Annotated in this window: 43 protein-coding genes; 39 read left to right on the forward strand and 4 right to left on the reverse strand. The window is 37.8% G+C overall.

Annotated elements, in window-relative coordinates:
- The first annotated feature begins 214 nt into the window (after window positions 1-214).
- The 4 genes from I6F49_RS14745 (at window position 215) to I6F49_RS14760 (ending at window position 6842) form a co-directional block, all read left to right on the forward strand.
- Window positions 215-2995 carry a response regulator gene (locus I6F49_RS14745; protein WP_197181160.1) on the forward strand — a complete coding sequence of 927 codons (2781 nt, stop codon included), beginning with the start codon at window positions 215-217 and terminating at the stop codon, window positions 2993-2995.
- Window positions 2996-3176: 181 nt separating this feature from the next.
- The gene (arsH, locus tag I6F49_RS14750) at window positions 3177-3893 is read left to right on the forward strand and encodes an arsenical resistance protein ArsH (RefSeq protein WP_197181161.1); all 717 of its coding nucleotides are present in this window, start codon (window positions 3177-3179) and stop codon (window positions 3891-3893) included.
- Window positions 3894-3902: 9 nt separating this feature from the next.
- Entirely contained in the window at window positions 3903-4919 is a 1017-nt protein-coding gene (arsB, locus tag I6F49_RS14755) for an ACR3 family arsenite efflux transporter (protein ID WP_197181162.1), read from the forward strand.
- 246 nt (window positions 4920-5165) lie between these two features.
- Window positions 5166-6842 carry an EAL domain-containing protein gene (locus tag I6F49_RS14760; protein WP_197181163.1) on the forward strand — a complete coding sequence of 559 codons (1677 nt, stop codon included), beginning with the start codon at window positions 5166-5168 and terminating at the stop codon, window positions 6840-6842.
- Between the two features lie 3 nt (window positions 6843-6845).
- Here the strand turns inward: I6F49_RS14760 and I6F49_RS14765 are convergent, their stop codons facing one another.
- A complete protein-coding gene (locus I6F49_RS14765) occupies window positions 6846-7754 on the reverse strand; it encodes a 1-aminocyclopropane-1-carboxylate deaminase/D-cysteine desulfhydrase (protein ID WP_197181164.1) in 909 nt (302 codons plus the stop codon).
- Between the two features lie 78 nt (window positions 7755-7832).
- Here I6F49_RS14765 and I6F49_RS14770 point away from each other — a divergent pair, with 78 nt between their 5' ends.
- From I6F49_RS14770 to tldD, 25 genes are all read left to right on the forward strand, one after another.
- Window positions 7833-8756 carry an MSHA biogenesis protein MshI gene (locus I6F49_RS14770; protein ID WP_165724857.1) on the forward strand — a complete coding sequence of 308 codons (924 nt, stop codon included), beginning with the start codon at window positions 7833-7835 and terminating at the stop codon, window positions 8754-8756.
- On the forward strand, window positions 8753-9352 hold the full coding sequence (locus I6F49_RS14775; RefSeq protein WP_231615109.1) for a PilN domain-containing protein: 600 nt from the start codon (window positions 8753-8755) through the stop codon (window positions 9350-9352). The genes I6F49_RS14770 and I6F49_RS14775 overlap by 4 nt, the downstream gene beginning before the upstream one ends.
- Window positions 9349-10044, forward strand: a complete 696-nt coding sequence (locus I6F49_RS14780; RefSeq protein WP_166419741.1) for an agglutinin biogenesis protein MshJ — start codon at window positions 9349-9351, stop codon at window positions 10042-10044. Before I6F49_RS14775 ends, I6F49_RS14780 begins: the two co-directional genes overlap by 4 nt.
- Window positions 10022-10348 carry an agglutinin biogenesis protein MshK gene (locus I6F49_RS14785; protein ID WP_165724855.1) on the forward strand — a complete coding sequence of 109 codons (327 nt, stop codon included), beginning with the start codon at window positions 10022-10024 and terminating at the stop codon, window positions 10346-10348. The genes I6F49_RS14780 and I6F49_RS14785 overlap by 23 nt, the downstream gene beginning before the upstream one ends.
- A complete protein-coding gene (gene mshL, locus I6F49_RS14790) occupies window positions 10332-11984 on the forward strand; it encodes a pilus (MSHA type) biogenesis protein MshL (RefSeq protein WP_197181165.1) in 1653 nt (550 codons plus the stop codon). Before I6F49_RS14785 ends, mshL begins: the two co-directional genes overlap by 17 nt.
- Before the next feature lie 2 nt (window positions 11985-11986).
- A complete protein-coding gene (locus I6F49_RS14795) occupies window positions 11987-12889 on the forward strand; it encodes an ExeA family protein (protein WP_166419742.1) in 903 nt (300 codons plus the stop codon).
- The gene (locus I6F49_RS14800; RefSeq protein ID WP_197181166.1) at window positions 12886-14028 is read left to right on the forward strand and encodes a tetratricopeptide repeat protein; all 1143 of its coding nucleotides are present in this window, start codon (window positions 12886-12888) and stop codon (window positions 14026-14028) included. Before I6F49_RS14795 ends, I6F49_RS14800 begins: the two co-directional genes overlap by 4 nt.
- On the forward strand, window positions 14025-15752 hold the full coding sequence (locus tag I6F49_RS14805; RefSeq protein WP_197181167.1) for a GspE/PulE family protein: 1728 nt from the start codon (window positions 14025-14027) through the stop codon (window positions 15750-15752). Before I6F49_RS14800 ends, I6F49_RS14805 begins: the two co-directional genes overlap by 4 nt.
- Complete coding sequence (locus I6F49_RS14810) at window positions 15739-16959, forward strand: type II secretion system F family protein (protein ID WP_166419745.1); 1221 nt, start codon at window positions 15739-15741, stop codon at window positions 16957-16959. The genes I6F49_RS14805 and I6F49_RS14810 overlap by 14 nt, the downstream gene beginning before the upstream one ends.
- A gap of 4 nt (window positions 16960-16963) precedes the next feature.
- Entirely contained in the window at window positions 16964-17548 is a 585-nt protein-coding gene (locus tag I6F49_RS14815) for a pilus assembly FimT family protein (protein WP_166419746.1), read from the forward strand.
- Between the two features lie 22 nt (window positions 17549-17570).
- Window positions 17571-18101, forward strand: a complete 531-nt coding sequence (locus I6F49_RS14820) for a prepilin-type N-terminal cleavage/methylation domain-containing protein (protein WP_197181168.1) — start codon at window positions 17571-17573, stop codon at window positions 18099-18101.
- Between the two features lie 8 nt (window positions 18102-18109).
- The gene (locus I6F49_RS14825; protein WP_166419748.1) at window positions 18110-18601 is read left to right on the forward strand and encodes a type II secretion system protein; all 492 of its coding nucleotides are present in this window, start codon (window positions 18110-18112) and stop codon (window positions 18599-18601) included.
- Window positions 18588-19124 (forward strand): prepilin-type N-terminal cleavage/methylation domain-containing protein, encoded by a 537-nt coding sequence (locus I6F49_RS14830; RefSeq protein WP_166419749.1) that lies wholly within the window; start codon window positions 18588-18590, stop codon window positions 19122-19124. The genes I6F49_RS14825 and I6F49_RS14830 overlap by 14 nt, the downstream gene beginning before the upstream one ends.
- Window positions 19124-19963 carry a PulJ/GspJ family protein gene (locus I6F49_RS14835; protein WP_166419750.1) on the forward strand — a complete coding sequence of 280 codons (840 nt, stop codon included), beginning with the start codon at window positions 19124-19126 and terminating at the stop codon, window positions 19961-19963. The genes I6F49_RS14830 and I6F49_RS14835 overlap by 1 nt, the downstream gene beginning before the upstream one ends.
- Window positions 19953-20444 carry an agglutinin biogenesis protein MshP gene (locus I6F49_RS14840; RefSeq protein WP_197181169.1) on the forward strand — a complete coding sequence of 164 codons (492 nt, stop codon included), beginning with the start codon at window positions 19953-19955 and terminating at the stop codon, window positions 20442-20444. The genes I6F49_RS14835 and I6F49_RS14840 overlap by 11 nt, the downstream gene beginning before the upstream one ends.
- Window positions 20441-24187: an H-type lectin domain-containing protein gene (locus tag I6F49_RS14845; protein WP_197181170.1), complete on the forward strand. Its 3747-nt coding sequence runs from the start codon at window positions 20441-20443 to the stop codon at window positions 24185-24187. The genes I6F49_RS14840 and I6F49_RS14845 overlap by 4 nt, the downstream gene beginning before the upstream one ends.
- 121 nt (window positions 24188-24308) lie before the next feature.
- Window positions 24309-26357: an SUMF1/EgtB/PvdO family nonheme iron enzyme gene (locus tag I6F49_RS14850; RefSeq protein WP_197181171.1), complete on the forward strand. Its 2049-nt coding sequence runs from the start codon at window positions 24309-24311 to the stop codon at window positions 26355-26357.
- 134 nt (window positions 26358-26491) lie between these two features.
- Window positions 26492-27535, forward strand: a complete 1044-nt coding sequence (locus I6F49_RS14855) for a rod shape-determining protein (RefSeq protein ID WP_007586338.1) — start codon at window positions 26492-26494, stop codon at window positions 27533-27535.
- A complete protein-coding gene (gene mreC, locus I6F49_RS14860; RefSeq protein ID WP_197175766.1) occupies window positions 27535-28377 on the forward strand; it encodes a rod shape-determining protein MreC in 843 nt (280 codons plus the stop codon). Before I6F49_RS14855 ends, mreC begins: the two co-directional genes overlap by 1 nt.
- Window positions 28370-28849 (forward strand): rod shape-determining protein MreD, encoded by a 480-nt coding sequence (mreD, locus tag I6F49_RS14865; protein WP_007586341.1) that lies wholly within the window; start codon window positions 28370-28372, stop codon window positions 28847-28849. The genes mreC and mreD overlap by 8 nt, the downstream gene beginning before the upstream one ends.
- Window positions 28849-29418, forward strand: coding sequence for a Maf family protein (locus I6F49_RS14870; protein ID WP_165728131.1), 570 nt, complete (start codon window positions 28849-28851; stop codon window positions 29416-29418). Before mreD ends, I6F49_RS14870 begins: the two co-directional genes overlap by 1 nt.
- Before the next feature lies 1 nt (window position 29419).
- Window positions 29420-30892 carry a ribonuclease G gene (rng, locus tag I6F49_RS14875; RefSeq protein ID WP_197181172.1) on the forward strand — a complete coding sequence of 491 codons (1473 nt, stop codon included), beginning with the start codon at window positions 29420-29422 and terminating at the stop codon, window positions 30890-30892.
- On the forward strand, window positions 30892-34749 hold the full coding sequence (locus I6F49_RS14880; protein ID WP_197181173.1) for a YhdP family protein: 3858 nt from the start codon (window positions 30892-30894) through the stop codon (window positions 34747-34749). The genes rng and I6F49_RS14880 overlap by 1 nt, the downstream gene beginning before the upstream one ends.
- Window positions 34746-35585, forward strand: a complete 840-nt coding sequence (locus I6F49_RS14885) for a carbon-nitrogen hydrolase family protein (protein WP_197181174.1) — start codon at window positions 34746-34748, stop codon at window positions 35583-35585. The genes I6F49_RS14880 and I6F49_RS14885 overlap by 4 nt, the downstream gene beginning before the upstream one ends.
- The gene (gene tldD, locus I6F49_RS14890) at window positions 35582-37021 is read left to right on the forward strand and encodes a metalloprotease TldD (protein WP_101163214.1); all 1440 of its coding nucleotides are present in this window, start codon (window positions 35582-35584) and stop codon (window positions 37019-37021) included. Before I6F49_RS14885 ends, tldD begins: the two co-directional genes overlap by 4 nt.
- Window positions 37022-37075: 54 nt before the next feature.
- Here tldD and I6F49_RS14895 read toward each other — a convergent pair whose 3' ends face one another.
- The 3 genes from I6F49_RS14895 to gorA all read right to left on the reverse strand — a co-directional run bounded on the left by I6F49_RS14895 (window position 37076) and on the right by gorA (window position 40267).
- Complete coding sequence (locus tag I6F49_RS14895; protein WP_010553762.1) at window positions 37076-37912, reverse strand: mechanosensitive ion channel family protein; 837 nt, start codon at window positions 37910-37912, stop codon at window positions 37076-37078.
- A 106-nt stretch (window positions 37913-38018) separates the two neighbouring features.
- Window positions 38019-38651: a hypothetical protein gene (locus I6F49_RS14900; RefSeq protein ID WP_197181175.1), complete on the reverse strand. Its 633-nt coding sequence runs from the start codon at window positions 38649-38651 to the stop codon at window positions 38019-38021.
- A 254-nt stretch (window positions 38652-38905) separates the two neighbouring features.
- Window positions 38906-40267, reverse strand: coding sequence for a glutathione-disulfide reductase (gene gorA, locus I6F49_RS14905; protein ID WP_165741578.1), 1362 nt, complete (start codon window positions 40265-40267; stop codon window positions 38906-38908).
- A 78-nt stretch (window positions 40268-40345) separates the two neighbouring features.
- Here gorA and I6F49_RS14910 point away from each other — a divergent pair, with 78 nt between their 5' ends.
- From I6F49_RS14910 to I6F49_RS14955, 10 genes are all read left to right on the forward strand, one after another.
- Window positions 40346-41020: a DUF2461 domain-containing protein gene (locus I6F49_RS14910; protein WP_197181176.1), complete on the forward strand. Its 675-nt coding sequence runs from the start codon at window positions 40346-40348 to the stop codon at window positions 41018-41020.
- An 85-nt stretch (window positions 41021-41105) separates the two neighbouring features.
- Window positions 41106-43145, forward strand: a complete 2040-nt coding sequence (gene prlC, locus I6F49_RS14915) for an oligopeptidase A (protein ID WP_197181177.1) — start codon at window positions 41106-41108, stop codon at window positions 43143-43145.
- Window positions 43146-43285: 140 nt separating this feature from the next.
- A complete protein-coding gene (locus I6F49_RS14920; protein ID WP_197181178.1) occupies window positions 43286-44464 on the forward strand; it encodes a response regulator in 1179 nt (392 codons plus the stop codon).
- A 57-nt stretch (window positions 44465-44521) separates the two neighbouring features.
- Window positions 44522-45277 (forward strand): class I SAM-dependent methyltransferase, encoded by a 756-nt coding sequence (locus I6F49_RS14925; RefSeq protein WP_197181179.1) that lies wholly within the window; start codon window positions 44522-44524, stop codon window positions 45275-45277.
- Between the two features lie 243 nt (window positions 45278-45520).
- Window positions 45521-46150, forward strand: coding sequence for a TnsA endonuclease N-terminal domain-containing protein (locus tag I6F49_RS14930; protein ID WP_231615111.1), 630 nt, complete (start codon window positions 45521-45523; stop codon window positions 46148-46150).
- The gene (locus I6F49_RS14935; RefSeq protein WP_197181180.1) at window positions 46147-47988 is read left to right on the forward strand and encodes a Mu transposase C-terminal domain-containing protein; all 1842 of its coding nucleotides are present in this window, start codon (window positions 46147-46149) and stop codon (window positions 47986-47988) included. Before I6F49_RS14930 ends, I6F49_RS14935 begins: the two co-directional genes overlap by 4 nt.
- On the forward strand, window positions 47985-48986 hold the full coding sequence (locus I6F49_RS14940) for a TniB family NTP-binding protein (protein WP_197181181.1): 1002 nt from the start codon (window positions 47985-47987) through the stop codon (window positions 48984-48986). The genes I6F49_RS14935 and I6F49_RS14940 overlap by 4 nt, the downstream gene beginning before the upstream one ends.
- 299 nt (window positions 48987-49285) lie before the next feature.
- Window positions 49286-49624, forward strand: a complete 339-nt coding sequence (locus I6F49_RS14945) for a hypothetical protein (RefSeq protein ID WP_197181182.1) — start codon at window positions 49286-49288, stop codon at window positions 49622-49624.
- Complete coding sequence (locus I6F49_RS14950; RefSeq protein ID WP_197181183.1) at window positions 49621-50085, forward strand: hypothetical protein; 465 nt, start codon at window positions 49621-49623, stop codon at window positions 50083-50085. The genes I6F49_RS14945 and I6F49_RS14950 overlap by 4 nt, the downstream gene beginning before the upstream one ends.
- A gap of 107 nt (window positions 50086-50192) precedes the next feature.
- On the forward strand, window positions 50193-51200 hold the full coding sequence (locus I6F49_RS14955; RefSeq protein WP_197181184.1) for a hypothetical protein: 1008 nt from the start codon (window positions 50193-50195) through the stop codon (window positions 51198-51200).
- The last annotated feature ends 198 nt before the right edge of the window (window positions 51201-51398 follow it).

Consider the following 51398-nt stretch of genomic DNA (forward strand, 5'->3'; position numbering starts at 1 on the left):
AACCAATGACTAAGCATAAAAATACCCTCATAATCAAAAGATGATAAGGGTATTGTGAAGCAACCAAAAGATCGGTCAACCGATCAAAAATACCTTAACTGATCGGTGTTAGCTAAATAGCGGCTTTTTGTTTTTATGAGGCTTGTATTAGTTGATATATAAATGATTGCAATCTATCCTCTACAGACTTTTTTTTAACGAATCTATGAGAAATATGAAAACCTATTTAGTGACTGTATTTCTTTTTTTTCAGCTACTGAGCCTTAATGTACAAGCGCTCACAAATATTTCAGATACAATTGCTTCAAAAAAAATAATTCAAAAAAAAATCTCTTCAAAAAATACAACCCAAGTTTTACTAATAAACTCTCTAAACCAAGATTCTCCATGGCAGCAAAGTGTCGAGAGGGGATTACGTTCTGAATTATTAGAGCGCAATGCCGGTTTTGATCTTTTTATTGAAAATATGGACGTTGGTCGATTCAATGAAATGCGACAAAAGCGATTGATGAAGGCTTATTTACAACAGAAATATTACGATAAAAGAATAGATATAATTATTAGTCGAGGCGTTCCTGCTGCCTCATTATTATCTGAATTTGACACTTTATTTACAGGGATACCAATAATATACCTAACACCGGGTGGTAAGTTTAAAGTACCAAAAAATGAAAATGGAATTATTATTCGACCCAAACTAAATTATAAGCAAGGGGTAATAAACGCTGTTAACTTAACAAACCCTAAAAAATTAATTGTTATCCTGGATAGAAAAAGTGGTATAGGGTCTAATTTTTACCAACATCTTATGCCGATTATTAATAGAGACTTTTCGCATTTAAAGTTAGAAAAGTGGTTTGATTTACCTGCCGATGAGTTAATAAATAAAGTAAACAATGCGCCCGTTGATTCAATAATACTATTTACGCCGATTTTTAGACGTTATAACGATACGGTACTTAGCCCATTTCAATTTGTGGAGCGACTAACAAGTAACAGCTCTGTTCCTATTTTTAGTTATTGGCATTCACTGTTAGGTTCGGGGATTGTTGGAGGATATTTGCTATCGGGTGAAAAAATAGGCGCTCGAGTTGCCGAATCAATAGTTTTTTTTGATAAGAATAAATATTTAGAACCGGTCGATAGCGATCAGTTAAGTACTTACTATTATGATTTTAAGCAATTAAAAAAGTTTGAGATAGCCCCCCAAAACCTGCCTGAACATTCCATTATTATTAATAATCTACCCTCATATTTTGAACAAAATAAAATGCTTATTTATAGCGCAATTGCAGTAATCACAATATTGAGTGGTTTTTTAGCTTTTGTACTACTTTTAAATAGTAAGCGAGTTCAATTATTAAAGGAACTTGATAGCGAAAAACTTAAATTAGAATATAGAGTTGAGCAGCGAACGGAAGAGTTGTTAATTGCAAAAAATGAAGCCGAACATTCAGCGTCAATAAAATCAGACTTTTTAGCTAATATGAGTCATGAAATTAGAACTCCAATGAATGGTGTTATTGGACTTACTAATATTTTATTAGACAGCAATTTACCACCAGAGCAAAAACAGTATTTAGATAAAATAAAATATTCTTCTGACCAGTTGCTCATTGTAATTAATGATATTTTAGATTTTTCAAAAATTGAGTCTGGAAACATCAACCTTGAGGAGTTTCCTTTTTCTGTAAATTCGGTTGTTGACTACATCAAAGCAACTTTTGATGAGCTAGCTCAAAGCAAAGGGATCACATTTGATATTGTTATTGATAAGGAAGTTAAACTCGATTTAACCGGTGATGTAGTTCGAATAAACCAAGTGCTACTAAATTTATGCTCTAACGCAATTAAATTTACTACTCATGGCTTTGTATCAGTATCAATAGAATCGAAAAGATCATCAGCTGATCCTAAGAGTGTTTGTTTGTATTTCATTGTTAAAGACACTGGTATTGGTATAGCCGCACAAAACCTTGTCGATTTATTTGAATCTTTTACTCAGGCAGATAGCTCTACAACCAGAAAGTTTGGTGGCACAGGCTTAGGTTTAACAATAAGTAAGCGTTTATGCCAATCGATGGGTGGTGATATAACGGTAAAAAGTACCCAAGGTGTAGGCAGTGAATTTATAGCTTCGATTAAGGTGAAATTGAATAATAAGGTATTGATTGAAGATACTCCCGGCCTAACTTTTACTGATCCGTTTGAAGTATTAATTATTGATGATAATAAAGATGACCTTGAGGTAATTGGGAGTCAACTCAGTGCAATGGGTTTAGCGTGTACAAGCTGTTGTTCAGTTAAGCAAGCTATTGATATTATTGAGCAGAATAAAGAAAAATTTAAAGCCATTATTGTTGACTGGGCAATGCCAGCGATGAGTTGCGAAACCTTCTTAATACGTATTCATAGTATTAGCCCTCAGCTTTATAGCAACATTATTGTACTTACAAAGAGTGATGAAAGTTTAATTAATGATGCAGGCAAGAAAGTCAGTATACAAACTATTTTGCATAAACCTGTATATACGAGTGTTTTGTATGAGGCGATTGAACGTAAAGTGGTGGGCTCTATAAATAAAGCTCCTGTAGCCAATATCGTCAGTGAAAAGTCACTGGCGGGTATAAAAATATTAGTTGTGGAAGATAACTCGATCAACAGAATAATCGCTACAAATATACTTGAAAATGCTGGTGCCCAAATTCATTTGGTCGGCAATGGATTGGAATGTATTCAAATAGTAAAATCGGAAGCGTTTGATATTATTTTGATGGATATTCATATGCCTATAATGGATGGTGTTGAGGCGAGTCAAATTATTCGTAGTGATAATGACGAAACTATCGCAAACATCCCAATAATCGCCTTAACAGCTAACGTTATGAAAGATGATATTACACGATACTTATCCATTGGCATGAATGCCCATGTTGCAAAACCAATTAAAGCGCAAAAATTACGTGAAACTATAATCCACTGCTTGAGTAAATAGTTGAGCCATTAAAATTAACTATATCAAATATCTACCATAATACCTCCCATTGTCTTGAGCTAATTTTAAATAACTTAAAAGTAAATTTTATAAAATAGAGTTTGACTCATAGGTCTTTATGTGTGAAATTTCATATATACGTTTTTTCATATACTTGTTTTTACCAAAGGTTGAGTTATCAATGTCAGAAGTTAATGGGTTACCAAATACAAATAAAGCACACAGTGTTGTTCCACTCACATCAAATTTTAACGTTAGTTTTTCTGAGCATAAACCTAAAATTTTATTGTTATATGGCTCATTAAGAGCGCGTTCTTATAGCAAGTTAGTTATAGAGGAGAGCGCTCGTTTATTAACGCATTTTGGTGCTGAGGTTAAAATTTTTAACCCTGAAGGTTTACCTCAAACCGATAGTGAAGATGAATCACACCCTAAAGTACAAGAGTTGCGAGATTTAATGCTTTGGTCAGAAGGGCAGGTATGGTGCTCACCAGAACGTCATGGATCAATGACGAGTATATTCAAAAATCAAATTGATTGGATCCCTCTTAACCTAGGAGGTGTAAGGCCAACGCAAGGTAAAACATTAGCTGTGTTGCAAGTTAGTGGCGGTTCGCAATCATTCAATGTGGTGAACCAACTACGAGTATTAGGGCGTTGGATGCGCATGGTAACAATACCTAATCAGTCGTCAGTGCCACAAGCGTACCTAGAATTTGAAGAAAATGGACGGATGAAACCCTCTGCGCTCTACAATCGGATTGTTGATGTTATGGAAGAGCTGATTAAATTTACTTTATTATTACGAGATCAAAAAGATTACTTTGCAGATCGCTATTCTGAACGAGTGGAATCTGCAGAAGAGCTTAGTCAACGCGTTAATTTGAGTTCTATTTAGGGGAATGTAATGGGATTGTTTGAACGATATTTATCAGTTTGGGTAGCTTTAGCAATTGCTTTAGGTATTTTTACAGGCTCAATAATACCAGAGCTATTTATACTAATAGCAAGCTTTGAATATGCGCATGTAAATATAGTAATAGCGATACTTATTTGGCTAATGATTTATCCAATGATGGTTCAAATTGATTTTTCATCTATTAAAGACGTGGGTAAAAAGCCAAAAGGGTTATTACTAACCATTGTACTTAATTGGCTTATTAAACCATTTACAATGGCATTTTTAGGTTGGCTATTTTTTAAGGGTATATTTGCAGACTGGGTCGACCCAAAAACTGCAACTGAATATATTGCAGGCATGATTTTACTGGGTGTTGCGCCATGTACTGCAATGGTATTTATATGGAGCCAACTGACTAAAGGCGATGCTAACTATACGCTAGTGCAGGTATCTATTAACGATATTATTATGATATTTGCATTTGCACCTATAGCGGGTTTATTACTGGGTGTAACCGATATAACAGTACCGTGGGATACGTTATTTTTATCTGTGGTGTTGTATGTACTTATACCATTAATTTTAGGTGCGGTTACGCGTAAAAAACTTGATAAAGCCGAGGATCATTCTAGACTCAATCAGTTTTTGAGCATTATGAAACCCTATTCTATTGTGGGGTTATTAGCGACAGTCGCTTTATTATTTGGTTTTCAGTCACAAACTATTTTAGCCAACCCCGAAGCGATTGTACTTATAGCTATTCCGCTGCTTATTCAAACTTACGGTATTTTTGCTATTGCTTATTTTGCCGCAAAAAAAATGAAGCTAGAGCACAATATAGCGGCGCCAGCGTGCATGATCGCAACATCTAATTTTTTTGAGTTAGCAGTTGCAGTGGCTATTTCATTGTTTGGTTTACACTCTGGTGCTGCACTTGCAACCGTAGTAGGTGTGTTAGTAGAAGTCCCTGTAATGCTCAGCTTAGTGTATTTTGCTAACAAAACACGCCATTGGTTTAACTAGGGCTAGAGCATGATTGCTATGCTGCATGGTTTCAATTGCGAAACATCTAATATTAACTTAAGCCTGAGGAGCTAGATTTAATCTAACTATAAAATAAAGGGCATAGCTGTTTGTTTTTGTAAGCTCTCGTTTATCTGAAGCTTTTTTGTTTAGCGCTATTAATAAACATTTAAACTTAGTGTAGAGCCTTGTACTTCTATAGATCTTGAACAACACTTTAGTTAATAATTTAACGAGTGGCAGGCTATGCAAAAGACTAAACACTGGCTTTTAAAAAACTTCAAGGGTATCTCTTTTGTTTTATTTTTGATGATGCTTATTAGTTTTAATTTCATTTTGAATGATGCATTACATCAAAAAGTGCATGTTTCTGGGCAGCAGTTTGTTAAACAGGTTTTTGAATTAAATTTATCTCCCTCTATAAATAATGATGTGCTGATCGCATTAGCTAAAAGTGAAGGCTTTATGCTGGAAGTGCAAAAATCTGCAGAGCATTTTAGGTCCTTAGTAAATTTAGATCGCGAAGTTTTTACTTATAAAACGCTAAGTTTGAGCCTCTATCATTACCCTGCATGGGTAACACAAAGTTACTTATTTATATTATTAAATTTGATCATATTAGGTGCTGTTAACTGGTCTTATCGCTGGTGGAGGTTACTGAAAGTAAACCATAAAGTAGCACTTAAAAATCAAGTTATACACCCCACTAAAACGACTCAACAAAAACAGAAAAAAACTCAGCTAATTAAACAAGTGAAAAGCTGCGAGCTAAGCTCTTTATATGGGGCTAATGCAGTATCACATAGTTTATTTTTACTTATTGAGTGTGATTGTAACGTTGATAAAAAAGCCAGTTTTAAAGTATTAATTACTAAAAAATTGACCGAACTTAAAGGTGCGTCAGTAAAAGAACTAAATTCTAGTTACTTAGCTGTCACCTTACCAAATATCCCTATCAATGAATTAGATAGCTATATAGAAAAGCTCCATAAAAATTTGTTTTTAATATGTCAAAATCATCAAAAAAATATTACCCATAAAGATATTAAAATAGGTGCGTGTGATTATCAAATAGGCGCTGACCAAGTTACAGTTTATCAGTTAGCAAAATCAGCACTCGTGTTATCGCAAAGCAATTTATTACAGCACTGTCATCGCTTAGCGTTAAATCATTGCCAAGAAAAACTACTCTCTAGTAAGCAAGTTATCGAAAACATTAAAAAAAATAAGTTTATATTATTCTTTCAACCTTTATTTGAGCTCTCTAGCGGTGAAATTTTACAGCATGAAGCTCTTATCAGGGTTAGGCATAGCCAACTTGGTTTACTGGCTGCTCGTTATTTTATTAAGCAAGTTTATAGTAATCAAGACGCTTTAATATTAGATAAAGCTGTAATAACACAAGTTAAAAAGCTTATGCTGAGTGAGCCTTCAGCTTTGACCGTTAGTATAAATCTACATCCTAAAAATTGGTTTAATAATGCATTTTGGGAATGGGTAACTAATCAAATGGCAGAGCTTAAATTAAATGCTAAATTACAATTTGAAATAAGTGAAATAGAATTTTTTACTCACAGAGAGTTGCTAACTAATGCGCTTAATGTAATCAAAAAAGGCCATTCACACATTGTAATTGATAATATTAAAAGTAGTGAAAAAGTAGCCATGTTAGTTGGTTACAGCCAAGTGTGTGGGCTTAAATTATCATACGAACTTGTTCATTTATTAAATGAAAACACTCAAAATCAAAAGAAAATAAAAAAAATAGTAGAAGCTGCAAATCTTTTAAATCTACCCGTATATGCGGTTGGTGTAGAGACTCAAAAAGAGCTATTTACCCTTGGTAAATTGGGAGTGGTAGGGGCTCAAGGTTTTTACTTTTCAGAACCCCTTCAAGAGTTTACGCAAGCGGTATTTAATTAATTTCTAGATTAGGCCTCTGTATTTTAAGCCATTCAAACCTTGAAGCCCGCCGGTATGAACAGCTATAATTTGACTCCCAGATGGGAAATAATCTTGTTCAATAAGCTGCCATAATGCATACATCATTTTTCCACTATAAATAGGCTCAAGCGGTAAATTATAAGTGCGGCCCATATCTTGGCAAAACTGCCATAACTCAGGTGAAAACTTACCATAGCCACCACCATGAAACTCTGTGAGTAACTGCCAATTATTTTGGTTTTTAGCTTTGTTACTTAGTTTTTTAATTTCTTCATTTAAATAATGAGCTTGTTTTAATACAGCAACGCCTATTACTTTTGTTGTTGGAGCGCTACCTTCGATTAATCCAGCAAGCGTGCCACCGCTGCCAGTGGGGCAAACTAAGTAGTTATGCTCAGGTAAGCTTTGTACTAACTCTTTACACCCTAATAAGGCGTGCTCATTTGTACCTCCTTCAGGAATTATATAAGCATTGGGGAAGCGCTCTTGTAAAGTATCAAGGTAATCAGTGTCGTGGCGTTTTCGATATTCTATACGGTTAACAACATGTAGGTGCATATCGCATTGCTTAGCAAATTGAATTGTTGGGTTGTTGTTATCAAGTTCTGGCCCGCGAATAATTGCATGTGTTTTAATGCCAAATTCTTTTCCTGCTGCTGCGCAGGCGTGAATATGGTTTGAGAACGCACCACCAAAAGTAAGTAGTTCTGTTTTATTTATCTTTTGCATATGCGCTAAATTATATTTTAATTTACGCCATTTGTTACCACTTATTAGCGGATGTAATAGATCGTCACGTTTTACACCTAAATAAATATTTCTCTTTTTTAGAAACGTTGTATCTATTTGTTGAATATGGTTATTTTCGTTTATTTTGAATGATTGATGCATTTTTTATTAGTTTTCAACTTGGCAAAGTAAATAAAATGTACGACACTTGGTTAATACATAATTAACAATAGTAGCTATATGAAAGAAAAGCTGTTTTCTTGGTTAAATCGTAGTTTAGATCCTAATACAGCTATTGGTGTTGCAACGTATGCAGATACTGTAAACGCAGTATGTTTAAAAAAACAACGCGACCAATGGATGGTGCATAGTTCACATAGTGTAAATGTATCTGAGCAAACCGATTATACCGCTGCTATTGTTGCTTGCACAAATCAAGTTTCTAACGACGTGTGTGCAGTAAATTTAGTTGTACCACACTATTTTTATCAAATAGTGCAAATGGATAAACCAAACCTTAGCGATGAAGAAATCATCCAGTCACTCCCTTGGACTACAAAAGATTTAGTTGATATAGCACCTGAAAACATAGTTGCTGACTTTATTGATTACCCTATAACGTTACCAATGCAAAGCAGCAAAATGAATGTATTTATTACTAATAAGCTGCAGCTACTTCCGTTTATAGATAGTTTTGAGCAAACCAAGCCTGTTTTACGTGCAATGACCTCCGAAGAGATGATTTTAGTTACCTTGTTTGGCGCGTATAAAGAAGCGCATATGCTAATTGTGCAACATGTTAATCATGAGCCTCGAATCTTAATTATTCGTAATGGACAATTAGTATTAGCTAGACGATTAAACGGTTTTTTAGGTATTTCTGATAAAGATCAAAATCAAGAATTAGTAGAAGCGTTAGGATTAGAAATTCAGCGTTCTATGGACTTTTTTGAAAGCCAGCTCAAGCAACCGCCAATTCGCAGCATTCAGTTACAGTGCGACGACTTATCGTCATTGACTCTTAGGGCTGGTCTTGCAGAATTTTTACAAGTAAAGGTTGTAGATTTTGCGCCCAATTTAGAATTAGCGAAGCAATTGGAACCTAACTTTTATTATGCACTTGGTGCTGCCTATCAATTAACTGATCCGGAGTCTGTGCTATGAAAACCCGGATTAATTTTTATCAAAAAAGCTTACGAGTACGGCGAGACCCAGTCCCTTTATCGGGAATGATTACGCTGTGGTTAGGTGCGCTATTAATTATTGCAATCACCTGGGCTTTTTATAGTTATAAAGCCTATTCAAGTGAGCTTGATTTAGAACAAAATAGGCAATACCTCAAGCAAGGGAAAGCCCAGCTAGAAGTTGTAAAACAGCAATTAGCAGAGAAGCAAAAGAAAACGCTCTTCATTAATGAGTTAAAAACACTTCAGCAAGAAGTTTTACATAAACAGCAAATATTTAGCTATTTAGAGCAAAGTTCGAATCAATCTGCAACCGACTATGCGCAGGTTATGCAAGATTTAGCCAAGTATCACGAGCCTAATATCTGGCTTACCCATATTAAATTTGTAGGGCAAAGTGTTACGCTTCAAGGGCAGGTATCGCAGTCAAAATTTTTACCTATGTGGTTTAATAATTTAAAGCAATCACCTTTTTTCATTGATAAAGAATTTTCAGTTTTAGAACTGTCAACAAAAGATGGTTTGAGTGAATTTAATGTGGCGACCGACCTTACTGATAAAGGCGCTAAACCATGAACAACAAAATAAATAGCCAAAGTAAAAAGAACAAAGGCTGGCCTATGTGGGCTAAGTATCAAGCGCAATTTGCATCGCTGCAAAAGCGTGAGAAGTATTCAACAGTATTTGTTGGCTTATTTGTGGTGATTTACCTTGGCTTGTGGTTTGTTATTTTTCCACAGCAAGATGAAGTTGCTCATATTCGTTCTGAACAAAATGCAGCGCTGCAGGAGTTACAGCAAATAAATGCACAGCTTTCAATGCTAAACCAAGCACTAAATCACGATTATACTAAAATTTTACGTGGTCAAATAGCGCAAACAAGAAATGAACTAGAGGACATTAATAATCAGCTCAATAGTTTTAGCCAAGGTTTTATTGCTGCTAAAAATGTACCTGCTGTTTTAAAAGATTTACTCGTAGATAGTAGCGATGTGAAAGTAAGCAGCTTTAATGTAAAACCTGCGCAGGCTATAGATGTTGAAAAATTGGGTGAGCATGATACGCAAACGTTATTTTTTGAGCATCAGATGGTGGTTACTTTAGAAGGTAGTTATTTTAGCTTACAAAAATATTTAGCAGCATTAAAAAATAACCAAGAAAAATTGTTAATACAAGAGTTTAGTTACCAGGTACTAACGTACCCACAAGCTGAGCTAACTTTACAAATTGCTACAGTGAGCGCCAATGAAAAATTTATCGCATTATAATTTATGTTTTTTATTACTTTTGTTCACTTTCGCACCCAGTGCATTAGCGCAATTACGTGATCCTACTCAACCAAATATGTATGTAAATAACAACAAGAGTGTAACTCAAAACACAGAACTTAAATTGCAATCTATTATTAAAAACAGTACCGCATTTAAGGCTATTATTTCTGGCCATATTTATCGAGTGGGTGATGCTGTAGACGATTTTCGGGTGCTAAGCATAAACTCAAAAAAGGTTGTGCTAGCAAATGACGATAAACAAATAAAATTAGAATTATATGACTATGAAATTAAAAAATAATTTATCTTACCCGTGGCTTGTTCTCCTGTTATTGCCTACATTTTTAACGGCTTGCCATAGCTTTAAGCCTGGTAAAGAAGTTAAAACTCATATAGAACAAGAGCTGGCTGAAAAACCTGTGGAAGCTAAAGCGATTGCGCCTTTACAGATGCCGAGTGAGCTTACACAAAGCCTACTATCATCAATAAATAATGAGCAAACTATAAGTGATGATTTATCTATAAAGCGTTTTGATGTAGCCGCTAATGACGTTGAAATAGGCGCCTTTTTTGCCGGTTTAACAGACGACACCCCTTTTAGTGTTGCTGTACATCCTGAGGTGAGTGGCACTATTAGTTTAAATCTCAAAAGTGTGACATTTAATGAAGTGATTGCGGTTATTAAACGCATGTACCCTTTAGATATAGTTAACGAAGGGCGTATTGTACAGGTGCTACCAGCTAAAATGCGTACCGAAACAATACCCGTAAACTATTTAATGATGCAGCGTAATGGATTATCAACAGTAAGTGTTGTAGCGGGGGGCGTAAGCCAGTTTGCGCAAAACAGTGGCAGTTCCAGTCGTTCTAGTAACTCTAACCAAGGAAGCCAAGAGTTTGGCAGTGATAATGAAAGTTTAGAGTTAAATGGTTCTCGTATTCAAACAATTAATAAAAATGATTTTTGGAAAGAGTTAGAGCTTGCTCTTAAGTCGTTAATTGGTGCAAGTGAAGGGCGCTATGTTGTTGCTAGCCCACAAGCAAGTTTGGTAACGGTTAATGCATTACCAAGTGAGATTAGTCAGTTAAAAGAGTTTTTGCGTCAAAGCCAAGAAAACTTACAGCGCCAGGTTATTCTTGAAGCTAAAATTATAGAAATAACCTTAAAAGATGAATACCAGCAAGGGGTTAATTGGGAAAAAATATCAAGTGGGTTAGAAGGTGGTGTATCGTTTGCAACAACCGCAGGTACAACGATTAGTAATAGTATATCGGCTGTTTTAGGCGGGTCATCGTCGTTAACAATTCAAAAAGGGGATTTTAACGGCGTTATTAACTTGCTTGAAACACAAGGTGATGTGCAAATGCTATCTAATCCTCGGGTAACCGCAACTAACAATCAAAAAGCTGTTATAAAAGTAGGACAAGATGAATACTTTGTAACGAATGTATCGAGTACAACAGTGACAGGTACTTCAACAACAACATCGCCTGAGATTGATTTAACGCCTTTCTTTTCGGGTATTGCCCTTGATGTAACACCACAGATTGATAAGTACGGCTCAGTAATTTTACATGTACACCCCTCTGTGACTGAAACCGAAGAGCAATTAAAAGTAATCACGTTAGATGATCAGCGTTTTGAGTTGCCACTAGCGCAAAGCAATATTAGAGAGTCAGATACGGTAATTCGTGCACAAAGTGGTGAGATAGTTGTTATTGGCGGTTTAATGCAAACGACAACAGAAGATGAAGAATCAAAAACACCGGTATTAGGTGACATTCCGATTTTTGGTAATTTATTTAAAAGTATACGTAAGCGCCAAGAGAAAAAAGAGCTGATTATTTTAATCAAGCCAACTGTTGTTATGCCGGATACGTGGAAAAAACAGCAAGGCGAAACTCGCAGACTTTTAAATACTTGGTATGAAAATTAACTATGTATTTGCGCTTTTTCAGTTTAAGTGAAATGCCTTTCACGTTAACCCCAAATACGGAGTTTTTTTGTGCGCTTGAACCTCATCACGAAGCTATGCAGGTACTTACAACCGCAATAGAAATGGGTGAAGGGTTTATTAAGGTCACAGGTGAAGTTGGCACAGGTAAAACGCTACTTTGTAGAAAGCTATTAAACCAGCTTGAGCCAGATTACATTGTTGCTTATTTACCTAATTCTTATTTAAGTCCTGAAGAGCTTAGATGGGCCATTGCAATAGAGCTTGGTATGGATGTAGATAAAGCATTAGATCAACAAGCACTTGGGCAGCTTATAAATCATCATTTATTGGATTTACAAGAAGATAATGAGCGTGTAGTTCTTTTGATAGATGAGGCGCAATGCTTGAGTTGGGAGACTCTAGAAGCACTGCGATTATTTACAAACTTAGAGACAGAAAGTGAAAAGCTAATTCAAGTTGTGTTATTTGGGCAACCTGAACTTGATGAAAAACTAGCTAATAATAAAGTAAGGCAATTACGGCAACGTATTAGTTTCTCTTATAAATTAAGAGCGATGACTGGTGCTGAGGTTATTTATTATATAAATCACCGCTTACAAGTTGCAGGGTTTAATAGACCTCCTTTATTTAATAATAGTATGGGGCTTAAAATTGCCAGAGCAAGCCGTGGTATTCCTCGGTTAGTTAATATTTTATGCCATAAAGCACTATTACAAGCGTATGGTGAAGGGCTAAATAAAATAACCAATCGCCATATTCAGCTTGCTATAAAAGATACTGAAGACTGCGCAAAATACCGAACAGGTCAGTATTGGAGCTACAGTGCTTTAATGTTTAGTATTTTAGCTATTGCTGCCATCTGGGTATGGAGGCAGTGGTTATGAGCGTTATAAATAATATGCTTAAAAATATTGAACAACGAGAAGCTAAGCAAGTAAATGTTCAAGAAGGCATAAATGTAAAACCAATATATGACTTAAGGAATATTGCATTTAAAGTTGTAATTGTACTTATTATGCTAAGCGTCATTTTTTTAGCGTACTTGTATTTACCTAATGCTGACAAACAAGAAACTCAACCTAAGTCTGTGTTACCACCGCAAAAAATGGTTGCGGTTATAACCTCTAATTTATCTGACTCTGAAGATGGTGAAAATACTGTAGAGCCTTCAGTTGGACAAGACGCTGTGAAAAAGGTTGTGCAAGTTGAGCCGGTAAATCAAGTAGATAATGATTTGGTTGAGCCTAAGTTGGATGAAGCTACATTGTTAGCTTCTCAGCCAATAGAAGATCCGATTGTAATTGCCCAAGTTAAACAAAGCCCTGAACTAGATAATGATAATGAATTGGCAGCTAGTGAGTTAACTGTTAGCAAGCCAAAAATAACTCCAGTAGCTAAAGCTAAGCCTCAAAATACAATGACTAAAAGTGCGCCAGAAGCCAAGTCGCCACAGGATTTATTAATTGAGCAATTAGCTGCAGCTAAACAGGCAATACAGTTTGGTTTATACAACGAAGCTATTAGTGATTTAAACACTATTTTAGCGCAATCGCCTTTACACGTAGAAGCCCGAAACTTACTGGCTGCAACCTATTTTAAACAACAAGATATAAATTCTGCGCAGCAGGTTTTACAGGCAGGTATTCGTCAAAGCCCTAACGTACTGGAATGGCGTGTAATGCTAAGCAAAATACTCATTATGCAACAGGAGTATGAAGGCGTATTACTGCTTTTAACTGACGAATTTGAATCTCAAGCGAATCTTGATTTTTGGGTGCTGCAGGGAACGGCTGCTCAAAGTGCGAGTAAGCACCATAAAGCACTTGAAAGCTTTAAACATCTTACACAGCTACAGCCTAGTCAAGCTAAGTGGTGGCTGGCACTTGCAACATCAAAGGATGCATTAGGAGAATATCTTGATGCTAAGCAGCTTTATAAGGTTGCTCTAGATTTAGGTGGATTAAATACCGCTATGACCCAGCATGCATTACAGCGTTTAGTTGCGCTAAAGGAGGCCGTATGAGACCTAGTTTAAAGATGCGCTTAGGCGATTTACTTGTTCATGAGCACATGATCACCGAAGCGCAACTTAGTGAAGCACTAAATGTTCAAGCGGCAACAGGTCGTAAATTAGGCTCAACGCTTATTACACTTGAGTTTATCAGTGAACCACAACTATTGCGTTTTTTAGCGCAACAATTACAAGTGCCTTTTTTAGATATATCACAGAGAAAAATATCACACGATGTATCTAAGCTTTTATCTGAGGTTTATGCGCGTCGTTATAGAGCATTAGTTATTGAAGATAATGGCGACTCTGTTTTGGTTGGGATGAGCGACCCTGCTGATTTAAGAGGGCTTGATCAGCTTGCAACTATGCTTGCTCCTAAACGAATAGACTTAGCCGTTGTACAAGAAAGTCAGATAATGGCTGCGTTTGACAACGTATATCGTCGTACAGATGAAATTACTAACTTTGCAGAACAACTTCATGAAGAATACCAAGATGTAGAAGAGTTTGATTTAAATTCTTTAGATGATGAAACATCGGATGCAACTGTTGTAAAGTTACTGCAATCTATATTTGAGGATGCTGTGCAAGTTCGTGCATCCGATATTCACATAGAGCCTGATGAAGGCTTATTGCGTATCCGTCAGCGTATTGATGGCATATTACAAGAGCACACTCTTAACCAAGTAAAAATAGCATCGGCATTAGTATTACGTTTAAAGCTTATGTCGGGATTAGATATATCTGAAAAACGCCTTCCTCAAGATGGTCGCTTTAACATAAAAGTACGCAGTCATAGCATTGACGTACGCCTATCTACCATGCCTATTCAGCATGGTGAATCAGTTGTAATGCGTTTGCTTGATCAATCTGCAGGATTATTATCGTTAGATGAAACAGGCATGCCAGTACACATATTAAAGCGTGTACGCAGTATTATAAAACGTCCACATGGTATGGTTTTAGTTACTGGACCAACAGGTTCGGGCAAAACAACTACACTTTATGGCGCATTAAGTGAGTTAAACCAACAAGAAAGTAAAATCATTACCGTAGAGGATCCGGTTGAGTATCGTATTGGCCGTATTAACCAAGTACAAATAAATAATAAAATAGGGTTGAGCTTTTCAAGTATTTTACGCACAGCATTAAGGCAAGATCCCGACATTATAATGGTTGGTGAAATGCGGGACCAAGAAACGGTCGATATTGGATTAAGGGCCGCTTTAACAGGTCACCTCGTACTATCAACGTTACATACCAATGATGCAATTACCAGCGCTATGCGCTTAATAGACATGGGCGCACCTGCTTACTTAGTGGCAAGCTCCCTGCGGGCTATTATTGCCCAGCGATTAGTAAGGCGAGTATGCAATGACTGTAAAGTACCTTACCTACCAGATCGCCAAGAACTAAGCTGGTTAAAATACTTAGGCGAAAATGTTACTGACGCTCAATTTTCTAAAGGGCAAGGTTGCACAGCATGTAATCACAGTGGCTATAAAGGACGAGTAGGTATTTTTGAGTTACTCGAAATGGATGATGCGATGATGGATGCATTGCGCGCTAACGATACACAAGGCTTTGCAAAAGCGGCCAAAAATAGTGCTAACTTTTCACCGCTTTCAACAATGGCATTAAATTACGCTAAGCAAGGTATCACCTCGTTAGATGAAGTATTTAAAGTGGCTGAGTATATCCCAGAAATAGTAGGGGATATTGATGCAGCTATATAGCTATAAGGCGAAAGACAGCAAGGGTGTATTGGTTAAAGGCCAATTAGAAGCAAACAACCAAGCTGGCGTAGCTGATAGTTTAATAAAACGTCAATTTATACCCATATCAATTTCATTAGTTGAAACAAAAAATAATATTAAAATTTTCGATAACTTGTTTGTCGAAAAAATAACGCTAGACGACATGATTATGTTTTCTAGGCAAATGTATTCGCTACTAAAAGCAGGGATTCCAATTATACGAGCAATGATTGGGCTGGCAGATACAACACAAAATAAAGAATTTAAAAATGTCTTGATGGAAGTTACCAGGCAGCTTGAACAAGGCCGTGACTTATCCAGTGCGATGGCGATACATAATGAAGTGTTTAGCCGATTAACCGTGTCAATGGTAATGGTTGGTGAAGGTTCTGGCCGGTTAGAGGATGCTTTTTACCAGCTCGCTATTTATTTTGAAAAAGAACAGGAAACCCGAAAACGTATAAAAGCAGCAATGCGCTATCCCACTTTTGTCATTTTGGCTTTAGTAGGAGCCATGATTATTTTGAATATTTTTGTGATTCCAACCTTTGCGAGCATGTTTGCCAAATTTGATGCCGAATTGCCGTTAATGACTCAAATATTAATTGGCACCAGTCACTTTTTTGTTAACTATTGGTGGTTGCTGTTGGTAATGGGTATTGGATCTGTCCTCGCGTGGAAACGTTATTTAAATACAGATGCTGGACGCTTCAAGTGGGATCAATATAAATTAAAAATCCCCTTTATTGGCGATATTTTAAAACGTACGTTGCTTGCACGTTACAGTCAAAGTTTAGCTATGGTATTGCGCTCTGGTGTACCTATGACCACTGGATTATCGCTAACAGCTCATGCTGTAGATAATAGCTATATGGAAAAAGCGATTATAACTATGCGCCAAGATATAGAAAAGGGCGATAGTTTACTTAGAGCGTCAAAAAGCTCTGAGCTGTTTTCTCAGCTTGTGTTACAGATGGTTGCAGTGGGTGAAGAAACAGGCCGGGTTGATGAGTTACTTCAAGAGGCTGCTGATTATTATGAGCGTGAAGTTGATTACGATCTACGTAGTTTAACCGCAAAAATAGAACCTATTTTAACGGTGTTTGTTGCCATTATGGTGCTGATTTTAGCATTAGGTATTTTTATGCCGATGTGGAACATGATGTCAGCGATTAAAGGTAATTAACCAAGTGATAGCATCAAAGGCTTACTCAAAAGGTTTCTCATTATTTGAGTTAGTTATTGTTGTTATTTTATTGGCAGTAATTATGAGTTTTGCTATACCTCAATATATAGGTATTAAAAATCAAGCTCATAATGCGAGCGTAGATGCTATCGCAGGTGGTTTTTCATCAGCCGTAGGCATGGTTAGAGGTCAATGGGAATTAGAGGGAAGGCCAAATAGTCGGTCAAATAAAACATTTGTTAATTATGGAGGAGTAATAGTTGGTGTTGATGGAATGTTAGGTACACCAACAAGTGATGAAACAGAAAAAAAAGATACTCGTGCAGAAGCTATAAATGCTAATAAATGTCGCGAAGTATTAAATGTCATTTTACAAGATGCACCCAGTAGTACGTTAAGTAATGAAATATCAAGAATAAAAAGTGTAAGTTTTTTAGTTAGGTACAATGCAGAAAGTACGCAATGCGTCTATTATTTAACTCATACCCTTGATATTAAAAATATACCTACCAATACGGGTGAAATATTAGGGTTAACAGGTTTTTCATATTTTGCTAAAACAGGCAAAGTAAAAATATTTAAAAATTAAGTAATTAAAAAGAGGCTTACTTATGAAAACGCAATCGTTAAAAAGTTTACCAATGAATAAACAAGCAGGTTTTACACTTGTTGAATTGATCATCGTAATTGTTATTTTAGGCATTTTAGCTGTTACTGCAGCACCTCGCTTTTTAAACTTGCAAGGTGATGCCAATGCTTCAACACTTGAAGGCTTGCAGGGCTCTATTCGCAGTGGTATGAATATCGTAAACGGTAAATCTATTATTGCTAGTGATCACAAAAAAGCAACGGCTACAGTCACTGTAGATACAGGTGATGCAGTCGATACAGTTTATGGCTACCCTGCAGCAACACAGGCTGCCTTTGAGGCATTTTTAGATGTTAGCTTTGCTGCTGATGATTCAGCAGATTTTAATATTGTAGAGATTGCAGCTGATAAGAAAGTAATAATTTTCCCAAATAGTTATGTACAGACAGACCTATGTCGCATCGAATATACAGAAGCTAGTGATGCGAATGCAGGTACACCCCCAGTTTCAGTAGAAACACCTACTATTGATACTTATTTAACGGGCTGTTAATTACATAAATGAAAAGCAGTAGTAAGCAACGATTGCGTGGCTTCACACTCATTGAGTTAATTATTACTCTAGTAATATTGGGAATACTGTCGGTAACGGCAGTTCCCAAATTTCTGGGCAGCTCAACAGAAGACGCCTATTCATATCGAGATCGTGCTTTAAATGCACTGAGAACAGTGCAGCTACGTGCCATGCAAAATACAGCAATGGCAAGTTGTCATACCCTTTATATAACCTCCACACTTATTGCTCCCCCCACACCTGATACATGTATCGGAGGAGCTGATGCCAATAACACCGATCATTTAGTGGTACAAATAGACACGCAAAGAAGTGATATAACCTTTAATGCTTTAGATAGTAACGCGAATATATTTACCCAAATTAGTTTTGATCCTTTAGGTAAATCAAATCAAACTTGTACTACGCAATGTCGAATAGATGTTGGATTAGCTGGCGTATGCATCAGTGGTGAAGGGCTTATCTATGCGTGCCCTTAAAGCAAAAGGTTTTACTTTAATTGAGCTTATTATTGGCATAGTCATGTTTGCTATTTCGCTTAGCATTATTACTGCTTTAATAGCCCCGCAAGCCAAAAAAAGTGCAGAGCCAATTATTGCTTTGAGAGCATCTGAATTTGGTCAATCATTAATGAACGAAATTCAAAGCAAGTCGTTTGATGAGCACAGCGATAGAAGCGCTCCTTTTAGACGTTGCGGCGAAACAACCTTAGGTGCAGAGCCCTGTACAGCAGCAGGCGATTTAGGCACCGACTCAGAATCTCGAACTAGTTATAACGATGTAGATGACTATATTGCACTTTCTAACCAACCTATTACAAATAGTTTAGGTGAGGTGTTAAGTCAGTACAGCGACTTTAATTTAGTTGTTACCGTTGAATACGATAGCGACTTTAATGAATCGACCACCAACGATGGCACAACCTTTAAGCGCATTACTATTGAAGTAACATCACCTTTAGGTGAGGTTTACGGCTTTAGTGCATATAAAGGGAATTACTAATGCAAAGTGCTAAATACCAAAATGCATTTACACTTATAGAATTGTTACTTGTCATGATTATTATTGGCATTTTAGCCGTAAGTGCGTTTTCGTTTATTGGTGCAGGTGTCAGTATTTACTCACAAGGTGTAAAGCGCCAAGAAGCGGTTGCACAAGCTCGTTTTTTAATAACGCGACTTAGTAAAGAGTTGCGCCATGCTACGCCAAATTCTTTAAGGCTCTCTTGCGATAATAATACTAGCGGAGCGTGTGGTGCGCAGCAGTGTTTAGAATTTACGCCATTTTTATCGGCAACTCACTATACAAATTACCTACCTACCGTAGCACCTTTTAATGTTAGCGCTGTTGATTTTGAACTTAATAATTTAACGCAGCCGCAAGCTGGAGATTGGGCAACGATATACCCGTTAAGCAGTACTGATATATATGATGAAAATAATAATAAGCGCTTAAAAGTATCTGCATTTAATAGTTCAGCGAGTGCAATTGATGAGTGGCAATTTAGTAAAGCATTTGCCCAAGAGTCGCCAAGTAAACGCCTTTATTTGCTTTCAGAACCGGTAAGTTTTTGTGTTGAAGGGCAATATTTATATAGATATACCAATTACGGTTTTACTATTAATCAATTAGATGCTGTGAGCTTACAAGTAAGCAGTGGTGTTAAACGTGATTTATTAGGTATTTACATTGCCAATAATTTAGCGAGCGATTTATTTTTTACTCTTGATGCGCTCTCCTTACAAAGAAACGCTGTGCTTAACGTAAATGCGCAAATGCAATTTAACGATACCGAAGTAATGAACTTTAACCATGAGGTGCATATTCCTAATGTACCTTAAAAAGAATTCTCACAGAAAAGCCTTACCCAGTAAGCAAAAAGGGAACTTAATAATTGTTTCTTTAGTAATTATTGTTGCTTTATTAGCGCTAGGGTTAGCATTAGTTAAAGTGCTTTCTGGCGCATCACAACAAAACACGATTGAGTATTACGGCGCTCGCGCTTATATGGCGGCGCAAAGCGGCCTTGAAAGTGGTTTAACACAACTATTTCCTGTAAATAGCTCAGTTCAAAGCTGTGCATTGGTTACTACTGATCTAACTTTCCAAACTGCATATTTAGCTAACTGTAAAGTAGTGATAAGTTGTGATGAATATATAGACCTACCCGACAGCAGTACAGCAAATGGGCTTGTGAATATATATTATCTACAAAGCAGTGCAACGTGTGCTGCAATTGATTGTCCAGCAGGGAGTAGCTGCAGAAAAGACTATTGGCAAACACAAAGAACACTAAGCGTAGAGGCTAAAACGTTACCATGATGAAAAATGCATTAGTCATTATATTTTTTAGCTGCGTGTTGCTTTGTAATTACGCAAACGCGGTACCGCCTAAAATTGAAGGACGCTTTATAGAGCTGCAAGATACATACACATCACCTATTTGGACAAAAATAAATTTTCAACAGCAATACATAACACCTCCTGCTGTTTTTATGCTCTCAACAAACCAAGGCGGAAACCCCGCAATAATAAGAATACGTAATATAACCACAACCAGCTTTGAGGCACTACCTCTTGAGCCTTCGGGTGAGGATGGTGAGCACGTTACGATGGGAGCTCATTATTTGGCTGTTGAATATGGCGTACATGAGTTTCCTGATGGAACAATCATGGAAGTAGGAAGTACCGATTTACTATTAGAGCTACAATATGGTCCTAAGTCAGGTTTTTCCCCATTTACTCCTAAAGGTTATAAGTCTTTAGTATTCGCGGAACCATTTACTCAAAGGCCGAACTTTTTCCATTCATTACAAACGCTCAACAGCATAGATAGTAACCCACCTACTCAAGCATTAGTGCCTTTTTTGACCGTTGCAGTAGAAAGTAATTCTTTATCTGCTAGCGGCGTTAATATTGCCTTAGAAGCTTCAGAAACAGCACTCGGCGTTATAAAAAGTGAGACGGTTGCTTATATGGCTGTTGAGCCTGGAAGTAACCGCGTATTTACAGACGATAATGGACTTGAAGTGTCCTGGGAAACATTTTTTACCGGTTTTGAAGTTGACGGTTGGAGCAATGGCTGTAATTACTTTAGTTTTACTAATAGCTTTAGTGTGGCTCCATTAGTTGTAGCAAGTAAAAACTCACGCCGAGAAGATGACGGCGGTTGGCTACGCAGCTGTAACTTAAGAACAAATAGGTTGGGCTTGGTTGTTGATGAAGACCGTGATGGCGATAACGAGCGCCGTCACGTAAAAGAAGAAGCTTCAATACTCGCTATGACCAGTACCTTCGTATTTAATGGTGATATTTTAGATTGTGATACGTTATTCCCGGGCGCTATTTCTACTTATAATAACGGTGAGGTACAGTTGGTTCAGGGGGTAGAAATAACAGACGGTAATGCACAGTTTGTCACAACCACGAATTTAATCTCTACAGCGCTGACGAGTCCTCCTTTATGTAATGGTCAAGCATGTGTTGCTGGTGGCTATAACTCTTTAGAGCCTAATCAAGCGGCGCAAGTACCAACGGTTACAAACGATGGTAGCTCAACAGGGCCAGTACCTACTTCCTTAGCTGGCGATTATTACTATGATGAGTTGCAGTTAAGCATGCTGGAAACAGAGTACCGAGTAACAGCGCCTACACGTATTTTTTTAAAAGACACCACATCACTTTTATCGACTTCATTTTTGAATATAGGTAAAACAAATATAGTGGTAGAAACTGGTGCATATTTAGCTATTTATGTTGATGGAGCGATTGCTATTGCAGCAGATGCCAATATTGCGGCCTACATTGTTGCCACTGGTGAGGTAAGAATTGCACAAAATGTAACGTATCAGGGGTCAATTACATCGGCTACTCAAATTATTACCGAAGGGAGCTCAACGTTTGACGCTCTACCAGTACCAGAGAGTATCCCTGGTTTTTGTGGCATTTATACACCAGAAACACTGGATCATTATCGTTTAACAATCAGCGATAACAAAAGTCTAACGTGTGAAGCTAAAGAGATGACACTCACAGCGTGCGCAAATGACGCCTGCGATTTATTATTTGCAGAGCCATCTAGTTTAAACCTTTCTCCAGATAATAGTGGGCAACAAAGCTGGGTTACGGGAGAGAATATTAATTTTACAGGCTCAACAACTGTTAAGTTTGCCAAACGTACAACTGGTAGCGTCACATTTGGGTATAACACTGCAGATCCTTCGGCGCCTCTTCGTTGTTACATCGGTGGTAATAATGTTGGTTTGAGCGGCTGTAAAGTCACATTTTCTGATGCAGGGTTTATTTTTAATAACGAAACCGATGGTAATACTACAATTCCTACTCAGTTATCAGCTAAGCCTTCAAATACTGGATTTAATGCAAAAGCGCTATCTATTCAGGCGGTAAAAACAAATACCACAACAGGAGTATGTGAAGCCGCATTTCCCGCTGGTGGTGATGTAAGCTTAGACTTATCGTATACATGCAGTGCTGGTGCAAGCTGTTCTGATACAGTATCACTTAGTAATAACAATAATACCTTTACGGTAGAGCAAGCAGCTAAACCATTCATACTTAATTTTGATAATGAGTCTAAAGCGCCAATTGTTATTAATTACCCCGATGCAGGAAAGTTGAGTTTAAATGTAAAAACTAATTTAATTTTAGACCCGATTACTAACCTGTCAGTAAATCTAACAGGTAGCTCAAATGAATATGTTGTAAAGCCATTTGGATTAGCAATGGAGGTGGCAAGTGATGGCTATGCAGCAAACGCTAATGGGAGCTTATTTAGATTAACTGGCGAAGCATTTGATTTAAAAATGAATGCAGTGCAGTGGCAAATAGGGCAAGACACTAACAACGATGGTTTTCCAGACAACTACAGCAATATTATAAATAACCCCATAGCTAAACATTTTATTACAGAGCAACCATTGGTTGAGGCAACGCTTAAAGTACCTACACCAGGCATTTCAGGTACGCTGGAAGCTATGAGTACATCACCCTTTAGTGATACAGGTAGTTTGAGTGAATCCGTATCGCAATATAATTACGACCAAGTTGGCATTATTGATTTAATAGCAGGCCTTCAAGATGCAGATTACTTTGGTGCGGGAGACGTAAAAGGTGAACTATACAACGTTGGCCGCTTTGCACCTTCACAGTTTCAAATATTAGGTGTGCAAGCCGCAGCGCAATGTACACGTTATGGCAGTAATTTAACTTACCTCGATCAACCTTTTGAACTTGGCTTTACAGTACAGGCACAAAATCAAAATGGTGAGCTAATGGCCAATTATAAAGAGGGCTTTGATAAGTCAAGTGTAGAGGTTAATGCTGAAAACAACGAAGCAAGCAATTATGTACCCGCAACTAATTTTGCAAGTCGCTTAGTAAACCTAGGGAATAATAACTGGGGAGATATAAGTGACGGCCAATGGCAAATGAGCCAAATAAATACCACACTTAAAAGATTAGGTGTAGGGCAGCCAGATGGGCCATTTGCCATGGTGAGTTTAATGGCAACGCTTTCTAACATAGAAGGGGCAACACTAATTGATGCAAACGATAAACCAAACACACAAACAGCATGTTCGGGTGGTTGTAATAGCGTAAGACTAAATGACTTACCAATAGAGTTTAGGTTTGGACGTTTAGTGCTTGGCAATAACGCAGGCTCCGATCTCGACCCTTTACTTATTCCTATGCAGGCTCAGTATTACAACGGTAGTGGATTTGTGAATAACGCTGAAGATAACTGTAGTGTGTTTGATTATACCCAAATCACTCAAATATCACCTAGTAGCCCGCAATTGGGCTATGAATATGAATATGGAGGTGGAGCATCAGGTCAATTAGAAGCGGGAGTGTATCCTGCAAACAATGGCATTTATGCACAACCAAATGGTTTGGGCGAGTTTACCTTAGAATATAATACTTATGATTGGCTAAAGTGGGATTGGCAAGGTGATGGTACACAACTTAATCCTCGTGCTATTTTACAATTTGGCCGCTTTAGAGGAAATGATCGGGTTATTTACTGGCGTGAAACACGCGAATAGTTGTAAACTAAGATAATAATTGAACAAAGCTTGTGTTTTGTGCTGCAAGTACATAGCATAAGGCTTTAATTATAAAAAATAATAACGACCAAATAATTGCCGCTTTTTGGGACTGGAATATATGCGAATTACCCCTTTATCTCTGTTAGTTTCAGCTAGTTTATTAGCCAGTAGTGCATTTGCACAAGACACAGCTACAGTAACTGGAATTGACTCAGAGATTAGTGTTAAACAAACAGAATACGATAACTCGACAAGAATACTTGAAAAACATCTTAAAGAAGAAAGTCAGTTACAAAATCAACTAGAGCTACTTCGTTCTCGTTCTACCGAGCTAGATAAAGAAAAAAACCAAGCGCTCGATGCGATGAACGAAATGTACCGTCGTTTAATTGACGATCCCACTATTAATATTAGTGCGGCTCAATCACGCTATCAAAAAGCGGTGGTTGATCATAAGCAAAATAAAGATGATATTTCTATGCAGTTGGCGGCAATTGCATCCCACCGTAAAGACATAGAGCAAATTCGTGTTGCTAAACATGCGCTTTTAAATACGTTAGAAAGTTTAAAAGAGCAGTTAACAACAGCCCGAGTAGAGCGTTTACGTAACGAGTTTACACGTGAAGGCACACTTGAGGTTAATCACACTATTAACTGTAAGCGTACAGAAACGCTAGCAGCGTGTGAGCAACGCGGTCAACAAATGGGTCTACAAAAAGCGACTAAACGCTTTGTTGATCAAATATTTGCAAACTTAACAGAAGAACGCATTGTTGAACCAAAACGTAATTTGGCGGGCGCTCAAGTACAAATATTAAGTAGCCACGTGGTTAACAGTGCATTTAGCGGCCAGGGTAACTACAACGTTAACTTAAGTGTAACCATGCGCGGCGAAGTTAATAGCAGTCGTTTATGTAGCTTATTAAGTATAGATAACCGCTATTGTTCTGAGTACGGCACTCCGCTTACTGCTGCTTATCAACCCGCTTATGGCACAACATTTACTGATAGTCAGTTAACATTCAGTAATACCAAGGATAATGCCAACACAGTATCGGTTTCTCGTTTAAATGAGCAACCAGTACGTGATTATTCAATTAAGTCGGCACCGGTAAAAAGAGATTACTCTTCTATTGCTAATAAAAAGCAGGATCAGTCTGTAGAATTAACACTACGATCTAATGTTTATGACGATGAAGTGTTTATTGATGGTGTTAGCTTTGGTTCTACACGCTTAATAACGCGTTTACCGCGTGGTGTTCACAACGTTGAAATACGTAAGTTAGGTTATAAACCTTACCAAGCTCGTGTTGATTTAAACAAAGCACAAACAATTAATGCAAATTTAGTAAAAAAGCCTAAGTCGATTGCTGCACCGACCTATACTCGAGAGCAACCAGAAGTAACAGCACGCAAAGTGAGTGAAAACGTTAATGTATTAAATGCAAACGTAGAAACTCCAGTTGTGGTTATTCCTGCAGGCAAATTTAAAATGGGCGATATTAATGGCAATGGTTTAGCCAATGAGCGCCCAGTTATTGAAAAAGTAATAGCAAATTCTTTTGCTATGCAAAGCAAAGAAGTAACCGTAGGTGCCTACGAAAAGTTTGTAGCAAATACAGGTTATAAAACCCAAGCGGAAAAAAATAAAGGGTGTGCGTATTATTTAAATGGCGAACCAGTATGGGAAGCAAATTTAAATTGGCGTAACCCTGGTTTTGAGCAAGGCAGTGACTTTCCTGCGGTATGTTTAACTTATAACGATGCAAAAGCTTACGCTGAATGGTTATCGGGTCAAACAGGGCAGCAATTTCGTTTACCGAACGAAGTTGAATGGGAATACGCAGCACGCGCTGGAACCGAAACAGAATACCCTTGGGGTAACGAAATTGGTAAAAACCTAGCTAACTGTGGTTGGTGTGGTAGTGAGTGGTCAAACAGACGTGCCTCGCCAGTAGGTTCTTTTTCTCCAAATGCATTTGGATTATACGATACCGTAGGCAATGTATGGGAATGGACCGATAAAGAATCAGGTGAGTCTGATGTAGCAGTAAGAGGCGGAGCGTGGAACTTTGCACCAAGCCTTGCTCGCGCATCTACGCGTTTAATTTTAGCGCCTGATTTTAGATCTAACTACATTGGTTTTCGCTTAGTTCGCGAACGATAAAACTCAATTAAGGAAGCTTAGCTTCCTTTTTTCACAAATTCACAAAGGCGCTGCGCTTTATATTGCTCATATAGTTGAGCATGTTAAAGTGAGGCAGCTAATATAAGAACGTATTTCAAAGGTCATCCAGCCTCATGTTTAAAAAACTCCGTGGTATTTTTTCTAACGATCTATCGATCGACTTGGGTACAGCCAATACCCTAATTTATGTAAAAGACGAAGGCATTGTATTAAATGAACCTTCAGTTGTTGCTATCCGCCAAGAGCGTGCTGGTGGACCTAAAAGTGTTGCGTCTGTAGGTACAGAAGCAAAGCTTATGTTAGGTCGTACACCGGGTAATATAAAAGCGATTCGTCCAATGAAAGACGGTGTTATTGCTGACTTTTTTGTAACAGAAAAAATGTTACAACACTTCATTAAGCAAGTGCACAACAATAACTTTATGCGCCCAAGTCCGCGTGTACTTATTTGTGTACCGTGTGGTGCTACTCAGGTAGAAAAACGTGCAATACGTGAATCTGCAATGGGTGCTGGAGCTCGTGAAGTTTACTTAATTGAAGAGCCAATGGCAGCCGCTATTGGTGCAGGCTTACCCGTATCAGAAGCAACCGGTTCTATGGTTGTTGATATTGGTGGTGGTACAACTGAAGTTGCTATTATTTCACTTAACGGCGTTGTTTACTCATCATCAGTTCGTATTGGTGGTGATAAGTTTGACGAAGCTATCATTAATTATGTACGCCGTAACTTTGGTAGCTTAATTGGTGAAGCAACAGCCGAAAACATCAAGCATCAAATTGGCTCTGCATTTAAAACTGATGAGCCAATCGAAATTGAAGTACGCGGTCGTAATCTTGCAGAAGGTGTTCCGCGTTCATTCACACTTAACTCACATGAAATCCTAGAAGCTCTACAAGAGCCGTTAATGGGTATTGTGAGCGCAGTAATGGTTGCACTTGAGCAATCACCACCAGAGCTGGCATCAGATATTTCTGCGCACGGTATGGTACTTACTGGCGGTGGTGCGCTACTAAAAGATTTAGACCGCTTATTAATGGAAGAAACGGGTATTCCGGTTGTTGTTGCTGATGATCCACTTACGTGTGTTGCACGTGGCGGCGGTAAAGCACTGGAAATGATCGATGTTCATGGTGGTGACGTTTTTAGTTACGATTAATGAAATTAATGTTTGGACGCACAGTCTCTTTGCAACTGCGACTTTTTGTCGCAGTGCTTTTGAGTATCGTACTCATAGTTGGAGACAGATATACGCAAGGTGGTACCGTTGTTCGTACCAGCCTTAATACCTTAGTTAGCCCACTAATTTATGTTGCTAATTTACCCTACGAATTATTTAGCTTAAGTGCTAAAAGCCTGCACACGCGGGATCAACTTCTTACCGAAAACGAAGCGCTGAAAAAAAAGCAAATGCTACAAAGCGAGCAATTGCAGCAGTATCAATTTCTAGCCAGAGAAAACCAAAAACTACGCGCCTTATTAGGCTCATCGGCAAAGCAATCAAATCGTAAAATTATTGCTCAGGTACTTTCTGTGCACTCAAACCCGTATAGCCATCAAGTTGTTATAAACCGCGGTACCACTGACGGGCTTAGTGAAAGCCAAGCCGTAATTGATGAAATGGGTGTAGTAGGGCAGCTTACAAAGGTTGGTTCAACAACGTCACGGGTATTACTCATGACCGACACCACGCATGCTACACCTGTGCGTATACTTCGTAACGATGTACGAACCGTTGTTGAAGGCATAGGTAAAATTAACGTAGTTAAGCTCTCGCATGTACCTCACAGCTTAGATGTACGCATTGGTGATGTACTTGTTACATCAGGTTTAGGTGGCACATTCCCTGAGGGATATCCGGTAGCTGTAGTAACCGAAATAAACCGTGATGAAGGTCGTCCATTTGCACAAGTTTTTGCAGAGCCTATTGCGCAATTAGATCGCATTCGTTTGCTAGTTATTTTATGGCGTAATAAACAGGAGCAAATCAGCGATGATTAATCGTTATTCATTGTTAATTGCGCTAAGCATCTTTTTTGCGTTAATAATGGCATTAATGCCACTCCCATTTTCGTTTGAACCATTTAGGCCTGACTGGGTTTTACTTGTACTTATGTATTGGTCACTTGCAGTACCTCATCGTTTAAATATTGGTACAGCTTGGGTTGTTGGCTTATTAATAGATTTAGCATCTGGCTCACCGCTAGGTGTGAATTCGCTTACATTTTCAATATGTATATTTGTAACTGCGAGTAATTTTCAAAAAATTCGTAACTTTTCGCTTTGGCAGCAAAGCTTATTAATTGGTTTATTTTTAACGCTTTATCATTTAATGCAGTTTTGGCTAAATCACTTTTTGTTAGGTGTTTACTTTAATCCACAGTACTTATGGCCAGTAGCAACCGGAATGGTTAGCTGGTTTTGGGTCTTTTTATTACTTCGTAAATATCGCAGACATTTTAGGATCAGGTAATGACTACCGCAGTATATTTGGCATCAGCCTCTCCCCGTCGTAAAGAGTTATTAAGTCAATTAGGTGTCGAATTTACACAGTTTAGTGTTGATGCAGATGAAAGTGTACTTCCAAACGAACAACCTAGAGCACTTGTTGAGCGTTTAGCGCGCTTAAAAGCTCAAAGTGGTGTAGAGCTTGGATATACTGATCGCCCTGTACTTGGTAGTGATACCGTGGTTGTTATCGATAACGAATCACTGGGTAAACCACGCGATAAAAACGATTTTACAAATACATTAAAACGCCTGTCAGGTAACACACATCAAGTACTTACCGCTGTAGCATTTGCGACGCAAAATGATGTAATTAGCTGCGTTGTAAGTACTGACGTTACTTTTAAAACCTTAACAGATGAAGAAATTAATGCCTACTGGGAGACAGGTGAGCCACAAGATAAAGCCGGCGGATATGGTATCCAAGGTTTAGGTGGTCGCTTTGTAACTCATATTGCGGGTAGCTATTTCTCCGTTGTAGGCTTACCTTTATATGAAACCGAACAATTATTAAAAACATTCTTAAGAAGGTAACATGAGTACAGAATTACTGATCAATGTCACACCGAGCGAAAGCCGTGTTGCCCTAATAGAAAACGGTGTACTGCAAGAAATACAGCTAGAGCGAATTGGTAATCTAGGTATTGTAGGCAATATTTACTTAGGAAAAATAAGTCGTGTACTTCCGGGTATGCAGGCTGCTTTTGTTGATATCGGCCTTGAAAAAGCCGCATTTTTACATGCATCCGATATTGTAAATAGCGCCTCTATTGTTGAAGGCGTAGACGACGTACCAATAAAAAAAGTACAAGACATTAGAGAGTTAGTTCGTCAAGGCCAATACATTATGGTGCAAGTGGTAAAAGATCCGCTAGGCACTAAAGGCGCAAGACTCACCACTGATATAACGATACCTTCTCGCTATTTAGTATTTATGCCAGATGCGACCCATGTCGGGGTTAGTCAGCGCATTGAAACTGAAGAAGAGCGCTCACGCCTTAAAAAAATAGTCGCTGAATATGGCGACGAAAATGGCAGCTTTATTGTACGTACTGCTGCAGAAGGCGCTAGCGAAGCTGAATTACGACACGATGCCGGTTTTTTAAGAAAATTATGGGAAAAAATAACATCACGTCGTAGAAAAACGAGTAAAGCCAGTATCCTACACGAAGATTTAACGCTTGCCTTTAGAACCCTACGTGACTACGTAGGTGAAGACATGGAGCGCATTCGCGTTGACTCTAAACTTACTCATGAAGAACTAAAGTTATTTACAGAAGAGTTTGTCCCACAGCTTTCTCAAGTACTTGAGTACTATCCTGGTGAGCGACCTATATTTGATTTGTTTGACGTTGAAAACGAAATTCAAAAAGCACTACATCGCAAAGTTACCTTAAAATCGGGCGGTTATATAATTATTGACCAAACTGAAGCAATGACGACTGTTGATGTTAATACCGGTGCATTTGTAGGACATCGTAACTTAGAAGAAACCATTTTTAATACCAACGTAGAGGCAACCTCTGCAATTGCTCGTCAGCTTAGGCTGCGCAACTTAGGCGGTATTATCATTATCGACTTTATCGATATGGTAAGTGAGGATCATAAGCGCCGCGTATTGCATTCTCTTGAGTCAGCACTTGCTAAAGATCGCACTAAAACGAATATTAACGGGCTTTCAGCACTTGGACTTGTTGAAATGACGCGTAAGCGTACCCGCGAAAGCTTAGAGCATATTTTATGTGATGTATGCCCGGCGTGTTCTGGTCGTGGATCGCAAAAAACAGTTGAAACAGTGTGCTACGAAATACTGCGTGAAATAGTACGTGTTAACCGAGCATACGCTGCCGATAAGTTTATGGTATATGCAGCGCCAGCTGTAAGTGAAGCCTTACTAAATGACGAGTATCATAACCTTGCAGAGCTTGAGCTATTTATTGGTAAGCAAGTCAATATTCAAACAGAGAGCTTATACAGCCAAGAACAGTTTGATGTGGTAATGATGTAATGAAAGCAAAAGCGGTCTGTTTTTTTTGTTTTAGAAAGTTATGGCAGACCTGCGCTATAATTTTGGTATTACTGGCCGTTATTGTTTCAATTTTAAAATATACCCTCCCGTATGCAAACGAATACAAAGGGGATATAGAAAGCTATTTACACGAAAAGTTTCAAATAAGCTTATCTATCGGTGAAATATCAGCAAGTTGGCAAGGAAGTGGCCCTGCATTAGTACTAGAGAATTTATCGTTTAAAGATAACGAAACTGCGCCAATATCACTCACCATTGCCAAAACTAGCTTAGAGCTAAACTTATGGGAAAGCTTAAAAGCACTGCAATTTAAATCCAATTATTTTGTTATTAATGGTTTTCATACCAGTGTAAATATTACCAACTTGTTTAAAACCGCTGATAACGACGAAGTCTCTTTTGAACAAAAAGAGTTAATAGAAGAATTGTTTTTAGGTGAAACAGGTCACTTTGCAATAGAAAACTCTAGTATTAACTTTATTTTAGAAGACGGTAAAGAACGTAAGTTACTCCTTAAAAATATTGTTTGGCAAAATGACGATGAGCAGCATCTTGGCAGTGGTAGCTTAGCATTGCCGGGTATTTCGGTCGGTGATTTTGACGCGCGCATAGCACTCACTGGCGATACCCTAGAGCAAGTTGCGGGCGACATTTATGTGCAGGCTAACAAAGTCGATGTATCTAACTGGTTAGCGCAATATATAAATACGCAAAAGCAACAACTGCATAGCGATATTAATTTACAAGCGTGGCTAAAACTAGATAAAGGTTTTGTAAGCGATATAAAAATGCAGTGGCTACCAAGCTTTGTGCGTTGGCAGCGAGAAGAGCAAAGCCAACAAGTTAGTTTGAGTGAAGGTGGCTTTCACTTATACCCAGATCAAAATAGCTGGCACTTAAAAAGCACAGGTTTAACATTTAATAGTAACGATAAAGCATGGCCAAGTTTAGAGTTTGAAGCTCAACTAGGGGCGAAAAATGAAGTGTGGCTCCATCAAGTTGATTTTGAATTACTGAGTAACCTAGCAGGGCTAAGTAATTTTAATGCACTTGAACCATTTTTAGAGCGCCAACCTAGTGGGCAAATAGATCAAGCTTATTTAAATTTCTCTAATGCACAGCAATGGCAATTATGGTTTGAGGCTGACAATATTGGCTGGCAAGAACTAAACTCGGTGCCTGCAGCACAAGGGCTTAGAGTGAATGGTTTACTTACTCAAAGTAATGGGCGAATAAATTTATTTGGTGAAAATGGTACATTGATCACAGGCGAAAGCTTTAGTACCGACATAAATTATAATCAGTTAAATGTAGAGCTAGATTTAGCTAAGCGAGACGACGGCTGGCATATAAGTAGTGATAATATTTGGTTTGATAATAACGAAATTACTCTTGCTGCAGAATTACAAATTAGTCTAACAGATGATCCTCGATTAGATCTTTACGCTGAAGCCTTCGCCCCAGATGCCAAAATTGCAGGTCATTACTTCCCATTAAAAGCAATGAGCCCTGAGCTCGTTAGCTATTTAAATGGCGCAATTAAAGGCGGAGAAGTATCTAAAGCACAAGTCTTATTTGCAGGACCTTTATCTGGTTTTCCATTCACCGGTGGTAGTGGCCAGTTTGGTGTATTAGCGCAAATAGACAACGCAACCTATGAGTTTGATCCTGATTGGCCTTTGGTCACCAATGCCGACGTACAGCTACATTTTGATAATGAGCGTATGGACATATATAGCCAGCAAGGTAAGTTGGTTAATTTAGATATTGGTAATAGTGTACAGGTAAGCATTGCAGATTTAATGCATGCTGATGAACTTATTGTGCAAATTGATAAAAAAGCACAAATGGAAAAGTTACATGACTTTTTTGCAGCCACCCCTATTGCCAAACCTCTAGCTGAAATTTTTAAAGTTGTGCAGGGCAAAGGCGAAGCCGATGCCAGTATTGAGCTTTTAGTAGGCTCAAAATTTAAAGGCGGAGCGAGTGTAAGCGGTAATGTTAAGTTAAATGATTTGCCATTATTTATTGCTACACCTGGCATTGAGCTTAAAAACTTAACTGGTGAGCTTAATTTTAAAAACGACAATATTACCCTTAAAAATGCGACTGCGAAGTGGTTAGGTATGCCGCTAAATATTAATTACAGCAGTAAAAGTGATGCAAAAAATTATCAAGCAAACATAGATATAAACGCCAAAATTGACGCCGATACACTAATAGATAGTGGGCAAGGTATATTAAAAAATTATTTAAGCGGCCAGAGTGATGTTGATATTGGCTTGGTACTTAATTTTGAAGAACAAGGTTTTAATTACCGCGCCCAAGTTACCTCTGAGTTACTTGGCTTAACGAGTAACTTACCCGCGCCTTATAATAAAACAAGCGAGCAGATTTGGCCGCTAGATGCAGTAGTTCAAGGTGATAAAATATCTAACTTAATTACCGCAAACGCCAACCAGCAATTTTATTTTAATGCTATTTTAGAAAATGGAAAATCACAGTTTAGTAATGTTCACTTTGTGCTCGGAAAACAAGATTTAGGATTAAACCAAAAAGACTTAAGCGTAAATATAAACCTTGAACAGAGTGAATTAGTGCCTTGGTTTGATCTAATTGATCAAATAATTAAAGCAGGTAAAGCAAATCCAGATAAAGAATCAAAAGGGATTATGCCACCGCTTAATGAGGTGGTTGCAAGTATAGGTATACTTGATGCGAGTAACATCATTTTTAATGATTTTGAAATGCGTTTAGCGCCATCAAAAGACGATCTATACCTAAAGTTAAATGCTAAAGAGCTTAGAGCAGGGGTTTTTATCCCTACATCACAGCCTAGCCAGCCCATACGAATAAATGCCGATTATCTAAGGCTCAACTTTGCAAAAAAAGCCGAGCAAGCGCTTGAAATGACAGATGTACTTCCTGAGGAAGACTTGAGCTGGCTTACTAAAATACCTGCCATTGAGTTTGAATGTAGTGATTGCAAAATAGATCGCTACCAACTTGATAAAGTGAGTGCGTCGCTATTGGGTGATGGCGAGCGCTTATCAATATCACAACTTGTGGTCGATAAAGGCGATCATGTGCTGCGCACTAAAGGGCAATGGAAAAATGGCTTAACAACGTTGAGTGGCGAGCTTAAAAGTGATGATATAGGCGCTCTTTTTGGCGAGTTTGATATAACCTCTGCGATTAAAGATTCAAAAGCCGATCTAAATTATGATCTTACTTGGCAAGCAGCCCCTTACAATTTTGATGTGAAAACCTTAAGCGGTGAGGTTGATTGGGATTTAGGTGAAGGTCACTTAACTGAAGTTAGCGATGGCGGAGCACGCGTATTTTCGTTACTGAGCCTTGATTCATTAGTACGCAAGCTCAAACTTGATTTTAGAGATGTATTTTCAAAAGGCTTTTTTTATAACAGCATGCAAGGCTCTATGCAGTTAGAAAATGGCATTGCTTACACTAAAGATACCAAAATGGACGGCGTACCCGCCGATTTAACCATTAAAGGTTATGCAAATTTAAACACGCTTGATATAGATTATGATCTTGCTGTAGCGCCGCAGGTAACCTCGAGTATTCCGGTTATAGTTGCATGGATGGTAAACCCAGTAACAGGGCTTGCTGCCTTAGCAATTGATAAAGTTATTCATTCTGCGCGCGTCATCTCAGAGATCAACTTTAAAGTAACGGGTAAAATGAACGATCCTATTGTTCAAGAACTCGACAGAAAAAGTCGTGAAGTTACGCTTCCTCAAGCTGCGCAAAATCAGCCACAAGCATCAGTCGATTTAAAACTTAAAGATGCACAAGTAACAGTAACGCAATGAACAAAACTGAAATACTAAGCACTCCCACAATAGTTGCCCTGCAAATGTGTTCAGGAGTAAACCCTGATGACAACATAGCAAGCTTAAAGCGTGCACTTAAAACACTCCCCGCAACAAGACCATTACTTGTTTGTTTGCCTGAGGCTTTTTTAGTGTTTAGTAAAAGTGGTAACGATACGTTACGTGTTGCTAAGCAAGTTGAGCGATACAAACTACAACTTAGTGAATTGTGCCAACACCATAATATTTGGTTAAATGCAGGGACAATGCCTGAGCCATTTAACGAATATAAATATTATGCAGCATCGCACTTATATAATAATCAAGGCGAGCTGGTTGCAACGTATAACAAAATACATTTATTTGATGTAAACGTAGATGATCAAACAGGTAGCTATCGAGAGTCAGATTTTACCCAAGCAGGTAGCGATGTGGTTGTTGTTGATTCTCCCTTTGGTAAAATAGGCTTAACAGTATGTTATGATCTGCGCTTTAGTGGCTTATTCAATGAACTAGTACGCCAAGGCGCCGATATTATTTTAGTACCAAGTGCATTTACAGTCGTCACAGGACAAGCGCATTGGCAGCCATTATTAGCAGCTCGCGCAATAGAAACGCAATGTTATGTAGTTGCAGCAGCTCAGTACGGTACACATGAAAATGGCCGACAAACATATGGCCACAGTATTATTATTTCACCTTGGGGAAGTATCCTGAGTGAATTGCCAACAGGCACCGGTTTTATAAGCTGCAACGCAGATTTAGACCAGTTACAAAAAATTAGACGAGATATGCCCGTGCAGTCTCATCAACGATTTAGAGAGCATTTATTATGAATTCGGTTGAACAGCATTTACTACACGACAGCCAGTTAAATAGAGAAGAGCTCGAAAAAACGCTCGCTTACATACATCAGCATAAAGTGGATTACGCCGATTTATATTTTCAATCAAGCCACCACGAATCATGGGTGCTTGAAGACGGCTTAGTTAAAGAAGGCTCTTATAACGTTGAACGTGGCGTTGGTGTACGTGCTGTAAGCGGCGAAAAAACAGGTTTTTCTTACTCTGATGCAATAAACCTCGAAGCACTTAATAAAGCGGCTACAGCGGCTCGTAGCATTGCAGATGCTGGCGAAGATAGAGCAATTAAAGTATTTAGTGATGTTAAAGCTAAAGAGCAGTTTGCACCGCATCAACCAATTTCGAGTATGAGCGATACCGACAAGGTGAGCTTATTACGTGAACTTGAAAACTACATTCGTGAATTAGCTCCCGATGCAGAGCAAGTAATTAGCTCAATGTCGGCGGTATACGAAGAAGTATTAATAGCGGCAAGTGATGGCACATTTGCTACCGATATTCGTCCGCTTATTCGTTTAAACTGCTCAGTACTGCTTGAAAAAAATGGTCGCCGTGAACGCGGTGGCGCAGGTGGTGGAGCACGTTTAGATTACGGTTATTTTAAAGAGCTTGTTGATGGTAAACCACGTTGGATGGAATTTGCTGAAGAAGCTGTACGCCAAGCTAAAGTAAATCTTGAAGCTATTGATGCACCTGCAGGCACGATGGAAGTTGTACTTGGTAATGGTTGGCCTGGCGTGCTTTTACACGAAGCAGTAGGGCATGGACTTGAAGGCGACTTTAACCGCAAAGGCGCGTCTGCGTTTAGTGGTAAAGTGGGCCAAAAAGTAGCATCTGAGCTGTGTACTGTTGTTGATGATGGCACCATGGCCGATCGCCGTGGGTCACTTAATGTGGATGATGAAGGCACACCAGCCGCTTACAACGTACTCATCGAAAACGGTATTTTAAAAGGCTATATGCAAGATAAGCTAAACGCGCGTTTAATGGGTGTAAGCCCTACAGGTAACGCACGCCGTGAGTCGTATGCGCATTTACCAATGCCTCGCATGACTAACACCTACATGTTAGGCGGAGAGCACAGTCAAGCCGATATTATAAGTTCAGTTAAAAAAGGGGTATTCGCACCTAACTTTGGCGGCGGACAAGTTGATATAACCTCAGGTAAGTTTGTATTTAGCGCATCAGAAGCGTATTTAATCGAAAATGGTAAAATTACCCAACCAATTAAAGGCGCAACGCTTATTGGTAATGGACCAGAAGTAATGCAGCAAATATCTATGGTTGGTAACGACTTAGCACTTGATAAAGGTGTTGGTGTGTGTGGTAAAGATGGTCAAAGCGTACCGGTAGGCGTAGGCCAACCAAGCCTTAAAATTGATCGGTTAACAGTCGGTGGTACAGCTTAAATATTACTCAAGCGCGAAGTGAATTCGCGCTCTTTGTTTTAATGAAGGTGGGGTTTATACCTCTCCTTCATCCTCTTTATTTTTTTCAGCCTCTTTATACCATAATGCAAAAAAGCACTCTGTTAATTTGTGCTCTATCTCAAGCGCTTTTTCTGTTGGGCAAAACAAGGTAAAGCTTGCTTTAAATTCACCTAAATCGGTTGTACCAAAGTGAATTACTGGTTCTGGGCCAGATATTTTTGCATCAAGTTTACGCTCAATCATCGAATTATAACGGCTTGCTACTTCTTGAAACTCTTCGCAATACAGCTTAGCTTGCTCAGTTAATGTGTCGTGAATAGGGTACGGGTTAAAGCTCTCTCTTCGGACAATAATAAAATGATGTGTAACAAAGCGTTTTACAAAGTTTAAGTTTTTAATAGAGCTGGTAATCAGCTTATTATTTGGTATGTATATGGTTTTTCTAGAAAATTGATAAGTATGTATATCAATTTCATGCATGGTTGTTTTTATCCAATCCGTTTCAGCTACTTCACCAAAGTAATCACCTACTTGTATCCAATCACCCACTCTAAACGGGCGAGTTGTTACGAGGTAAAAAAAGCCTATAACACACTGAATAAACTCGCGCGTTGCAAGCACAATCGCCACAGCAAAGGCAGCAATTGAAAGTGCAAAGTTTTGAATTTCGGTAGACCACACAAACAGCAGCGATATCATCATTACAAAATTAATAAAATGCTTAATATTGTGTGCGATGTAACGAATATCTTTTTCTTTTTTTTCTGCGCGATTTTTAGCGAGCTTATCAACAAGTACTTTTAGTACAAATGCAATTGTGATCATTACAATTGAAAGAAGAAACGGATGCAGCAATATATCTTTAGTCATAATATCCAATTAAACGCGAGTTGATAAAAACAGGCTCAGTATATTGATTTATTAAACCAATTAGCAAACTTAGCGCAAAAAAGTAACCAATAAAAATGGAGCTACGTTATTGAGTTGCTTCATCAGTACAATGCTTGTGATTTTTAGCCATTCTTTTTCGGCATATGAGAACAAGCTCAATGGCTGAAATAAAAATTAGAGTATAGCCAAGAGTTTCTATTCCTTCTTCAACAATGTTTTTCACTACGCGTACATAGTCATCGCCCATTACTGAATGCCAAAATGCACCTTTGCCCATCATTCGCGAAAATGCGAGTAAAGTAACCATGCCTGATAAACAAATTCCATAACTAGGAGTGAGGCTATAGGCTTTTAAAGCGTTAAAAATACTCCCTCTGTTTGTTATTAAATAAACAAACACGCCAGCCAAAATAGAATAGACGATACTTTGCCAAGCACCATCAAATAGGTATAAGTCTAGAGAAGTATCAAACTCTCTCACAAACATCATGGCCGTTAATGCAGAAAGCAATACCGCCGGTATTTTGAGTTGAAAGTTAATTCGTGAAGCATAGAAAAACAAAATACAGCTTAAAAAAGTTAAAATATCTTGCATATGTTCAGTGAGCGTTTCTTCACTGTAAAGTGCGTTTTGTTGTAACTCAAATCCTTCAAGTTGAATCAAAGAGGCAACACCCGCTAGACACAGTAAGTAAATAAATGATCGTAGTAAAAACATAAATAACCAAGAGAAACTATAAATGCGCGAGATTCTAATTGTAAAAATGCCTTAAAGCCAAAACAAAATTTAAACTTTTAATATTTTTATCTGTCTAATATTTTTGCTGTTAAAATAATGGCTTAGATATTTATTTAATGTTTAATAAAGGTTTTAGATGTAACGTTGGCTGTGAACAATATAATAAGCATTAAAAAGCCCTTACTATTTACTTAGCAAGGGCTTTTTATAATTGAGCACTTAGAGTTTAGCGCCTAGCGCATCGTTACAAATTCTTCCGAGCCTGTTGGGTGAATAGCAACAACGGCATCAAAATCAGCTTTAGTAGCGCCCATTTTCATGGCAACTGCAAAGCCTTGAATCATTTCATCAACCGCAAAACCAATACCATGTAGGCCAACTACTTTTTCATCTGGGCCGGCACATACAAGTTTCATTTTACAAGGTTGGCGATGTTTAGTTACCGCTGTGTACATAGCCGTAAAACCAGATTGGTAAATTTTAACGTTTTCTTCGCCGTACTGAGAAATAGCTTCTTGCTCAGTTAAACCAATAGTCCCAATCGGTGGGTGACTAAATACAACGGTAGGAACTAAGCTGTAATCCATTTTTAAATCATCTGGTAGCTCTTTATTAAATAAGCGCTCAGATAAAGTACGCCCTGCTTTTACTGCTACCGGTGTAAGTTCAATACCATTTTCGATGATATCGCCAACCGCGTATACATTTTTAGCTGTGGTATTTTGAAACTCATCAACTTTTACAAAACCACTGCTGTTTACTTCTACGCCTGCTGCTGCAACGTTAATAGCATTAGTTGTTGGTTCGCGGCCAATGGCCCAAATTACTTGGTCAACGTTATGAGTTTTGCCGTTATCTAAATGCAGTGTTACAGAGCCGTCATCTTCTTTAACCAATTTATTTGGTACAGAGTGAGTATGTAAAGTAGGGCCTTCGGCAGCCATTACTTCAACAAGCGTATCTACTATATATGGGTCAAAACTACGAAGTGGGGCATGCTTACGTACAAATAAATGTGTCTCAGTACCTAAACCATGTAATACACCCGCAAGTTCAACTGCAATGTAGCCTGCGCCGATTACTGCAACGCGTTTAGGTTGCTCTTTTAATTCAAAAAAGCCATTTGAATCGATACCGTGTTCAGCACCTTCAATATGCGGAATGCTTGGGCGCCCACCTACTGCAATTAATATATGGTCGGCTGTGTAGTGCTCGCCGTTTACTTCAACTGTTTTGTTATCTACAAATTTAGCAAAGCCTTTAATTACAGTAACGCCATTGCTAGCCAGGCCACTGTCGTAACCTTTATGAATTCGGCCTATATAGGCTTCACGGCTTTCTACTAATTTGCTCCAGTCAAAGCCTTTAACTTCAACATTAAAGCCGTAATCTGGGGCATATAAATTAATTGCTTCGGCAACCTGAGCACCGTGCCACATTACTTTTTTAGGTACGCAGCCTACGTTTACACATGTGCCACCCATGTGTTTTGCTTCTATAAGTGCTACTTTAGCGCCACGCATTGCCGCTCTATTTGCAGAGGCAATACCACCACTGCCACCACCGATTGCAATATAATCAAAGTGTTGTGTCATTTTATGTCCTTAGGCGTTGAGTTTTATGCGCATTAGCATAACATTAAGTTTTAAAAATAAAGAGTGTTTAGGTGACCTATGTTTAGTAAAAAAACATTCAAATTTCTTGCTCAGCTTGATCAAAACAATAATAGAGACTGGTTTAACGACCATAAATCACAGTATGAGGAATACGTAAGAGAGCCCTCTTTAGATTTCATTAGGCAAATGCAAGCACCACTTGCTGAGGTTTCTAGCCATTTTGTCGCATCAGATAAAAAAGTGGGCGGTAGCTTAATGAGAATCCATAAAGACGCGCGTTTTAGTAAAGATAAAACCCCATATAAAACTAATGTAGGGATTCAATTTCGCCATTTTATGGGTAAAGACGTACACGCCCCGGGGTTTTACTTTCACTTAGCAAATGACGAATGCTTTGTAGGTGCGGGTATTTGGCGACCAGAATCAAAGGCGCTTAACGCAATTAGAACCTGCATAGATGAAAACCCAAATAGCTATAAAAAAGCAATTTATGATGAGCAGTTTAAATCTATATTCGAAATGTCAGGAGAATCACTAAAGCGACCGCCAAGAGGGTTTGAAAAAGAGCACCCATTAATAAATGAGCTCAAGCGAAAAGACTTTATAGCCATGAGCCCACTTACTCAAAAACAAGTATGCAGCAATAACTTAGTTGATACGGTGTTAGATCGTTATAAAGTGGCTGACTCATTAATGGGTTATTTGTGTTTTGCTCTGGAGCAACCCTATTAAAATCACATAACTTAAAAGCGACTGAGTTGTTTTTTTACTTTTAGACCCAACTTAAACGTAATGCATTAACGCAAAGAGAGTATTTATGAGCAACCCACTAATTGGCCTTGAAGGCTTACCACCATTTTCAAAAATAAAGCCTGAGTACGTAGTACCAGCACTAAAAGACGGTATTGAGCTTTGTCGTAAAGCCATTGATGACGTGCTAGCAAAAGGTTCGTACACGTGGGATGACTTAGTATTACCCCTTGAAGAAGCCGACGATAAATTATCGCGCATGTTCTCCCCTGTATCGCATTTAAACTCAGTAATGAATAACGACGAATTACGCGAGGCTTATGAGCAGTGCTTACCGTTAATATCTGAATATTCGACATTTGTAGGTCAGCACCAAGGTTTATACAACGCGTATAATACGCTTTATAACAGCGACGAATTTAAAACGCTGACTACAGCACAGCAAAAAACTATTACTAATGCACTGCGTGATTTTAAATTATCGGGCATAGCACTAGCGCCGGAGCAGCAAAAGCGCTACGGCGAAATTAGTGCACGTTTATCAGAGCTTGCCTCAAAATTTGGCAACAATGTAATGGATGCGACTTTAGCGTGGCACAAACACATTACTGATGAAAGCGATTTAGCAGGTTTGCCAGAATCAGCTCTTGCACTTGCAGCCGACACAGCAAAAAGTAAAGAATTAGATGGCTGGTTATTTACACTCGATTTCCCGTCGTATTTACCAATAATGGCTTACGCAGATAACCGCGAACTACGCAGAGAAACCTACACTGCGTTTTCTACGCGCGCATCAGATCAAGGCCCTAACGCCGGTGAGTTTGATAACTCAGACATTATGAGCGAGGAGCTAGCGCTTCGTCACGAACTTGCACAGTTACTTGGGTTTAACAGCTACGCTGAAAAGTCACTAGCGACTAAAATGGCCGAAACACCAGAACAAGTATTCTCATTTTTAGAAGACCTAGCAGCTAAATCAAAACCACAAGCTGAGCAAGAAGTCGCAGAGCTAAAAGCCTATGCTGAGCAAAAACACGGTATTTCTGAATTAGAAGCGTGGGATTTTGGTTACTACAGCGAAAAGCTTAAGCAAGAAAAGTATGCAATTTCAGACGAAGTACTACGTCCTTACTTTCCAGCAAATAAAGTACTTAGCGGCTTATTCGAAACCGTTAATCGCTTATTTGGTATTAGCGTAAAAGAAGTTACCGATTTTGATACTTATCACAAAGATGTACGATTTTTTGAAATTGTAGATAGCAGTGGTACGTTACGTGGTCGATTTTATCTTGATTTATATGCACGCGACCACAAACGCGGTGGTGCGTGGATGGACGACTGTATGGGTCGTAAAGTACGTGCTAACGGCGAGCTACAAACTCCAGTGGCTTATCTCGTGTGTAACTTTAATAAAGCAGTTGGCGACAAACCTGCGCTGTTTACTCATGATGAAGTAACTACGTTATTTCATGAGTTTGGTCATGGTATTCACCACATGCTTACACAAGTTGATGCCGCGCCAGTGGCAGGCATTAATGGTGTAGCGTGGGATGCGGTAGAGCTTCCCAGTCAGTTTTTAGAAAACTGGTGTTATGACGAAGAAGCCCTGAGCTTTATTTCGGGCCATTATGAAACGGGTGAGCCATTACCTAAAGAGTTACTTGATAAGTTACTTGCCGCTAAAAATTACAATTCAGGCGTACAAATGCTGCGTCAAATTGAGTTTTCGCTATTCGACTTTAAAATACATAATGACTATGTAGCAAATGAACCTTGTCAAATTCAAGCAGTACTTGATGACGTACGTAGCCGTACATCAATCGTTAAACCGCCAGAGTTTAACCGTTTTCAAAATGGTTTTAGCCATATTTTTGCAGGCGGCTATAGCGCAGGTTACTACTCGTATAAATGGGCTGAAGTACTCTCTGCTGATGCATTTTCTAAATTTGAAGAAGAAGGTATTTTTAACGCCGAAACAGGGCAAGCCTTTATGCAAAACATTTTAGAGAAAGGCGGTAGCGAAGAGCCAATGGAGTTATTTAAAAAATTCCGTGGGCGAGAGCCTAATGTTGATGCATTACTGCGTCACAGTGGTATTGCTGTTTAAAAACAAAATGTTCAGCACAAACCAAATTAAAGCGCCTCAATGGCGCTTTTTTATTATTTTAAAATTATTAGCTAATAATTTTTAGTAATTTTATCCTGCCGTACTATGCTTTTAACACACCTATTAAAATGGACTAAGGCATGGCAAAGTTGGTATTGGCAATTGATGACGACAAATATGTTCATCATATAATTGAAGAGTCTTTAGCAGGGTTTTGTAAAATTATTCATGCAAAAGATGACGATGAGGGATTAAGGCTAACCAATAAATACAACCCAGATATTATTTTACTCGATATTGAAATGCCAGGTATGTCAGGCTATGAGGTATGTAAAACAATAAAACAGAATGAAAACACCCAAGATATTCCCGTCATGTTTCTTTCTTCAAAAGTTGAGCTTAGCGATCGTGTAAAAGGTTACAGTGTTGGCGCATCCGATTACATCACTAAACCCTTTAATACAGAAGAGCTAATAGCGCGTATAAAAGTGCTATATGAGTACAGGCAAAAATGTGTAAAGCTAAAACTGGATATAGTAACAGCGAATAAAACAGCGGAAATAGCAATGACAGAGTCGGGCGATATGGGACGCATAATGCGCTACGTTGGGCAAAGTTATCACGCTAATAACTTTCAATCGTTAAGTGAATATTTTTTAGCATTTTTTGCTCCATTAAATTTAGATGTTGTGGTTGTGTTTTGGTATCAAAGCAAAGGTATATTTTATAGCCAACAAAGTGGTGTTTGCCCATTAGAGCAAGAGTTGCTTGAGCAACATAGACATGCCAAACGATTTGTTGATATTGGTAGCAGCACTATTATTAATTATCCCAAAGTGTCCCTTTTGATAAAAAATATGCCCGTTGATAACGATGTTTTATATGGGCGCTACAAAGATCTGTTTCCGCATATATTAGAAGCGACCAACGAAAAGGTTGTGACAATGGAAAGAAGCGAAAGCAGTTATGAGCAGGCAGCTCAAATAAGTACAGCCCTTCAAGATATTGTTAAGCAGTTAACTACTCAAAATGTAGAGCAAAACAAAAGTACTAAAGTGTTTATAGAGCAGCTACATGAACTTGACTGCGCTATTAAGCTACAACAAACACAAGCAAATTCTGCGGATCTCACTTTATATATATCTCAATTAGATCAAACCATGCAGTTGTTTGTATCGGCTAATAGTGATTTGGCGTTTATCAAATATCAGCTTAAACAAGTTGCCGAAAGCCGCAATGAGCTTATATCTAATTTACGTAGTAAAGCAGAAGCAACTAAGGTTAATACTAATCATCATAGTGATATAGAGCTATTTTAGTGCTTTAAAGTAAAGCGGTTGATATACTACAGGCGTATTTTATCGTCGGAGTTTATTGTGGTTATTCAGTGTGCTTTTAAAGAGTGTCGCCCTTATTTAAATGAATTAGAAACACGCTTTGGTTTAGCCCAATGGGCACAAAATTGCAGTGGCTTTAGCTTACATTACGATGATAAAGGATTAAGCCTGTTTAAAACCGACGAGCCTAAACTAGGTGCTATTAACGTTGATTTTGTAACAGGTGCTGCAGCCCACAGGCGTAAATTTGGTGGTGGTAAAGGCCAAGCCATAGCTAAAGCAGTGGGCTTAAATAAAGGTGCAACGCCTGTTGTATTAGATGCTACGGCTGGTTTAGGGCGAGATGGTTTTGTACTTGCATCTCTTGGATGCAAAGTCATATTACATGAACGTCACCCGGTTGTTGCAGCCCTTTTATACGATGGTTTAAAGCGAGCCTATAGCGATATTGAAATTGGTTTGTGGATGAAAGAAAACATGAGCCTCATATTTGGCTCAAGCCATACCTTACTTGAGCAATGCGAAAGCATGCCTGATGTTGTTTATTTAGATCCCATGTTTCCGCACCGCGAAAAATCAGCATTAGTTAAAAAAGAAATGCGTGTGTTTCAAGAACTTGTTGGTGCAGACAACGACGCTGACGACTTACTTGATTTTGCCTATCCACTTGCCAGTAAGCGTGTCGTTGTAAAACGCCCGGATTACGCTCCATTCTTAAACGATAAAACCCCAAGTATGCAAATTAAAACCAAAAAGAACCGTTTTGATGTTTATGTAAAGGCGGCAATGGTTTAAGCATCAAAAAAATTAGCATTATATCCCTAGAACTTATGTCGCTGAAACCATACTTTGACATAATACAACCATACCATGACATAATTAAACCATACTTTGACATAAAGCTTATTTAAGAAAACGCAAAAAATAAATAAATTGTTTACTATCATTCACTTATATTTTTATTTAAGCATAGTGTGACATAATCATTTTTATTTGTATATTATGTATACGATGATAATAAAAACACTGGTTTAGCGCATGTATATACGTAACTTAAGAAAACCTTCCCCTAATAAAAATGTATTCAAATTTGCTAGTACTAAAGTTGGCAATGTAATTATGTGTGAAAGTACATTAGAGTTTAATGCTTGTTTTCATAATGAATATAACGATTTAATCGAAAGCTATGGTAGTCAACCAGAGGGTTTTAAGTATGAGTTCATGGGTAAAAGCTTGCCTTATACCCCTGACACGGTAGTCGTATACAAAGATAAACGTGTAAAATATCATGAGTATAAGTATGAAACAGAAACAGCTGAGCCTTTATTTAGAGAAAGGTTCTCTGCAAAAAGAGCCGCTTGTCTAAAAATGGGCGTTCAGTTGATTTTAGTAACTGAAAACCAGATTACAAAAGGACTTGCTTTGAATAACTTTAAGCTATTGCATCGATACTCGGGTGTTTACGGTATTAAAAATATTCAGAGTGAAATGCTTAATTTTATTAATAAATCAGGAGCAATAAACTTAGTTGATGTAAAATCTCAATTTAATTTGTCAATTGGTGAAGCGCGGTCTTTTTTATATTCATTGCTTCATAAAGGTTTGTTGAAAGCAGATTTAGAGGATGATGATCTAAGTAATAACCCAACATTGTGGGTTACACCGTGACAGATTTTTTCGATGAATTTGATGAATCATTAGCGCCACTTAAACCGCAAACACCTACACGATATGTCAAATTAGATGACGCTAACTTAATCAAGCGTGATTTGGATACCTTTTCAAATACTTTAAAAAACGAAGCGCTACAAAGGTATAAACTAATTATCTCTATAGATAAAAAGCTGTCAGCTGGGTGGACCCAGCGAAATTTAGATCCTATTTTAGATGAGATTTTTAAAGAAGATGAGCAAGCTCGGCCAAATTGGCGCACTATTGCTCGCTGGCGTAAAAAGTTTCTTGAAAGTAATAGAGACCTAGCTTCTCTTGTGGTTAAGAACCATAGAATGGGTAACCGAATCAGGCGTGTAGAAGGCGATGAGATTTTTTTTGATAAAGCATTAGATCGTTTTTTAGATGCTAAAAGGCCTACAGTCGCTACCGCTTATCGATATTACCAAGATCTTATTATTATTGAAAATGAGAGTATTGTCGAAGGCAAAATTCCAATTATATCTTACACTGCGTTTAACAAAAGAATTAAAGCAATACCCCCATATGCTGTCGCGGTGGCAAGACATGGCAAATTTAAAGCAGAACAATGGTTTGCTTACTGTGCTGCACATATACCTCCTACAAGAATATTAGAGCGTGTGGAGATTGATCATACCCCACTTGATTTAATTCTACTTGATGATGAGTTACTTATCCCTATAGGAAGACCTTACCTAACATTACTTATTGATGTATTTAGTGGCTGTGTTCTTGGTTTTCATCTTAGTTATAAATCTCCTTCGTATGTATCTGCAGCTAAGGCTATTGCTCATGCGATTAAGCCAAAGTCACTTGATGCTCTGAATATACAACTACAAAATGATTGGCCTTGCTTTGGTAAAATTGAAAATTTAGTAGTAGATAATGGTGCTGAATTTTGGTCTAAAAACTTAGAGTATGCTTGTCAGTCAGCAGGAATAAATATTCAATATAACCCTGTACGCAAGCCTTGGCTCAAACCATTTATAGAGCGTTTTTTTGGAGTGATGAACCAATATTTCTTAGCGGAAGTTCCAGGTAAAACATTTTCAAACATATTAGAAAAAGAAGAATACAAACCTGAGAAAGATGCAATCATGCGTTTTTCAACGTTTGTAGAAGAATTTCACCGTTGGATTGTGGATGTATACCATCAAGATAGTAACTCACGTGAAACGCGTATCCCAATTAAGCAGTGGCAACAAGGGTATGCTGTTTATCCTCCTTTAGCTATGAATGAAGAGGATGAGGCGCGTTTTACTATGCTAATGCGTATCTCAGACTCAAGAGCGTTAAATAGAAACGGTATAAAATTTAAAGGGTTAATGTATGACTCGACTGCTTTAGCTGATTATCGTAAACATTATCCGCAAACAAAAGAAACTGAAAAAAAACTGTTTAAAGTCGACCCTGATGACATTTCAAAAATTTATGTTTACTTAGAAGAGCTGGAAAGTTACCTAGAAGTACCATGTACAGACCCTACCAACTATACGGATGGGTTAAGTATTTATGAGCATAAAATAATAAAAAAAATTAACAGAGAAACTATAAGAGAATCTAAAAATAGTTTGGGCTTGGCTAAAGCTCGTATGGCAATTCATGAGCGAGTAAAACAAGAGCAAGAAGCTTTTATTGCATCAAAAACTAAAGTTAAGATAACAGCCGTTAAAAAGCAGGCTCAAATAGCTGATGTAAGTAATACAGGAAAGGGGACTATTAAGGTCTCTGAAGAAAGTGCAGCCCCTGTGCAAAAAAATATTAGTAACGATGCCTTCGATGATTGGGATGATGATTTAGAGGCGTTTGAATGAATGCCTTTACAGAGATGCAGATCGAACAGTTGCGAAACTTTAGCGATTGCATTGTTATGCACCCTCAAATAAAAACAATTTTTAATGATTTTGATGAGCTAAGGTTTAATCGTAAATATCAGTCAGACCAGCAGTGTATGCTATTAATTGGTGATACAGGAGTTGGAAAAAGCCATACCATTAATCACTACAAAAAAAGAGTTCTAGCTACACAGAATTATAGCCGAAGCACTATGCCAGTCTTAATAAGCCGTATCTCTAGGGGAAAAGGCTTAGATGCAACTTTAATCCAAATGCTGGCAGATCTGGAGCTATTTGGAAGTAGCCAAATTAAAAAGCGAGGCTACAAAACAGACCTTACTAAAAAGCTTGTAGAAAGCTTAATTAAAGCTCAAGTAGAGCTTCTAATTATTAATGAGTTTCAGGAGTTAATAGAGTTTAAAAGCGTACAAGAACGGCAACAAATCGCAAACGGGTTAAAGTTTATAAGTGAAGAGGCAAAAGTGCCAATAGTACTGGTTGGTATGCCTTGGGCTGCAAAAATAGCTGAAGAACCACAATGGGCTTCTCGCTTAGTTAGAAAAAGAAAACTTGAATACTTTAGCTTAAAGAACGAGATTAAGTACTTTCGCCAATATTTAATGGGCCTAGCGAAGCAAATGCCATTTGATGAGCCGCCTAAGCTTGAAAGTAGGCATACTACAATGGCTTTATTTTCTGCATGTCGAGGGGAGAATAGAGCTCTTAAACATCTACTCTTAGAAGCTTCAAAATTAGCATTGGGTTGTAATGAGTATCTTGAAAATAAACATTTTATTACAGCTTATGAAAAGTTTGACTTTTTTAATGAAAAAGAGCCACTCAAGCTAAAGAACCCTTTTAAACAAGATATTAAAGATATTGAAATTTATGAGGTAATCAAAAGCTCATCTTATAACCCAAATGCATTGGACCCAGAGTATATGCTATTAGGCAGGCAGTTTTTATCAATAAAATAGCAAAGATTTAGCAACGATCTTTTTTTCTTTTAGCTAAGACTTAATTGAGAAAGTAATAGTGATCTTTTAGTATTGCTTAACCTAATTAAGTAAGATTTAATAGAGCTACTGGGATAGAAATGTACAAGGATAGTAAACAAGCAATACATAGTTTTATTGCTTAAAGCTACGAACATACCTCTACCTCTACCTCTACATTTACCAATCATATTAAATTAAGCATCCACATGCTTCTCATTTTAGATGTATTGCCAAACAGCTAAGCAGATCTACATTATTAAATAAAAGGAATAGATATTATGAACAATAGCAAGGAATTAAACTTAGGGTACAGTTTTACAACACTAGGTATTTGGAGAAAAATATATTTATGGTTTATGTGGATAATAACTATTTTAATATCAGGAGCAATTTTAAAGTTAAGTTCTGATAGTGAAGCCGGTATCGCTGCTGTAATTGTTGCTCTCAGTGCCGTTATTGGGTTTATGTATTGGGCACACTGGGCTATCTCTAAGCGCAAAGTTGGGCATATTACTGTGCTAGCAGTTCTCAACTTAATAGTTGGTGGAAATATTATTGGGTGCATAATTATGTTTTTTATACGCCACACTACAGTAAAAGAAATGGAAAATTCATGAAAATACTTAAGACATTATTCCTCTCTATATTAACTATAATAGTGGTTAAGATAGTTTTTGGAGTTATTGGAAACAATTCTGTTGGAAGCTTAGCTACTAATAATAAAACAATGGTATTAGAAAGTTTTTTAAATGAGTTCGTAATTAACAATGAAAACTTTACATACCCTATTCAGGTCGATGAAAATACGACGCTTCTCAGTCGAGAATTAAAAAAAATAAATGATAATTTATTTATTGTTGAAAATATAAAATTGAAATTTGATAAAAGTGAATTACAAGTATCTATAGGTGAATTCAAAGAGCTTCTGATAAATGAAGTAACACCTCCTTTTTGCTCTGGTTTAGCAGATAAAGATAATCTATTCAAAGGTTACTCTGATGTTGGCTTGATAGAAAAAATTATTGACTCAAATAACGAGTTTATAATGGAGATAAAAATAGATAAATCATCCTGCTAATCCTTATAGCTCTGATTTTAATATAAATTATTAGAATAGAGGAGGTAACCAGCATCAGTATATGGACTCCCATCAAACTTAGGTTAATAAATCACAAGGATGTAATTATGAACAACCAAATTAGAGTAATGCTAACCCTCATTTCTTTATTTATATTTCCATTAAAGTCATTTGCAGAGATTAAATTTTCAAATGCCACAGCTAAAGATATTGGACGGGCTTATGGCTTTTATATTGCTCAAAGTCACTCTTTAAGTGAAATTTCCCAAAGATATCCATCATTATCAATGTCTGCTGAAATAGTTGAAAAAGAATTTGCATCAAATTTTAGTACATCTATAAGCAATATGGATTTATTCATGGATAAACATGCAAAAAATGAATGGAGTAAAATTAAGCAGCAACTACCCAGTCAAATTGCAAACTTATTCAATATGGAGCAAGTTTCATTAGCCCAAGCTCGTGAGTTTGTAGAGCTGGTCCGTAAAAGGGCAAAAGGAGAAATAGAATCACCAATTATACAGACATTACTGCTTTTCAAACCCGCTTATGAAAGCAATCCAGGACTAGAATTTATTGATGGCCATAAGCAGAAGTATTTATCAGATGGTCTAGGAAAAGCAAAAGGAGTCGCCTTTTCTATTGAGCACCCCATAACTTGGATCGCTAAAGAAGCAGAGAGACCGAATATTGTACAAAAGTTTGTTAGTGAAAATGGACAAGGTCCTGCAAATTTCCTAATTTTAATTAAAGAGTTGCTAATAGAATCAGGTGAAAAAATAACAGAGGAAGATATAACAGAAATCTTAGAGCCAAAATATATTCAAAGTATCATACCTAATGGTGGGAATTATATTAATAGTGGCAGGTTAACGCTAGAGGGCTTGCCCGGATTTTGGATGCACTACAAATTAGAAAATTCTAGGGTAAGAAGTACTGTCGGGATGGAAGTACTGGTATACACTATCTATTATAATAACAAACAGATTCAAATTCAGGGGCAACTAATAACATCTTTCAATGGAGAGCCTACAGTTCATGTTGAGTTTGAAAAGTATGAAAAGCTATTTGATCTCATGGCGAACAGCTTTATAATTCTTAACTTGTATGAATGATAGAAAACCATTTAGGCTCAAGCTAAAGCCCTTAAAAATTTAAGTCAACGAAAAACTATTTATCTTCAAAGCTAGACACGAGGGCGTTCAGAATTCTGTGTCAGCCTAAATTGCTAAATATCTAGCACACCATCTAACCTACCTTCGAAGTGGATGGCCAATTGCGACAATGTCAGATTCCAGTTATGGATTGGCATT

The sequence above is a fragment of the Pseudoalteromonas sp. SWN166 genome, from assembly GCF_015864485.1.
GTDB lineage: Bacteria > Pseudomonadota > Gammaproteobacteria > Enterobacterales > Alteromonadaceae > Pseudoalteromonas.

What these genes read in the sequence shown, in the direction of transcription:
- I6F49_RS14745 (WP_197181160.1), top strand. Translation starts at nt 215, where the DNA reads ATGAAAACCTATTTAGTGACTGTATTTCTTTTTTTTCAGCTACTGAGC.
- arsH (WP_197181161.1), top strand. Translation starts at nt 3,177, where the DNA reads ATGTCAGAAGTTAATGGGTTACCAAATACAAATAAAGCACACAGTGTT.
- arsB (WP_197181162.1), top strand. Translation starts at nt 3,903, where the DNA reads ATGGGATTGTTTGAACGATATTTATCAGTTTGGGTAGCTTTAGCAATT.
- I6F49_RS14760 (WP_197181163.1), top strand. Translation starts at nt 5,166, where the DNA reads ATGCAAAAGACTAAACACTGGCTTTTAAAAAACTTCAAGGGTATCTCT.
- I6F49_RS14765 (WP_197181164.1), bottom strand. Translation starts at nt 7,754, where the DNA reads ATGCATCAATCATTCAAAATAAACGAAAATAACCATATTCAACAAATA.
- I6F49_RS14770 (WP_165724857.1), top strand. Translation starts at nt 7,833, where the DNA reads ATGAAAGAAAAGCTGTTTTCTTGGTTAAATCGTAGTTTAGATCCTAAT.
- I6F49_RS14775 (WP_231615109.1), top strand. Translation starts at nt 8,753, where the DNA reads ATGAAAACCCGGATTAATTTTTATCAAAAAAGCTTACGAGTACGGCGA.
- I6F49_RS14780 (WP_166419741.1), top strand. Translation starts at nt 9,349, where the DNA reads ATGAACAACAAAATAAATAGCCAAAGTAAAAAGAACAAAGGCTGGCCT.
- I6F49_RS14785 (WP_165724855.1), top strand. Translation starts at nt 10,022, where the DNA reads ATGAAAAATTTATCGCATTATAATTTATGTTTTTTATTACTTTTGTTC.
- mshL (WP_197181165.1), top strand. Translation starts at nt 10,332, where the DNA reads ATGAAATTAAAAAATAATTTATCTTACCCGTGGCTTGTTCTCCTGTTA.
- I6F49_RS14795 (WP_166419742.1), top strand. Translation starts at nt 11,987, where the DNA reads ATGTATTTGCGCTTTTTCAGTTTAAGTGAAATGCCTTTCACGTTAACC.
- I6F49_RS14800 (WP_197181166.1), top strand. Translation starts at nt 12,886, where the DNA reads ATGAGCGTTATAAATAATATGCTTAAAAATATTGAACAACGAGAAGCT.
- I6F49_RS14805 (WP_197181167.1), top strand. Translation starts at nt 14,025, where the DNA reads ATGAGACCTAGTTTAAAGATGCGCTTAGGCGATTTACTTGTTCATGAG.
- I6F49_RS14810 (WP_166419745.1), top strand. Translation starts at nt 15,739, where the DNA reads ATGCAGCTATATAGCTATAAGGCGAAAGACAGCAAGGGTGTATTGGTT.
- I6F49_RS14820 (WP_197181168.1), top strand. Translation starts at nt 17,571, where the DNA reads ATGAAAACGCAATCGTTAAAAAGTTTACCAATGAATAAACAAGCAGGT.
- I6F49_RS14825 (WP_166419748.1), top strand. Translation starts at nt 18,110, where the DNA reads ATGAAAAGCAGTAGTAAGCAACGATTGCGTGGCTTCACACTCATTGAG.
- I6F49_RS14830 (WP_166419749.1), top strand. Translation starts at nt 18,588, where the DNA reads ATGCGTGCCCTTAAAGCAAAAGGTTTTACTTTAATTGAGCTTATTATT.
- I6F49_RS14835 (WP_166419750.1), top strand. Translation starts at nt 19,124, where the DNA reads ATGCAAAGTGCTAAATACCAAAATGCATTTACACTTATAGAATTGTTA.
- I6F49_RS14840 (WP_197181169.1), top strand. Translation starts at nt 19,953, where the DNA reads ATGTACCTTAAAAAGAATTCTCACAGAAAAGCCTTACCCAGTAAGCAA.
- I6F49_RS14845 (WP_197181170.1), top strand. Translation starts at nt 20,441, where the DNA reads ATGATGAAAAATGCATTAGTCATTATATTTTTTAGCTGCGTGTTGCTT.
- I6F49_RS14850 (WP_197181171.1), top strand. Translation starts at nt 24,309, where the DNA reads ATGCGAATTACCCCTTTATCTCTGTTAGTTTCAGCTAGTTTATTAGCC.
- I6F49_RS14855 (WP_007586338.1), top strand. Translation starts at nt 26,492, where the DNA reads ATGTTTAAAAAACTCCGTGGTATTTTTTCTAACGATCTATCGATCGAC.
- mreC (WP_197175766.1), top strand. Translation starts at nt 27,535, where the DNA reads ATGAAATTAATGTTTGGACGCACAGTCTCTTTGCAACTGCGACTTTTT.
- mreD (WP_007586341.1), top strand. Translation starts at nt 28,370, where the DNA reads ATGATTAATCGTTATTCATTGTTAATTGCGCTAAGCATCTTTTTTGCG.
- I6F49_RS14870 (WP_165728131.1), top strand. Translation starts at nt 28,849, where the DNA reads ATGACTACCGCAGTATATTTGGCATCAGCCTCTCCCCGTCGTAAAGAG.
- rng (WP_197181172.1), top strand. Translation starts at nt 29,420, where the DNA reads ATGAGTACAGAATTACTGATCAATGTCACACCGAGCGAAAGCCGTGTT.
- I6F49_RS14880 (WP_197181173.1), top strand. Translation starts at nt 30,892, where the DNA reads ATGAAAGCAAAAGCGGTCTGTTTTTTTTGTTTTAGAAAGTTATGGCAG.
- I6F49_RS14885 (WP_197181174.1), top strand. Translation starts at nt 34,746, where the DNA reads ATGAACAAAACTGAAATACTAAGCACTCCCACAATAGTTGCCCTGCAA.
- tldD (WP_101163214.1), top strand. Translation starts at nt 35,582, where the DNA reads ATGAATTCGGTTGAACAGCATTTACTACACGACAGCCAGTTAAATAGA.
- I6F49_RS14895 (WP_010553762.1), bottom strand. Translation starts at nt 37,912, where the DNA reads ATGACTAAAGATATATTGCTGCATCCGTTTCTTCTTTCAATTGTAATG.
- I6F49_RS14900 (WP_197181175.1), bottom strand. Translation starts at nt 38,651, where the DNA reads ATGTTTTTACTACGATCATTTATTTACTTACTGTGTCTAGCGGGTGTT.
- gorA (WP_165741578.1), bottom strand. Translation starts at nt 40,267, where the DNA reads ATGACACAACACTTTGATTATATTGCAATCGGTGGTGGCAGTGGTGGT.
- I6F49_RS14910 (WP_197181176.1), top strand. Translation starts at nt 40,346, where the DNA reads ATGTTTAGTAAAAAAACATTCAAATTTCTTGCTCAGCTTGATCAAAAC.
- prlC (WP_197181177.1), top strand. Translation starts at nt 41,106, where the DNA reads ATGAGCAACCCACTAATTGGCCTTGAAGGCTTACCACCATTTTCAAAA.
- I6F49_RS14920 (WP_197181178.1), top strand. Translation starts at nt 43,286, where the DNA reads ATGGCAAAGTTGGTATTGGCAATTGATGACGACAAATATGTTCATCAT.
- I6F49_RS14930 (WP_231615111.1), top strand. Translation starts at nt 45,521, where the DNA reads ATGTATATACGTAACTTAAGAAAACCTTCCCCTAATAAAAATGTATTC.
- I6F49_RS14940 (WP_197181181.1), top strand. Translation starts at nt 47,985, where the DNA reads ATGAATGCCTTTACAGAGATGCAGATCGAACAGTTGCGAAACTTTAGC.
- I6F49_RS14945 (WP_197181182.1), top strand. Translation starts at nt 49,286, where the DNA reads ATGAACAATAGCAAGGAATTAAACTTAGGGTACAGTTTTACAACACTA.
- I6F49_RS14950 (WP_197181183.1), top strand. Translation starts at nt 49,621, where the DNA reads ATGAAAATACTTAAGACATTATTCCTCTCTATATTAACTATAATAGTG.
- I6F49_RS14955 (WP_197181184.1), top strand. Translation starts at nt 50,193, where the DNA reads ATGAACAACCAAATTAGAGTAATGCTAACCCTCATTTCTTTATTTATA.